This is a genomic window from Rhizobium sp. 268 (genome assembly GCF_036571585.1).
Taxonomy (GTDB): domain Bacteria; phylum Pseudomonadota; class Alphaproteobacteria; order Rhizobiales; family Rhizobiaceae; genus Rhizobium; species Rhizobium redzepovicii.
In genome coordinates, this window is sequence record NZ_JAPPSO010000007.1 from 1 (window position 1) to 56,972 (window position 56,972).

Sequence of the window (56,972 nt, forward strand, 5' to 3'; positions counted from 1 at the left end):
CCATCGTGCGCCAGCCTTCGGCCTTCCTGTTCGACGAACCGCTGTCGAACCTCGACGCAGCGCTGCGTGTCAACATGCGTCTCGAAATCAGCGAGCTGCACCAGCAGCTGAAGACGACGATGGTCTACGTCACCCACGACCAGGTCGAGGCGATGACCATGGCCGACAAGATCGTCGTCTTGAACAGGGGCAATATCGAGCAGGTCGGCTCGCCGCTCGAACTCTACAGCCGCCCCCGCAACCTCTTCGTCGCCGGCTTCATCGGTTCGCCGAAGATGAACTTCATAACGGGCCAGAACGCCGCACAGCTCGGCGCCCATACGATCGGCATCCGCCCCGAGCACATGCTGTTGTCGATGGAGAGCGGCGACTGGAAGGGTAGGGTCGTGGTCGCCGAGCATCTCGGATCCGACACTTTCCTGCATATCGATGCCGACGGCATCGGCATGGTGACGGCGCGCGGCAGCGGTGATTTTGCCGCCAAGGCTGGAGACACGGTCTATCTGACGCCGGACCGTTCGCGTATTCACAAATTCAACGAGGGCGGCCTTGCCATCTGAGGCAGGCCGCCGGCTGGGGGCAGGCATGCGAGCCGGGCGATGGCGCCCGGCCGTTTCGGCAAGACCTTCAAGAGGACTGAAACATGACGTGCAAACTATCGCTGGCAACGCTTTCCGACGCGGCGCGCACCGCCGCCGTCCCTGGATATGACAGGGCGTCGCTGAAAGCCGGCATCGTGCACTTCGGCGTCGGCAATTTCCATCGCGCCCATCAGGCGGTCTATCTTGACGACCTCTTCAACTCAAACGCGGATCACGACTGGGCGATCGTCGGCGCCGGTGTGCTGCCGTCGGATGCGTCCATGCGCGAAAAGCTTGCAGCCCAGGATTTTCTGACGACGGTGGTCGAGCAGGACAACAACAAGACGGCGGCGCGCGTCACCGCGCCGATGATCGACATCCTGCCGGTCGGCGATCCCGCCGCGATCATCGCCAAGCTCGCCGATCCCGATATCCGCATCGTTTCGATGACGATCACCGAGGGCGGTTATTTCATCGATGCATCGGGCACATTCAATCCGGCCCATCCGGCAATCGCCGCTGACGGAAACAGCCCCGACGCGCCGAAGACGGTGTTCGGCCTGATCGTCGCCGGCCTGAAGGTGCGCAAGGCTAGGGGTATCGGTCCTTTCACCGTCATGTCCTGCGACAACATTCCCCACAACGGCATCGTCACCGCCAATGCCGTGGTCGGCACGGCGGCATTGTCGGATCCCGGCTTTGCCGAGTGGATCCGGGCGAATGTCGCCTTTCCGAATGCGATGGTCGACCGCATCACGCCGGCAACCGGCCAGCGGGAGATCGATTTCCTCAAGGACAATTTCGAGATCGAGGACAATTGGCCAGTCTATTGCGAGGAATTCAAGCAATGGGTGCTCGAGGACAAGTTCACCGCCGGCCGGCCGGCGCTGGAAAAGGTCGGCGTGACCTTCGTTCCCGATGTCACGCCCTATGAGCATATGAAGATCCGCATCCTCAACGGCGGGCATGCGGCGATCGCCTATCCGGCGGCGCTGATGGACATTCATTTCGTTCATGATTCCATGGAAGATCCTTTGATTCGCGCCTTCCTCGCCAAGCTCGAGAAAGACGAGATCATCCCGATCGTGCCGCCGGTGCCGAACACGTCGCTCACGGATTATTTCGCGCTGATCGAACATCGGCTGCTCAATCCGAAGATTGCCGACACCATTCCGCGGTTGGCCCAGGACGGCTCCAACCGCCAGCCGAAATTCATCCTGCCATCGACGCTCGACAATCTCAACCAGGGCCGGGATGTCGTCGGGCTGGCACTGGTCTCGGCGCTCTGGTGCCGCTATTTCGCCGGCAAGAGCGACAGCGGCAAGGATATCGTCTTCAACGACGCCAGCGCCGAGCGCCTGCATGCGGCGGCGCTGAAGGCAAAAGACGATCCGTCGGCTTTCCTCGCCTTCGACGATATTTTCGGCGCGGTGGCGAAATCCGAACTTTTCCGCAAGCGTTTCGCCCATGCTCTCAAAACTCTGTGGGAAAAGGGCACGCGGGAGACGCTGCAGCTCTATCTCGACGGCAAGCTCGCAGTGTAGGGAATCCGGATGACGGCATTCATTGCCGCCGTCCATCCGGCCTTGCAAGGAAGCGGGACGGTCGTGCGTCCGAAATTGAACTCAGGTTGGGTCCTCCATGGCTGACGCTGAACCACAGCTGATCATCTTTGATTGCGACGGTGTGCTCGTCGACAGCGAGCCGATCTCGATTAGCGTGCTGGTCGGGGCGATGAACGATCTCGGCGTCTCGATCACCGAGGACCAGGCCTATGAGCGCTTTCTCGGCCGCAGTCTGTCGACGATGGTCGACACGCTGGATACCGAATTCAACGTCCATGCCGGCGAGGAATTCCTCGAGCGCATCCGCACCGATCTCTACGCCCGTTTTCGCACTGAATTGAAGCCGATCGACGGTATCGCCGCAGCAATCGATGGGCTCGGCGTTCGCTGCTGCGTTGCCTCCTCAAGCCAGATGGAGCGGATCCGGCTGTCGCTGTCCGTCACCGGGCTGCTCGGCAGGCTGCCCGACATCTTTAGTGCGACGATGGTCAAGCGCGGCAAACCGGCGCCCGATCTTTTCCTGCATGCGGCGCGTGAAATGCGGGTGGAACCTGCACATTGCATTGTCGTCGAGGACAGCCCGGCCGGCGTTGCCGCCGCCAAGGCGGCGGGGATGACGGTGTTTGCCTTCACCGGCGGATCGCATGCCAACTTCGCCGGCTATCGCGCCGAACTCGACCGGCTTTCGCCGGAAGTGGTGTTTGACGCCATGCCTGAATTGATACACCTTGTCCGCAACCATAAGCTGGACGGGATCAAGATTTGATGCGGGATCATGTGGTTGCGGTGGATGTCGGCACCGGCAGTGCGCGCGCCGGCGTCTTCGATGCCCGTGGCCGCTTGCTCGCCAAGGCCGAACATCCGATCGTGATGAACCGGCCGCGCGAAAATCATGCCGAACACGATTCCGAAGACATCTGGTCCGCCGCCTGCACGGCGGTGCGTAGCGCCATGGAGCAATCCGGCATCGCAGCAGCCTCGGTCGGCGCGATCGGCTTCGACGCCACCTGTTCGCTTGTCGTCCGCGATGTCGAGGGCCATCAGCTCAGCGTTTCCACCGGCGGCGAGAGGCGGTTCGACACGATCGTCTGGCTCGATCACCGGGCGCTGAAGGAAGCCGATTTCTGCACGGCGACGGAGCACGCTGTGCTCGAACATTCCGGGCTTGTCATGTCGCCCGAAATGGAGATGCCAAAGCTGATGTGGCTGAAGAAGAAGCTGCCCTCCACATGGGAAAAGGCCGGCTACTTCTTCGATCTCGCCGATTTCATGACGTGGAAATCGACCGGATCGGCTGCCCGGTCGCGCTGTACGCTGACTGCGAAATGGAACTATCTCGCCCATCTCGAAAAGGGCTGGCAGCAGGATTTCCTGGAGCGGATCGGTCTCGAGGATCTTCAGGCGCGCGGCCAGCTGCCGGATGAGACTGTGCCGGTCGGCGGCAGCGTCGGCCGGCTGACACCTGGTGCGGCAGAGGCGCTGGGGCTGACCACGGACTGCCATGTCTCGGCTGGGATGATCGACGCCTATGCCGGCGCGCTCGGTGCACTCGGCGGGTATGCCGCCGATCCTGCTAAGCGCGAACACCAATTGGCGCTGATCGCCGGCACGTCGAGCTGCATTGTCACCTTCTCCAGGGAACGCAAGCCGAGCCATGGCATGTGGGGGCCCTATTACGAGGCGGTCTTTCCACAATCCTGGCTGGTGGAGGCCGGGCAATCGGCGACCGGTGCGCTGCTCGACCACATCGTGCGCATGCATGCCGCCGGCGGCGAGCCGACGGCGGCGCTGCATCAGAGGATCGTCGCACGCATTGCCGAATTGCGGGCCGAGGAAGGTGATGCCTTCGGGGGCCGCATTTTCGTGCTGCCGGATTTCCATGGCAATCGCTCGCCGCTTGCCGATCCGCATGCCGTCGGCGTGGTCAGCGGGCTGAGCCTCGATACATCCTTCGATGGCCTCTGCACGCTCTACTGGCGCACTGCGGTAGCGATTGCGCTCGGGATCCGCCATATCCTCGAAATGATGAAGGAATACGGCTACGTGCCCGATACGCTGCATATTGCCGGCGGGCATGTGAAGAACCCGGTGCTGATGGAGCTCTACAGCGATGCCACCGGCTGCAAGGTCGTGGTGCCGAAGATGAACGAGGCGGTGCTGCTCGGCACGGCGATCGCCGCATCTGTCGCCTGCGGCTTGCACGGGAATTTAGCGGCGGCTGGCGAGGCGATGTATCCGGGCGGCGACGTTCGGCTTCCCGACAAGGGAAAACAGGCGCTCTACGACCGCGACTACCGCCGCCTTCTCGCCATGCACAGGCATCGCGCCGAGCTGGAAACGATGCAATAACGGTTCAGTGGTTGGCCGTCTCGCCAAGGACTGTCGCAAATTCCAGCATGCGGCGGCGGCGAAGGGCCGCCTCTTCGCCGACTTCGAGGATCACGGATTCCGACAGGCAATCAAGCAGCGCGATCAGTGGCGGTAGATTGTCGAGGTCGGGCGCGCGGGCAGGCGGCAAGGGCAGCATGACGTTCGACTGATCCGCCATCCAGTCCGCCTGCTGCGGTGAAATGAGCACGACCTTATAACCGTAGCGCCGCGCCGTCCTGGCAAGCAGCCGCGCCTTGGCGAAGCGGCGACAGTCGATGATGACGAGCAGCGCGTCGTCGACCGCCAGCCGGGCGAAGAGTTCGGCAAAACGATTGTCGGCACCGTCAAGCGTGCGCACGCCGTCGCGGGCTTGCGTCAGCCGCTGGCAGAAATGATGGGCAAGGCTTGCAAGCCGGGCATGTGTGGCGATCGACACTTCGCGGGCAGTGCTGATCAGGCTGACGGCTTCGGACCAATGCGGCTGCGCCGTCAGATGGTAGATATGGTGGAGCGCCTGAATCTGTTCGGCAACCAGCACGGCGAGCGGTTTGCCCTCGGCGGCGTCCTGATGCAGCTCGCTCATGGCGCTTTGCAATTGCGCCGGCGATGTCGTCACGGTCTCGCGAATCTCGACTTTGACACTATCCAATCCCTGATAGCCGAGCGCGCGCAGGAAGCGCCCGACGGTCATCGGCGAGAGATCCAGCCGGTCGGCGACAGACGCAGCCGTCTCGAAAGGCAGGTCGTTCAGATGTTCGGTGAAATATTTCGCGATACGGCGTTCGGCCGGAGTACCGTTTTTTGCGTATTGCCTGAGTTTTTGCACAAAGTCTTCCACGTCAGCCTCCCCCGTTTTTCCTTAGAGGCGTTCCGCGGATGCGCTGTTGCGACCCCTTGTCTTTGCAACTATTTCGGAAGCTGCTTCTCAGGCCCATGCATATTCAGATACGTGACAATACTATATTAGCATTTAATTTTCGACAAGTTTTCTATTACCGCCTGCAATTTTATTCTCTCTTGTGGGTGGCATCAATCTTTCCTACATCTTCGGCGCAACCGGAGAAAGCTGAGACATGATCCTTGACGCCGCTCGACAATCGCTGACCAATTTGTTCGCGCCGGAAACACGTTCGGTCTTCTGGAAAGTGCTCGGGCTGACGATTCTCGTGCTGGTCGGTCTATGGTTCGCGCTGCGCGGGGCCTTCATGGCCTTCCTCTTTCCCTGGTTCACCAGCTTCTTTCCCGATGTGCCGGATTGGGCCGGGTGGCTCGCCCTGATTTTCGCAATCCTTGCCGGTATCGGTCTTGCGCTGATGCTGGCATTGCTGCTGTCGCCGGTCACGGCGCTGATCGCCGGCCTGTTCCTCGACGATGTCGCCGATGTCATCGAAAAACGCGATTATCCCAAGGACGCGGCGGGGACCGCCATGCCGCTCGGCCCGGCGATGGCAAGCTCGATCAAATTCCTCGGCGTGGTGATCCTCGGCAATATCGTCGCCTTGCTGCTGCTGTTCATCCCCGGCGTCAATCTGGTCGCCTTCTTTCTGGTGAACGGCTATCTGCTCGGACGGGAATTTTTCGAATTCGCCGCCATGCGCTTCCGGTCGCCTGAGGAGGCGCGGCTCTTCCGCGCCAAACACGCCTCCACCGTATTTCTTGGCGGGCTGGTGATCGCGCTTTTTCTGGCGATCCCCTTCGTCAACCTTCTGACCCCGCTGTTTGCCGCCGGCATGATGGTGCATCTGCACAAGATGATTTCCGCCCGCGACGCGGGTTTTCGGGCGTGAGGTTAGCCGGGCAGGACGGCGACCTGCTCTACTCGACGGCCTCGCCGATCACCTGCGGCGGTAGTTCGACGAGCGGCGCCGGCACATCCCAACTCTTTTCCGGCGACTTGCAGAGATCGGCGATGACGCAGCGTTCGCATTCGGGGCGGCGCGCCTTGCAGGTGTAGCGGCCGTGCAGGATCAGCCAGTGATGGGCATGGTAGAGGTAATGTTGCGGGATCACCTTCATCAGCCGCGCCTCGACTTCGTCGGGCGTCTTGCCGGGGGCAAGCTTGATGCGATTGGCAATTCGGAAGATATGGGTGTCGACGGCCATCGTCGCCTGGCCGAAGGCCATGGAGAGCACGACATTGGCGGTCTTGCGGCCGACGCCCGGCAATTTCACCAGTTCGTCGCGTGTCTCCGGCACCTTGCCGGCGAAATCATCGACCAGCATCTGCGAGAGGGCGATGACGTTTTTCGCCTTGTTGCGATAGAGGCCGATCGTCCTGATATAGTCGCGCAACCGCTCCTCGCCAAGTTCGAGCATCTTTTCCGGCGTATCGGCAACCTTGAAGAGGGCGCGGGTCGCCTTGTTGACGCCGACATCGGTTGCCTGCGCCGACAGTGCGACGGCGACGACGAGGGTGAAGGGATTGCTATGCTCGAGTTCGCCCCTCGGCTCCGGCCGCTGCACCGAGAAGCGGTGGAAGATCTCCTCACGCTCGGCGAGCGAATAGGCGGTCTTCACCGTCGCCGCCGGTTTGCGGCGAGCGATCACATTCGAGTTTTGCGACGGTCTGGTAACGGATTTGAGTTTCGGATTCGCCATGGTGAATCTATACTCAGCAGCCATGATGGAAAGCAACGCCGACAGCCTCAACGAGCAGCCTGTTTTCGCTGCCGAGCTTTTCCCCCACCGATCGCTCGGCCGCCGGGGCTTCCGGGTGCTGCTGATCCTGTCCGGCGCCGTCTGCTTCCTCTATGGGATGTTCTTCATCGCGACCGGCGCCTGGCCGATCGGCTTTTTCTTCGGGCTGGATTTCGCATTGCTTTACGGCGCCTTCTGGCTGAACTACCGCTCCGGACGAGCGCGCGAGGAGATCACGGTGTCGCGTACCGACGTATCGGTACGCAAGTTTGCGCCATCGGGGCGGATGGTGGAGCACCATTTCAATCCGTTCTGGACGCGCTTCCTCGTTCGCCGGCATCAGGAGATCGGTATTCTCTCGATGCAGATCTTCGGCGAGGGTCGGCGCACCGATATCGGCTCGTTCCTCAACCCCGATGATCGTGAAAGCTTCGCCAAGGCCTTCAAGGGGGCGCTGGCCACGGTCAAGCAGCGTATCTGAACTTACCTCGCGGTGCGCAAGAAACGGGTGGTTTGCGAACAGCCAATTGATTATCTCCTTACGACAAGGAGAAAGACGATGAATATGATTGCGAACCTGCAGACAGACATAACGCCTGACGGCCCTGACTATGACATTGTCCGCCGGGTGATCGAACTCATCACCGAGGATTATCGCGACCAGCCTTCGCTGGAGGCGATCGCGGCGCGGCTCAACCAGTCGCCGACACAGCTGCAGAAGACCTTCACCCGCTGGGCCGGCCTATCGCCCAAGGGCTTCCTGCAGGCAGTGACGCTCGACCACGCCAAGCGGCTGCTGCGCAAGGAAGACATGCCGCTGCTGGAGACCTCGATCGAGGTCGGCCTCTCCGGCCCGAGCCGGCTGCACGATCTTTTCGTAACCCATGAGGCGATGTCGCCTGGCGAATGGAAGGCGAAGGGCGGCGGTCTTACCATCCGCTACGGCTTCCACATCTGCCCTTTCGGCATCGCGCTGATCATGGTCACCGACCGCGGCCTTGCCGGCCTTGCCTTCAGCGATTCCGGCGACGAGAAAGCCTGCCTCGAGGATATGACCTGCCGTTGGCCGAATGCCCAATATGTCGAGGACCTGCAGGCGACGGTTCCCTATGCCGCCCGCATCTTCGAGCCCGGCAAATGGTCCTCGGAACAGCCGCTGCGGGTCGTGCTGATCGGCACGGATTTCCAGGTCAGCGTCTGGCAAAGTCTGATGAAAATCCCGTTCGGCAAGGCGGTCACCTATTCCGATATCGCCAAGGATATCGGCCGGCCGACGGCGCAGCGCGCCGTGGGGGCGGCGGTCGGGGCGAACCCGATCTCCTTCGTGGTGCCTTGCCATCGGGCGGTCGGCAAGAATGGCGCGCTGACCGGCTACCATTGGGGCTTGACCCGCAAGCGGGCGATGCTTGGCTGGGAGTCGGCGCACGCCTGATAGCAGGGTCCGGAGGATGGGGACCTAGCAGCAACGCGTTCGTCGCTTGTCGCTCCGACCGTTCGCTCCCGGCGTCGCTCACCCCACATCGCCTCGCTATCGCTCCGGCACTTCTCCCCGCTGGGGAGAAGAGGCAGCCGGAGATGTGTCGGCTAATTCCAGCAGCGCCCGTGCCGCGCTTTCATCGGTGATCAGCGTGTTGCAGCCGATGCGCTTGATCGTCGCGCGGATGGCGACGGCGCGGTGGGCGCCGCCGGAGGAGAGCACGATATGCTTGGCCTCCTTCAGCGTGTCGAGATCGACGGACATGACGCGCCGATTGATCGAGTGGTCGACCGAATTGCCGTCCTTGTCGAGAAAGTTGAACATGGTGTCGCAGACGCAGCCGGCAGCGATCAGCTCCCGCAGCTCGGCCTTCGAGATCCAGCCCTCCGACAGCGAGGTCGAATGCGGGCCGATATCGCCGCAGCTGACAATCGCCAGATCGAGGCTCTCGGCCAGACGGTAGATCGTATCCAGCCCGCATTTCTCGATCAGATTGCGCTTGGTCTCGACGGAATCGACGAGAAGCGGCGCCAAGAACATATAACATTCGGCGCCGAGCTGATTGGCCAGCCGCCATGTGTAATCGATCGGGTTCGTCTGGTGCACGGCGACGATGCCGCCGAGCAGCGAGACGACCTTGCAATTGGCGCGGCGCGGCGGCCGGAAGCTTGACAGCGAGGCGGTCATGGTTCGGCCCCAGCCGACGCCGATCGTATAGTCGTCCGGAATGGCTTCGGAGAGAAACTGGCCAAGCGCCAACCCGACATTCTTTGCCAGCGAATTGACGTCACTGCCGACCGGTGACGGCACGACGATTGCCTCGTCAAGGCCATAGGCGCGCTCCAGTCTCACCGAAAGCTCGACGCAGTCGCCGATTGAATCGTTGATCCAGATCTGGACTTCGCTACGCTTCATCGCTTCGTCGAGCAGGCGGATCACGGTGGTACGGCTGATGCCGAGCTGTTCGGCGACGTCCTTCTGGGTCAGACCCTCATTATAATAGAGCCATGCAGCCCTCAGCCGCAGCGAGGATGCTTCCGAAAAGGCCGTGTGCGTGCCGCGTTTAAGCTTGACCACATCTCCTCCGCACAATTCCTGCCCTGAATCCCTCACGAGATGAAAGGTCGCAGCGATACGCTTGTGCCTGGATAATGACGGGCGTGACACTTATGTCAATTGAAATGCACAAATGTCCTTGACTTTTCCCTGGCCGGATGGCGATAGTCCTGACGATAAAAGTCGTTCTGTCCGTCCGAGGAGGACATAGTGCGGGCATGCCGAAAGTCACGACCGGCCTTCCAGCCGCAGGCGGTATCGCTTACGTTCGGCGTGCGGTTTGCCCGGGAACAGGGCTACTTTGCTTCACGTTTATGAATCATCCGTGACGGATGCGCGCATTCTCGCCTGCAGCATGCAGACAATCTGTCGGTAGATCACCTTTGCCGGGCGGAACTCGCGCCGGTCGCAGCCCAAGTTCAACAAGGATTATTGACCATGACATCCAAGCTTGACCAACTCCGCGAGATTACCACTGTCGTCGCCGATACCGGCGATATCGAAGCCGTCGCCCGACTGAAGCCTGTGGATTGCACGACGAACCCGAGCATCGTGCTGAAGGCTCTGGGCACGCCGATGTTTGCCGATGCCATCAAGGAAGCCATCGCCTGGGGCAAGAAGCAGGGCGGCAATTCCGAAGCCGTTTCTTCCGCTGTCGCCGATCGCCTCGCCATCTCCGTCGGCGCAGCCCTGGTGAAGCTCGTCCCGGGCCGTGTCTCGACCGAAGTCGACGCCGATCTTTCGTTCGATACCGAGGCTTCGCTTGCCAAGGCGCGATCGATCATCGCCGCCTACAAGGAACGCGGCATCGATCAGGACCGCATTCTCATCAAGCTCGCTTCCACCTGGGAAGGCATCCGCGCCGCTGAGGTGCTGCAAAAAGAAGGCATCGACTGCAATCTGACGCTGCTCTTCAGCAAGGCCCAGGCAATCGCCTGCGCCGACGCCAAGGTGTTCCTGATCTCGCCCTTCGTCGGCCGCATCCTCGACTGGTACAAGAAATCAACGGGCAAGGACTACACCGCCGAGGAAGATCCGGGCGTCATCTCCGTCCGTGAAATCTACAATTACTACAAGGCGAACGATATCAAGACGATCGTCATGGGCGCCTCCTTCCGCAGCGCCGGCGAAATCGAAGCGCTTGCCGGTTGCGACCGCCTGACCATCAGCCCGAACCTGCTCGACGAACTCGCCAAGGATGAAGGCAAGCTGGAGCGCAAGCTTTCGCCGGAAGGCCGCAAGCCGGATCCGAAGGTTTCTGTCGACGAGAAGACCTTCCGCTGGATGATGAACGAAGATGCGATGGCGACGGAAAAACTCGCCGAAGGCATCCGCGCTTTCGCCAAGGATCTCGGAACGTTGCGCACCATGGTGCAGAAGGAACTGCAGCTCGCAGCCGCCTGATAGGGCGCGGGATGCAATCGAAGGCGCGGCTGCCGGCTGGCAGGCGCGCCTTTTTCGTGCTGTTATCAAGGACATATGCTGTCGGAGACTGGTATGGCGGATGAGGTACGGGCAAATTCGCTTGCAGTATTTGCCTACAAGCATGCGAGCTTCATCATATCAGTCCTTGCCGGACTGGTGGTCTTCTTGGCTGTGACCTCGCGCGACGTCAGCGCCGGCAACATCCTGTTCGGCTGGAATGTCAGCGCCGGCGTTTTTGTCGTGCTCAGCTGGCGCAAGATGCTGCGGGCGACAGTCGAAAGTATCCGGAAAAAGGCCGAGGATCTCGATTTTTCCGATACGGTTCTTTTGGCTCTTTCGATCGGCGCAGCCCTTGCCAGCATCGCCGGCATCGGCCTCGAGCTTCATTCCATCAAGGAAGCGGCGCCCGACGCGGCGCTGGCACGGGCAGGTGCTGCGGTGCTGACGATCCTGATCTCCTGGATGTTTCTGCATACGCTCTTCACCATCCACTACGCCCATTATTTCTATGGCGGGACAGACGGGGAGGGCGGCCTGAAGTTTCCTGATGGGATCGAAGAGCCCGGCTACTGGGATTTTCTCTATTTCTCTTTCACCATCGGCGTTGCCGCGCAGACGGCGGATGTCGCGGTCAGCTCGACCAGCATGCGTAAGCTGACCTTGCTGCATGCCGTGTTGTCGTTCCTTTTCAATACGACGATCCTGGCGCTGGCGATCAATGTCGGTGCGAGCCTGCTTTAGCTCATTGTATTGATGCATATCGTTATCCCCGAACCGCTGCACACTTCTGCACACTTCGGGGCGACATGCATTAACCCTTTGCCGCTGCCCTGAAGAGGGTCTCGAACTCGGCCAGATCGCCTGCAGCCACATCCGAAATCGCCCAGAACACCAACCCTCCGTCCGACCATTGCTTGATGTTGTAGCCGTCATCCACCGTCGTCGTCTGGGTGGCCGCGGCCGCCGGCCAGATGAACAGGTTGATGATATGGCCGTGGCGTCGGTAGACGAGAGCAGCAACGGCGCGATCACCGATGTAGTCGACACGTCCGCCGATCAGCGGAAAACCGCCCTTGGCGAGATCGCTGACCGGTGGTGAAAAATCGATCTTGCCGTTGAACCACGGTTTTACCGTGTGCTGATCCGAGGTCAGCACGTCGGTCAGATGATCGGCCATCATCGACCTGACATGGCTAGCCATGATCTGGTCCTGCAAAAGCAAGGCCGGCGACGGTGCGTTGATGAACAGGAAGGCGCCTGCTCCCAGCGCCGCGAGCGAAGGCACGAAGCTCCATTGCCGGAGGAAATCCAGCGTGCGCCGCCAGACTGGCGCTTGGCGCCGGAGCGGCAGGCCGGATGCGGCTGCCTGTTCGAAAGACAGCATTGACAGCACTTGCGAGCGCAGCGCCTCCGGCAGTTTCCATTTGATGCCATCCTGATCGATGATCTTTCTCACGGCACGAACCTTTTCCATCTCCGCCCTGCAATTCGCGCAGCTGGCAAGATGAGCCTCGAATTGCGCTGTATGGACGGAATCGAGTTCGTTATCGACAAAGCCGTGCAGCATGATGCGCCATTCCGGGCAGTCTTTCTCCTGGGCTTCACTCATGGTGCCGTCTCTCTTTTGCTGCATGCATCCCAGGCTTCGCCAAATTCACGGCGCGCCCTGGCAAGCCGCGACATGACCGTGCCGATCGGCGCATCGATGATCTCGGCGATCTGTCGGTAGGAAAGATCTTCAAGCTCGCGCAAGACAAGGATTTCCCGCATCGCCTCCGGAAGCCGGCTGATGACAGCGCGTACGCACTGCTGTTCGCTTCGTCGGATCGTCGCAGTCTCCGGCGAATCCTCCTCCGAGGCGATCTGGTATTCGCCGCCTTCGTCGAGGTCAGCATAGCCGTCATTGCCCAAAGACTGCTCGAACCGCGCTTTGCGGCGATCCTGCTGGCGCCAGACATGACAGCAGTTCCTGACAATGGCAAAGAGCCAGGCGCGCGGGTCGCCGCCACGATAGGTTTCGAAATTGCGATAGGCGCGCAGAAAGGCTTCCTGGACAATATCCTGCGCGGCATCAGCATCGCGGCTGAGGAAGCGGGCAAAATTATAAGCCGCATCAAGATGGGGAACGATGATGTCCTGAAAGGGCTGCATGAATTCATGCTGCACGCTCGTCTCGGTTGCCGAAGCGCCCCGATCGCTGCGCGATTTATCCGAGACCATGAAATGGAACAGCCACGCCGCACCGCCGAGAAAGACGGCCAGCGGTGATCGTGGAATGCGGGCTGCCGGCGCATGCCGGGCCAGCAGCAAATCGGTCGGTCCGAGAGGATAGGTGATCTGGATGTTTGTCATCATTCTCCCCGCCTCAACAGCAGCCGAATTCGGGCGTCGGACCCGCAGGCATGCAATGCGGCCCCTTGCGGTCTAGACCGATCGGCAAGCGGTTTTATTCCATGTCGACGCCAGTTTTTTGCATGCAGGCGGGCGTCAGTCGTGCGCGATAGAAATAGAACAACATTTTCAACAGCTTGAAGAAAATACTCCCGAGATTGGGAATAAGTGCGCCGTGCCGGCGATCTAGTTCGGCAGCGAGGACATCTGAACAATCTAGTCTTCGCCACCAGAAATGCCATCAACGAGAGGAGGCATAATCATGTTTACCATGTCACGTCGCGCCGTCCTGGGATCGGCTGCCGCGGCGGCTGCATTCGGTCTGTCGTCGAACCTCGAATTCGTCATGCCGGCGCTCGCCGCAACGCCGCTGGAGCCGATGGTCGGCTTCTACAAATACACGATCGGGGATGTCGAAGTCACGGCGATCTATGACGGCATCTGGAAAAAGCCGCATGACCCGACTTTCATCAAGAACGCTTCGATCGAGGACACCAAGGAGGCGCTTTCCAAGGCTGGGCTCACGACCGAATTCATGCCGATTCCGCTGACAGTGGTCGTCCTGAAGCTCGGCGACCGTCTGATCATGATGGACGCGGGCTCGGGCGTCGGTCAATGGCAGGCAAATGCCACGCATCTGCCGGCGAACATGGCGGCCGCCGGCATCGACTACAAGAAGATCGACACGATCATGCTCTCGCATTTCCATCCGGACCATGTCTGGGGGCTGATGGAAAAGGGAACGAACGATCCAGTCTTCCCGAACGCCGAACTCATCGTCAACGCCGTCGAATACAGTTGGTGGACCGAGCCCGGCCGGGTCGAGAAGCTTGCGGAGGGCCGCAGACCGGCCGGCAAACGCATCGCCGAGGTTTTTCCGACATGGAAGAACTGGAAGCAGGTTGACGACGGGGCCGAGGTTGCACCGGGAGTGCTTCTTCTCGCTGCGCCCGGCCACACGCCTGGCCATTCGGCCTATCTTGTCACCTCCGGCAACAAGCAACTGCTTGTCTCGGCCGACATCATGTATGTGCCGGCCCTGCTTGCGCCGCATCCCGAATGGCAAGGCAGCTACGACCAGGACGGGCCGATGGCCGTCGGCACGCGCCGGCGCCTGATCGACCGCATCATCGCCGACAATATCGCGATCTGCGGCTCGCATTTCCCTTTCCCCGGCTCGGGCAGGTTCGTCAAGGACGGAAATGCCTATGGCTTTACACCGACAGTCCAGGCCTGAAAGGCCGAAAGGAGACCATCATGAAATATGCAATTCTCGGATTCATCTGGCTTTGTGCCATATGCGCGGGCTTTTCCGCGGTGACGGCGCTTCCCGCCTTTGCCGTCGACAATATGGAATCGACGGACGCTCCCGACCTGTCGTCGGTGCGCGCCAAGATCGATACCAAGGATTACGACGGCGCCCTGGCAGAGCTTCGCGGCCTTGCCGAGGACAACCAGCAGGCGGATGTCTATAATCTGATGGGATATACGCTGCGCAAGACGGGCGACTACAAAACGTCCCTGACCTACTACACCAAGGCACTGGAGCTTCAGCCCGATCACAAGGCAGCGCGTGAATATCTCGGCGAACTCTATATCGAGACAGGCGAGATGACGAAGGCCGAGGAGCAGGTGTCATCATTGAAGCAACTTTGCCCGAGCGGCTGCGAAGAACTCGAAGACCTGCAAAAGGCCATTGCGGCCAAGGGCGGCAAATGACGAGCTTATGAACGCAAGAGCAGGCGGCACGACCGCCTGCCCGTCTCAAACCGGAGGATATGATGGAAAGCGCCTCAAGCCGGCCCGGACTGGCCGATCTCATTCTTCTCCTCGGCAGGCTTCTGCTGTCACTGATCTTTCTGCATGAAGCCTGGTCGCTCGCGACGGATATCACCGCGACCGTCGATACTTTCGCAAAACTCGGGCTCTCGGCGCCGGTTGCCTTCGCCACCATCGCCCTTCAAATCGGTGCCGGCCTGTCCATTGCGACAGGCTTTCTCTGCCGGCTTGGCGCCTTGGCGCTGGCGTTCTTCTGCCTGGCGACCGCCTTGCTCTTCCACACCAATCTTGCGAGCCAGAACGAGCTTCTGCATTTCGAGAAGGACCTGGCGATTGCCGGCGGCATGTTCGTCCTGGCGGCGTCGGGCGCAGGATCGATATCGATCGACAATCTGCTGCGAAAGCGAACAAATGGACTGCATCCCTGGCTGCGCGCGGTGCTGTAGTCGAGGCTCTGCGAGCATCCTGCGGCGCAATAAAATCGAATAAAACCGAACAAACGGCGGCATCGTTGCGGCTACACTTATGGCGACAGGTCAGGAGTGTGCCAGTGATGCCTTCCGCGCAAAACAAACAGCAAAAGCCAACTCTCGTCTTTCTGGGAAAGGGCGCTGCAACGATATCGTCTCGAAATTGAATGCGAACGGATATGCCGCGGTTGCTGTATCGGCGCCAAGACTCTTCGACGTCTTGCGATCCGACGGCATATTTCTGCTATGTTGCGCAGCTTCGGCCGAACATGACTGATAAAAGCGGTCGCGTCCCCCAGTTGAAATAGACCGCAGGCTCGAAAAGCGGATGTGCAAAACAGTCAAGGAGTGTCCGCCAGAAGGCCGGGTATACGACGACAGGCACTATCCCGCCAGAGGCGCGTCAGTAGGCTCGCGGCGGCAAGCGCAAGTCATACGATCTTGCTGTCTCAAGCTGCCGCCCATCCATCTCTCCCCAAATCCTGTGTTTGGGGGAATCTAGAAGACCGCCTGGCCGGCCATCAGCGCGAGAACCAGGAAGATCAGGAAGATCACCAGCGCGATGCCGAAGAGAACGCGGGCGATCGTCGCCGTGGCTGCCGAGACGCCGGAGAAACCGAAAAAGCCGGCGATGATCGAAATTACGAAAAATATCAGAGCCCATTTCAGCATGACGTCATCCTTTGCGGTTGCCTGAGAAAGACGCTGCAACGGGCAATTTGTTCCGGATCGTTTGGAATGGAATGACGTTCTCTCCCTAAAGCGCGCCGCATCGAATTCGATTCATGCGACGCGCTTTAGTCCTCTGTTTTTATGCATGTCGTTATTTCCCGGAACCGCTGCACACTTCCGGGCGACATGCATTGGGAATACGGGTCTTTTCAAAGCCTGTCCGATCTGTTTGAAGAGACTGTCGATTGCCCCGTCGATGAAAGCTCGATCACCATGCCAGCTTTTCTGGATCAGCATACGTTTTCCGCCTATTTCGAAGTGATCATGATCAATCTCCTGCTGTCGGGAGACAATGTCATCGTCATCGGCATGGCTGCCGCCGGCCTCGTCAGCGAGCTGCGCGGCAAGGCGATCGCCGTCGGTATCGCGGCGGCCGCCGTCATCCGCATTGTCTTCGCGGTCATCGCCGCCAAGCTTCTGGCGATTACCGGCATCACGCTCGCCGGCGGCCTGATGCTGCTCTGGATCTGCTGGACGATGGGCCGCGAGCTCATTTCGGAGGGCGCGGAGGGGGCTCATGCCGGCGAAGCCGTCGTGCATATCAAGCCGAAACTCTTCCGGCAGGCGATTGGCCAGATCATCTTCGCCGACGTCTCGATGTCGCTCGACAATGTGCTCGCCGTCGCCGGGGCGGCCAAGGACAATATGAGCGCGCTGATCTTCGGGCTGATCCTCTCGGTGCTATTGATGGGCGTCGCGTCGAATTTCGTCGCCAGGCTGCTCAACTGCTATCGGTGGATCGGTTGGTTCGGCCTTGCGATCATCGTCTATGTCGCGATCGACATGATCTGGAGCGGCGGCGGTCAATTGCTGGCGCTTTATAACCACACAGCCTGAGATCCGCCGGGGCGAACCAATGCAGAACGCCCATCTCCGCCGGCAACGACGGATCGTGGGGTCTGGGTTTCCCTCCGAATCCTGTTCTAAATTAAAGAGTTAGAGCATGATGTCATGAGAAACATCATGCTCTAACGAAGGTCAGCCGTGATTGATCATCACATGGCGCACGGCGGTGTAATCCTCCAGCGCGTAGGTCGACATGTCCTTGCCGTAGCCCGATTGTTTCAGACCGCCATGCGGCATTTCGTTGACCAGCATGAAATGCGTGTTGATCCAGGTGCAGCCATATTGCAGCCGGGCGGCCGTCTTCATGCCGCGGCCAATATCCTTGGTCCAGACCGAGGAGGCGAGGCCGTAATCGCTGTCGTTTGCCCAGGCGACGGCATCGTCGGCATCGGAAAAGCGGGTGACCGAGACGACCGGGCCGAAGACCTCGCGGCGGACGATCTCGTCGTCCTGCAGGGCGCCAGCAATGACCGTCGGGGTGAAGAAGAAGCCCTTGTCGCCCGAGACCTTGCCGCCGGTGGTGACCTCCATGTGCTTGTGCTCGGAAGCGCGGGCGACGAAGCTTTCGACGCGGTCGCGCTGGCGCCTGGAGATCAGCGGACCGATCTCGTTTTGAGTATCGTCGGCCTGGTTGAAGCGGATGCTCGATACCGCCGAGGAAAGATCGGCGACGAAATTGTCGTAGACCCTGGCATCGGCATAGATGCGGCAGGCGGCCGTGCAGTCCTGGCCGGCATTGTAATAGCCGAAGGTGCGGATGCCTGACACGACGGCGTCGATATCGGCATCGTCGAAGACGATGACGGGGGCCTTGCCGCCGAGTTCCAGGTGGGTGCGCTTGACCGTCTTGGCGGCAGCCTGCAGCACCTTTTTGCCGGTGGCGACATCGCCCGTGATCGAGACCATGCCGATCTTGGCATGATTGATCAGCGCGTTGCCGACGCTCTCGCCGCGGCCGAGGATGACGTTGACGACGCCTTCGGGCAGGATTTCGGAAAGCAGCTTGGCCATCTTCAGTGCCGTCAGCGGCGTCTGCTCCGAGGGCTTGAAGACGACGGTATTGCCGCCGGCGATCGCCGGGGCCAGCTTCCAGGCCATCATCATCAGCGGATAGTTCCACGGCGCGATCGAGCCAACGATGCCGATCGGATCGCGACGGATCATCGAGGTGTGACCGGGCAGATATTCGCCGGCGGCCGGTGCGTGCAGATTGCGCACGGCGCCGGCGAAGAAGCGATAACAATCGACGATAGCCGGAATTTCATCGTTGAGCACTGAATTGATCGGTTTGCCGCAGTTCAGCGCCTCCAGCGTGGCGAAGCCGGCGGCATCCTTTTCGATGGCGTCGGCGATCTTCAGGAGGTAGCCGGAACGTTCGCCCGGCGTCGTCTGCGACCAGCTCCTGAAGGCTTTTTCGGCGGCATCGACGGCGGCGTCGACCTGGGAGAGCGAGGCCTCGGGAAGGTCGATCACCGTCTCGCCGGTCTTCGGGTTCAGGATGTGCTCTTCCGTCTCCGTGCCGTTTTCGAAGCGGGAACCGATCAGCATCTGCGTATCCATGATGTTCTCCCTGTTATTTGCCAGCGCCGGCAATCTGGTCGCCGTCGCGGGTGAGGTAATAGGCTGCCAGGATCGGCAGAAAGGTGACGAGCACCACGAGCATGGCGACCACATTGGTGACGGGCCGCTGGCGCGGGCGGATGAGCTCTTCGAGCATCCAGATCGGCAGAGTCGATTGCTGGCCCCCAGTGAAGGTGGTGACGATGACCTCGTCGAAGGACAATGCGAAAGCCAGCATGCCGCCAGCGAGAAGGGCGGTGCCGATATTCGGCAGGATGACATGGCGGAAGGTCTGGAAGCCGTCGGCGCCGAGATCCATCGACGCCTCGATCAGCGAGCCGGAGGTGCGCCGGAAGCGGGCGACCGCATTGTTGTAGACGACGACCACGCAGAAGGTGGCGTGGCCGAGCACGATGGTCCAGACCGAAAAGGGGATGTCGAACAGACTGAAGGCGGAGCGCAGCGCAATGCCGGTGATGATGCCGGGAAGCGCGATCGGCAGGATGACCAGCAGTGAGATCGCCTCGCGGCCGAAGAACTTCGTCTGGCTGACGGCAGCCGCGCAGAGTGTGCCGAGGATGAGCGCGATCGCGCTGGCGATGACGGCGACCTGCACGGAAAGGCCAAGCGCCGACCAGACGTCCGGCCGATTCCAGGCGACAGCGAACCATTGCAGCGTCAGGCCGGGCGGCGGCCATTGATAGCTCTTCTCCTCGATGGTGAAGGCATAGACGAAGATCAGCAGGATCGGCAGGTGCAGGAAGAGCAGCCCGCCGGTGGCAGCGATCTTCAAGGGCAGCGGCGATCTCTTGAGGTCAGAGCGCATCGAAGGCCCCCAGCTTTTTGGCGAGCGACAGGTAAAGCGCCATGATGACGATCGGCACGACGGAGAAGGCGGCAGCGAGCGGCACGTTGCCGGCGGTTCCCTGCTGGGCGTAGACGGCCTGGCCGATGAACAGCCTGGACGAGCCGATGATCTGCGGGATGATGTAGTCGCCCAATGTCAGCGAGAAGGTGAAGATCGAACCGGCGACGATGCCGGGCAGCGCCAAGGGCAGCAGCACGGTGCGGAAGGTCTGGCGCGGCGTGGCGCCGAGATCGGCCGAGGCCTCGATCAGGTTGCCTGGCACACGTTCGAGGGCCGCCTGCGTCGGCAGGATCATATAGGGAAGCCAGATGTAGACGAAGACGATGAAGGTGCCAAGGTAGCTCACCGAGAGCGAATTGCCGCCGACGACGGGCAGATTGAGGATGCCGTCGAGCAGCCAGGAGAGATGTAGCCTCTCGAAGATCCAGGTGAGGATGCCTTCCTTGGCGAGGATCAGCTTCCAGGCGTACACCTTGACGAGATAGCTCGACCAGAGCGGCAACATGACGCCGAGATAGAAGAGTACCTTCCATTTGCCTTGCGCATAACGTGCCGCGTAATAGGCGATCGGAAAGGCGATCAGTGCGGAAGCGATGGTGACGAGCGCGGCCATCACGACCGTGCGGATGATGATGTCGAAATTCGTCGGGCTCAGCAACTGGGCGTAGGTCGAGAGTGTGAATTCGTAATTTACCAGGCCGGAAAAATCGTCGATCGAAAAGAAGCTCTGCAAGAGCAGGGCGATCAGCGAGCCGATGTAGATGATGCCGAGCCAGAGCAGCGGCGGCGTCAGCATCAGGAAAAGCAACAACTTCGGGTGCCGCCAGAAGACATCCGACATCCGGCCGAAGAAACCGCTGCGGCCGGGAAGGATCGATGTCTTGGCGTTGGAGATGGTGAGCGCTGTCATGCCGCATCGTCCATGTAATGGATATCGGCAGGCTGCCAGGCGAGGCGGATACCGGTGCCGACATCAGGCACAGGCGCGCCAGCCGGCAGCATCACATGCAGCCGGCTGCCCCTGAGATCGACGCCGAGACGGGTGGCGGCACCGAGGAAACTCGCATGTTCGACTGTGGCCTCGATGCCGTCGCCTGCCAGGCGGATCGCTTCGGGCCGCAAGCTCGCCCAGCGTTTCTCGCCGCCGAGCGCGGCCATCAGCTCCGGCGCGATAACATTCGAGGAGCCGACGAAATCGGCGACGAAGCGGGTCTTCGGGCGGCGGTAGATATCCTGCGGCGTGCCTTCCTGGACGATGTTGCCATTGTTGAAGACGGCGACACGATCGGCCATGGACAATGCTTCGCCCTGATCATGCGTCACGAAGACGAAGGTGATGCCGAGCGCGCGCTGCAGGCTCTTCAACTCCTCCTGCATCTGCTCGCGCAGTTTCAGGTCCAGCGCGCCGAGCGGCTCGTCGAGCAGCAGCACCTTCGGCTTGTTGACGAGGGCGCGGGCGAGTGCCACGCGCTGCCGCTGGCCGCCGGACAGCTGACCGGGGCGGCGTGCGCCATAGCCCGGCAGCTTGACAAGCTCCAGGGCATCGCCCGCCGCCTTCATCCGCTCCGCCTTGCCGACGCCCTTGACCATCAGCCCGTAGGCGACATTGTCGAGAATGTTCAGATGCGGGAAGAGCGCGTAGTCCTGGAACACAGTGTTGACGTTGCGGCGATAGGGCGGAACGCCGTCGGCCGTCTCGCCGAAGATCTGGATATGGCCGGCACTCGGCTGCTCGAAGCCGGCGATCAATCTCAGGCACGTCGTCTTGCCGGAGCCGGACGGACCGAGCATGGCGAAGAATTCGCCCGGCGCGATCTCGAGATCGACGCCGTCGACGGCGCGAACCTGGCCAAAATGGCGCGATACCTGCTGGAAGCGGACGGCTGACGTCATTGGGAGCTCCGGGCCTTTCATGTTCATAGAGGGCTTTGGTCTTGGCCAGTGAAGACCCCGCCCCAAACCCCTCCCCACAAGGGGGAGGGGCTTAACCTGCCGTACCGTTTCGCAAATACCTTGGTGTTTCGGCAGGATTCGGCGGTGCCACTTGTCGCCCCTCCCGCTTGTGGGGAGGGGTTCGGGGCGGGGTCTTCAACCACACAAGCTGACCTGGCTATTACCGTCCGCCAATCACGCCAATATAATCCGACACCCAGCGATGATAGGGCACGCATTCGCTCTGTGTCGCGCATTTGGCGACCGGGGTTTTCCAGAACTTGATCTTGTCGAAGTGATCGAAGCCGTTGGTGGCGCAGCCGGCGTCGCCCATCAATTCGTTGCCCTTGCAGGCGGCGGGAACCGAGGGGACAGCGCCGAACCAGGCGGCGGCGTCGCCCTGGACCTTGGCCTGCAGCGAATGTTCCATCCACATATAGGCGCAGTTCGGGTGTTCGCTGTCGGCGTGCAGCATGGTGGTGTCGGCCCAGCCGGTGACGCCTTCATCCGGGAAGGTGGAGGCGATCTTCTGCTTGTCGGCCTGCAGCAGGTTCACCTGGAAGGGCCAGGAACCGGAAGCGACGACGCCTTCGTTCTTGAAGTCGTCGATCTGGATCATTGCATCGTGCCAGTAGCGGGAGACGAGCTTGCGCTGGCCGCGCAGCAGGTCGAGGGCCGCCTTGTACTGGTCTTCGGTCAGTTCGTAAGGATCCTTGATGCCCAGATCCGGCTTGTGGGCCATCAGATAGAGGGCGGCGTCGGCGAGATAGATCGCGCCGTCATAGGCCTGGACGCGGCCCTTGTTCGACTTGCCGTCCGGCAGGGTCTGCTCCTCGAAGACGACGTTCCAGCTGGTCGGCGCCTTGTCCTTGAAGGCGTCGGTATTATACATCAGCACATTCGGCCCCCAGAGATAGGGCACGCCGTAATGCACGTCGCCGACCGTATACCACGGGCCTTTCTGCAGGCGCTCGTCGACGGTCTTGAAGCTCGGGATCAGATCGGTGTTGATCGGCTGGACACGTTTGCCGGCGATGAGGCGCAGCGATGCGTCGCCCGATGCCGTGACAAGGTCGAAGCCGCCCTCGTTCATCAGCGATACCATTTCATCCGAGGTGGCGGCGGTCTTGACGGAGACCTTGCAGCCCGTCTCCTTTTCGAAATCGGTGACCCAGTCATAGTTCTTGTCGGTCTCGCCGCGTTCGATATAGCCGGCCCAGGCGACGATGCTGACTGCTCCTTCGCCCTTGCCGAGCGCCTTCAGCGGTTCGGCGGCGATCACCTGTGTCGCGAAGCTCAGGCAGGCGAGTCCTGCCGTGCAGGATTTCAAGAGATGCGTCATCATCAGTCTCCCGGTCTGGTGCCACTTTCCGTGGCGGTTTGTTCCCTAGGAAGAAGGTGAGCCGAAAAAACCGCTTTCGCAAATTCATTTATCAGAAAGGCGTTATCGGAAATTCCGATATCAGCGGATGCGGCCGGAGCGGAGACTCTCGGCGATGCCGACGAAATCGCGTGCGGCCTGCGGCAGGCTGGAGCCCTTGCGCCAGACCATGCCGACCTGGACGACCGGCAACGATCCGGAGACGTCGCGGCTTTCGATCCGGTCGCCTTCGAGCGACCACGGGCGGTAGACGAGATCGGGCAGCAGCGCCACGCCGGCGCCTGTGGCAACCAGGCTGCGCACCGCTTCCACCGAGCGGGTGCGGAAGGCGACGTGCGGGCGGGCGCCGAGGGCCGAAAGCAGCTTGCCGGTATTCTCCTCGATTTCGTCGACCGTCAGCATGATCAGCGGTTCGCGGGCGATGTCGGCGACCGAGATGATGTCGGCCGATACCAGCGGATGGCCCATCGGCAGCCAGAGCCGATAGGGCGAGGTTTCGAGGATCTCGGCCTGCAGCGCCATGCGGTCGCGCAGGTTCGAGATCACCATGACGGCGACGTCGAGTTCGCCGCCGACCAGGAGATGTTCGAGGTACCCGCCATTATCCTCGATGGCGCTGACCTCGATGCCCGGGCAGGCGCGCCGGTATCGCGCGAGGAGGTCGGAGAGCACATAGCCGGCGACAAGCGAGGTGACGCCGATGTTCAGCGTGCCGGAAAGCGCGCTTTGCTGGCCGGAAAAGCTGGTGCGCGCATCGGAGACGGAGGCCAGAATCTTCGTCGCGTGACGCAGGAACTGGTGGCCGTTATGGGTGATCGTCAGGCCGCGCGGATGGCGCTCGAAGAGCGCAACGCCGAGGTCGGTTTCAAGCTCTTTCAGCGCCTCCGTCACCGAGGATTGCGAGATCGACAGGTTCTGCGCGGCGCGCGTTACCGAGCCCTGTTCGGCGACGGCGACAAAATATTGAACCTGGCGAAGCGTGAAGGCCATCAGCGTTTAGAGCATGGCGAAACAGGCCGTGGCAAGCGGCTGAAAAAAGCGGACCTTTTTTGGTCTTTTCTCAAAATGGCGCAGGCTTCGCACCCTCACTTAAACTTTCGGAAACGTCATTTCCTTAGCATTATCAGCACTTGTCCTGCGTTGGAGTTTCAGATGGCGGAGCAGTTGGCGTGAAGGCCTTACTGCGCATGTTCCGGCCTCCCCGGAAATTGGCAATCATCATCGGTGGAGTCGCTCTTCTGGCGGGCGTTTCCGGCGGCGCGGCCGTCTATGTCGGCAAGGACAGGCTGATCGGTGCCGCCGGTGGCGGCTACGGACTCGAATGCAGCGACGTCAATCTGGTGACGATCCGGAAGCAGAACCACATCTGGGTGCGCAAATACATCAAGACCGAACCGACCGACGGGATGACCCGCGTCAGGACAGCGCTTCGTGTCGCCCAGGCGGTTTATGCCGCGCAGAAACCGGATCTGGTCCAGGTGGTCGTGCTCGACGAGAACGGCCCGACATTGCGCGCCGACATTCGCGGCCGGGCAATCGGCGCCGATGTCGTCTATATCCCGCATCCCGACAAGACCGTTCCCGGCCTCGACGACAAGTCCTATACCGCGCGCTACTATGACGGCAGGGCCAGTGAAAACGGGCTGTTCTTCGGCGAGCGGATCGATCTGCCGGTGGATGAGATCGCTATGATCAGCGCCGGTTTCAAGGATCCCGAGGATTGCGTCGACCCGGTCGCCGTCGGCTCGACCAAGAGTGAGGAAAATGGCAAGAAGGCCGCAGGCGGCGCGCATGGCGCAGCACCGGCCGCCGAAAGCGAAACGGTGCCGACCGCCGAGGGCGCCGGCACCGATGTGGTGGCCGAGGCACCGGCTGAAGAACCGCCGGCGGAAGCGCCAAAGACCCACTGAACGAGAGGCATAGAGCGGTTTAGCTTTTCACGGAAGCGCAGAACCGCTCTAAGCTTTTATTTTAACGCAATTCCGGACGGATAACCGCTTCGCACTTTTCCTGGAATTGCTCTAAAAAGCGGAGCGCCGGTCGGCACTCCGCTTATTTTGTTTTGACGTTTATTCCCGTCAGTCGGCCTTGTTGCGGCGGGCTGGGAAGAGGATGACGTCGCGGATCGACGGGGCGTTGGTCAAAAGCATGATCAGGCGGTCGACGCCGATGCCGAGGCCGCCCGCCGGGGGCATGCCCTGGTCGATCGCGTCGAGGAATTCCTCGTCCAGCTGCTTTTCCTTTTCGCCGCGGGCATGGGCCTGTTCGAGCTGCTCGACCATGCGGCGGCGCTGCTCTTCGGGATCGTTGAGCTCGGAGAAGGCGTTGCCGAGTTCCCAGGCGTTGCAATAGGTCTCGAAGCGCTCGACCAGGCGCGGCTCGCCCGGCACTTCCTTGGCGAAGGGCGAGATGTCCTTCGGGAAATGCGTGACATGGGACGGCTGGATCAGTGTGGATTCAACCTTTTCCTCGAAGATGAAGGCAAGGCACTCGCCCCAGGTCCAATCCTTCTCGACCGCGAAGCCGACAGCCTTGGCAGCAGTGCGTGCTTCCTCGTCGGTTTTGATCGCAAGGAAATCGATGCCGGTCGCTTGCTTGACGGCGTCAGGCATCGGCACGCGCTTGAACGGACCCTTGAAGGACAGCTGCTTGTCGCCGAAATCGAATTCGGCGGTGCCATGAATGGAGAGCGCCAGGGTTTCGAACAGCCGCTCGACGAGGTCCATCATGTCCTCGTAATCGGCATAGGCCCAATAACACTCCATCATCGTGAATTCGGGATTGTGCCGGGTGGAGACGCCTTCGTTGCGGAAGTTGCGGTTGATCTCGAAGACCTTGTCGGTGAGGCCGGAGACCAGCGTGCGCTTCAGGAACAGTTCCGGCGCGATGCGCAGATACATGTCGAGCTTTAGCGTGTTGTGATGCGTCTTGAACGGCTCGGCGGTGGCGCCGCCATAGATCGATTGCAGCATCGGCGTCTCGACTTCCATGAAGCCGTCATTCTCCATGAAGCGGCGGATGCCGGAGACGATCTTCGAGCGCTGCTGGAAGCGAAGCTTCGAATCCTCGTTGGTCATGATGTCGAGATGGCGCTTGCGATAACGCAGCTCGATGTCGGAGAGGCCGTGCCATTTCTCGGGCATCGGCAGCAGCGACTTGGTCAGCATCTCGATCTTCTGGGCGTTGATCGTCAGCTCGCCGCGCTTGGTGCGGCGCACGATGCCGGTGACGCCGATGATGTCGCCGATGTCGATCATCGGCAGCAAAGCGCGGGCTTCCTCGCCGGTGACGTCCTTGTGCGAGAAGATCTGGATCTTGCCGGAGGCGTCATGAATATCCATGAACATGCCGGAGTTGCGCGAGGAATAGACGCGGCCGGCGACAGTGACGACATCCTGCGTCTCGACGTCGGGTTCCAGAGATTCGTACTTGGCGCCAAGCTCGGCATTGGTCAGCGTCCGGTGGAAATGCGCCGGATAGACGTCGCCGATCTGCTCGCGCAGCAGCTTCAGCTTCTGGGCGCGCACCTCAGTCACGTCGGAGGAAAGGGTGTTTTCGGTCTTGTCGTTCATGTCATTCGCCTCATCGATGCGGCACGAATTCTAAATCAATGCTTCCGCGGTTCGAAGCGCGGCGGCTGGCTCGGCCTGACCCTCCCCACAAGGGGGAGGGCTTCGGCTGTCATTTCGAGCCGACGAGGGCGGCGACGGCCTGGGATGCGAGCTTCAGGCGCTGGCGCACGACGGAGCGGCCGAGGATCGCCATGGAATCGAAGAGCGGCAGCGAACGCGACGAGCCTGACACGGCGACGAAGAGCGGCGAAACCACGACCTTCAGCTTCTTGCCCATGCGGTCGGCAACGGCGCGCAGCTCCGCCTCGATCGTCTCGACATTCCATTCCAGGATCTTTTCCAGATCCGGCTGAACGGCGTTGAGGATCTCCAGGATCTCTTCCGGCGGAGACTTGATCTTGGCGAAGTCGGACGGCTGCAGGCCGAGATCGGACTTCAGCAGGAAACCGGCGAGATCGGGCAGCTCGCCGAGCTTGGAAATGCGCGTCTGCGACAGGCGGAGACCCGCCTTCAGGCGGTCGTTTTCCATCGCCCAGCTGAGCACCCGCGCCTGGAATTCCTCTTCGGACAGTTTCTCGCGGATCCAGCGGCCGTTCAGCCAGTCGAGCTTCTGGATATCGAAGATCGCGCCGGCCTTGGAAAGGTTCTCCGGGTCGAACTTTTCCGACAGCTCGTCCATCGTAAGCAGCTCTTCGCCTTCGGCGATCTGGATGAAGAACAGGCCGAGGAAGTTCATCAGCGCCTCGGGGATATAACCGAGCGCCGAATAATAGGAGATCGAGGTCGGGTTCTTGCGCTTCGACAGCTTGGACTTGTCGGCATTGCGCATCAGCGACAGATGCATGAAGACCGGCTGGTCCCAGCCGAAATAGCGATAGAGCAGGATGTGCTTCGGCACCGAAGCCAGCCATTCCTCGCCGCGCGCCACATGGGTGATCTTCATCAGATGGTCGTCGATGACGTTGGCCATGTGATAGGTCGGCATGCCGTCGGCCTTGATCAGCACCTGCATGTCGACGGAATCCCAGGGGATGGAGACATCGCCGTAGACGCCGTCGGTGAAGTCGCAGGAGCCTTCAGCCGGGATCTTCATGCGGATGACGGTCGTCTCGCCGGCTGCCATGCGCGAGGTCACTTCCTCGGCCGTCAGGCTGAGGCAGAGGCCGTCATATTTCGGCGGCTTGCCGGCGGCGCGCTGCGCCTCGCGCATCTGTTCTAGACGCGCGGGCGTGCAGAAACAGCGGAAGGCGTGGCCCTTGTCCAGCAGTTCCTCAGCGTAAGGCTGGTACATCGGCTTGCGGTCGGACTGGCGATAGGGACCGTAGGGACCGCCGATATCAGGGCCTTCCTTCCATTCCAGCCCGCACCATTTCAGGGCATCCAATACCTTTGTCTCGAATTCCGGGGTCGAGCGCGTCGCGTCGGTATCCTCGATGCGCAGGATGAACTCGCCGCCGTGCTTCTTGGCGAAAAGGTAGTTGAAGAGAGCGATGTAAGCGGTGCCGACATGCGGCTCGCCGGTCGGCGAGGGAGCGATGCGGACGCGGACGCCGGAAGTTGTCATTGGTATGGCCCGTCAATGAACGCCGGACGGCTTTCCGGGGAAAGCGACGTGCGGCCGAAGGATGCAGATATCTTCATCGGCAAACCGGCCGAAAAAGGGCATGCGCCCGCACTATCCGCCGATCGTCCGTTCGGCTGGCCTTAGGCCATATTCAACCGGGCGCGTCAAGAAAAACCACGTCTGCAAAGGCCCGGGGCAGTGAGGACGGTGCGCCGGTTGCGACGCGCCGTCCCGCTTCCGTCTCAGTGGGCGCCGTCGCGTTTCTGCTTGCGGGCGTTGCGCGCGATCATGTTCAGCACCTCGACCGCTGCCGAGAAGGCCATGGCGGCGTAGATGTAGCCCTTCGGCACATGGAAGCCCATGCCTTCGGCGATCAGCGTCGTGCCGATCATCAGCAGGAAGGCGAGCGCCAGCATGACGATCGTCGGGTTCCGCTCGATGAAGTTGGCAAGCGGGTTTGCGGCCACCAGCATGACGGTGACGGCGGCGATGACGGCGATCACCATGATCGGCAGATGCGGGGTCATGCCGACGGCGGTGATGATGCTGTCGACGGAGAAGACAAGATCGAGCAGCAGGATCTGGCCGATTGCCGATGCGAAGCCGGTTGTGACGGATTTCGCGATGAAATCCTCCTGATGGTCCACGGGGTCGACGGTGTGGTGAATTTCCTTGGTGGCTTTCCAGACGAGGAACAGGCCGCCGGCGATCAGGATCAGGTCCTTCCAGGAGAAGCCGTGTCCGAAGGCCTCGAACAACGGTTCGGTCAGTTGCACGATCCAGGCGACGGTGCCGAGCAGTCCCAGGCGCATGACCAGCGCCAGACCGATGCCGATCTTGCGGGCCTTCTCCCGGTGCTCGGGCGGCAGTTTGTTGGTGAGAATGGAAATGAAGATCAGATTGTCGATCCCGAGAACGACTTCCATCACCACCAGCGTGATGAGCGCCACCCAGGCGGCCGGATCCTGAATGAGCGTCATGATTTCCTGCATCAGCGTATACCTCTTTGCGTCACATGATGAATGACGCGCGCAATGTAATGTCGGCGGCCTGCCACGCAAGCGTCGCAAGGGGGTATACGAGATCGATGTGACTTTTATTCCCTAGAAGAGGATGATGTCGTCCGAAAACCGCTCACACTTTCCGGCATCATGCTCTGATCGGCAGCCAGATTTCGGTGACGCCCATGCCGGTATAGGGGTCGAAGCGCTCGTCGTAGCGTTCGAACATGTCGGGGGTCTCGCCATGCTCCAGGCCGGAGGTCGGCCACCATGTGCCGAAAATCCGGTGCATGGTCGCGGGGATGCCGGAGACATGGCCGCGATGGGTGAAGACGACGTAGCGCTGGCCCGGAAGCTTGAGCGTTGCAAAATCCGCCGGCAGATCACCGGCATCGGAGATTTCGGCCGCGGCCATATAGCGGAATTTCTCCGCTTCGCCGTCGATATGCGTGCAGATGCCGTAGGCGACGTTGCCTTTCTGGCCCGAAATATGGCCGAAATGGGCATTGAACTTCTGCCAGAGCGAGGGAATGGCGGCATTGCCGCCATAGGGGTAGATCTCCTGCAGGCCGGCAAAGAGCATCGGCTGAAGGGTTTCGAAGCGGGGCGGTTCGAGGTTGTTGAGGTGGGCGGGGTCCATTCTGATCGGCTCCAGCAAGACAAGGTTACGGGCGTGCCCCTGCCGGCGCACCGCATCCGGCGTCATGCCGAACTGGTCGCGGAAGGCACGGGTGAAGGCTTCGTGCGAGCCGTAGCCCGAGCAAAGCGCAACCTCGAGAATGGTGGATGAGCCGCCGACAAGCGCCGGCAAGGCGCGGCTGAGGCGCCGTCCTCTGATATAGCCGCTGATCGAGTGGCCGGTGACGAGCCCGAAGACGCGTGACAGGTGGTAACGCGACAATCCGGCTGCTTCCGATATCTCTTCCAGCGATAGATCGCTTTCGAAATGGCTCTCTATGAACCATATCGCCCGTGCGATGGCGCTCATCCTTACTCCCCTGGTTACCGCTTCTTTCTTAGAGAAATGCCGGCAGCCGGGTTTGATCGTAGTTGCGGAGTTTCGGCCGGTCGGCAGCGGCCGTCAAGGATGCGGTCAGGCGCTCTCGTGCCGGCGCGCGCCGTAGGCGGCCATGAAGACCCGGATCGCGCCGCGGATGACGCGCTCGATTTCGTCGCGATGCGGCGGCTCTTCCATGCTTCCGAACAGGCGGAGCTTGAAGAAACTGCCGCTGGCAAGGTCGAGAAACTGGCCGGCAGCCAGATCGATATCGTCGATCTCGAGCCTGCCTTCGGTGATCTGCCGTTCGAGGAAATCGCGCATGATGGTGCGCAGGTTTTCCGGGCCTTTGAAGAAGCGTTGACAGAGCACCGGCATGCGGTCGCGCACGCCAAGAACGGTGCGCATCGCGTTGATGACCTTTTCATCGGTCATATGGGTGACGAAGCTTATGCCGAATTCGTACAGGCCGGCTTCGGGATCGTCATGTTCGGCAAGGGCTGTCCGTACGGTCGCCACGAAGGCGGCGCGCTCGGCCTCGATCATCGCCGAAAACAGTTCTTCCTTGTTGGTGAAATAGACGTAGAGGGTGCCCTTGGAGACGCCGGCCTCGCGCGTCACGTCGTTCATGCTGGCGGCGTCGAAGCCCATCTTCATGAAGACACGCTTGGCGCCGGCGAGAATCTGCTGGCGCTTGGCCGGGTCTTCGCCCGCGGCAAACCTGCCTCCGCCAACGGGAGGGCTGAAGACGGCGGCGTGGTCGGGTTTCAACGTCATATCTCTATTAACCGTGTTCACGGTTTCGCATTTTCTTTAAAGAAATCGAACCGATTGGTTCTATACATCTTGATATGACGATAAAACAGGTTTAAGTCAACTGAACCGAACCGTTCAGTTCGATTATTTACTCCAAGATCGGTAAAGTGGTCATGTCGAGCAACCAGAAAAGCAACGTCGCGCGGATTGTCAGCGAAAACGCCGAAGCCGAAGAGGCAAAGGCCGAAGTCGCTACCGTTGCCGAAGCTCCGATGGCGGAAGCCCTGGAAAAGCCGTCTGCCCCCGCGCAGTCGGCGCCGGCTTCAGCTCCGGTCGCTGCACCTGCAGCTCCGAAGAAGCGCCGCAGCCCGGTACTGCCGATCGTCGTGCTCGCCATTCTGGCGGGTGGCGGCTGGTATGGTTACGAATGGTGGACGAACGGCCGCTTCATGGTGTCGACCGACGACGCCTATATCGAGGGCGATATCGCAACGATTTCGCCGAAGGTCACGGGCTACGTCGCGAAGGTGAATGTGGTCGCCAACCAGGAAGTCAAAGCGGGCGACGTGCTTGCCACGCTTGATAACGGCGACTATCAGAACGCCCTCGATCAGGCGCAGGCCCAGATCGCCACCGAACAGCTTTCGCTGCAGCGCATCGACGCGCAGATCGAAGGCGCCAATGCCAGCCTCGTACAGGCGCGGGCGCAAAAGGTGGCACTCGAAGCGGCCGTTCGCGGTGCCGAGATTACCCAGAAGCGCCAGAGCGAGCTGCAGGCGAAGTCGGTCGGCACTGCCGCCGATCTCGACAATGCCAATATCGCGCTCGACCAGGCCAAGGCCAATCTTGCCGGCGGCGATGCCAATATCACCGCCGCGCAGGCCAACATCACCATCCTTCAGGCGCAGCGCAAGGAGGCCGAAGGTTCGGTTCGGTCGCTGGAAATTTCGCGCGACAAGGCCGCCCGTGACCTCTCCTTCACCGTGCTTAAGGCGCCCTATGACGGTATCGTCGGCAACCGCTCGGTCCAGGAAGGCGATCTCGTTTCGCCCGGCCAACGCCTGATGGCGCTCGTTCCGGTGCGTGAGCTCTATATCGACGCCAACTTCAAGGAAACGCAGATCCAGCATCTGGTTGCGGGCTCGAAGGTCAACGTCCATGTCGATGCCTATAGCGACCATCCTGTCGTCGGTACCGTCGAATCGATCTCGCCGGCGTCCGGCTCGGTGTTCTCACTGCTGCCGCCGGAAAATGCGACGGGCAATTTCACCAAGGTGATACAACGCGTGCCGGTGCGCATCGCGCTACCGCAGGACGCGCTCGACAGCGGGCGTCTGCGCGCGGGCCTCAGCGTCGTCGTCGACGTCGATACCCGCACGGCGCCGAGCAAGTGAGCCTGTAGACAAGGCGGAGGTTCTCCGATGGCCGGAAGCGCGACAGCAACAGCGGGAACGATTCCGGCAGCGCCTGCCCACGCCGACGAGCGCATGGATCCGAGGAAGCTCATCGCCTTCTTCGCGATGGTGCTCGGCATGTTCATGTCGATCCTCGACATTCAGATCGTCTCGGCCTCGCTCGCCGAAATCCAGGCTGGCCTTTCGGCCGGCAGCGACGAGGTCGGCTGGGTGCAGACGGCCTATCTGATCGCTGAGGTGATCATGATCCCGCTTTCGGGCACGCTGGCGCGGATCATTTCGACGCGTTATCTTTTCGCGATCTCGGCCGCCGGTTTCACCATGGCGAGCGCGCTCGCCGCGACGGCGACCAATATCGACCAGATGATCGTCTACCGCGCCATTCAAGGCTTCATCGGCGGCGGCATGATCCCGTCGGTGTTCGCGGCCGCCTTCACCATCTTCCCGGCGTCGAAGCGCAGCATCGTTTCGCCGATCATCGGCCTGATCGCGACGCTGGCGCCGACCATCGGCCCGACGGTCGGCGGTTATCTTAGCCACGCTTTCTCCTGGCACTGGCTGTTCCTCGTCAATATCGTTCCCGGCATCATCGTTACCATCGTCACCTGGAACTTCATCGATTTCGACAAGCCGGAACTGTCGCTCTTCAAGAAGTTCGACTGGTGGGGACTGATCTCGATGGGCATCTTCCTGGGCACGATGGAATATGTGCTCGAAGAGGGCAATTCGAACGACTGGTTCAACGACAGTTCCATCGCAATTGCCGCCGTCGCCTCGGGCGTTGGAGCCATCATCTTCTTCTATTGCGCCTTCACGGTGGAGTTCCCCGTCGTCGATCTCAAGGCCTTTGCGAACCGGAATTTCTCCTTCGGCTCGATCTTCTCCTTCGTCATGGGTATCGGCCTCTATGGTCTCACCTATATTTACCCGGTCTATCTCGGCCGCATCCGCGGCTATGATTCGCTGATGATCGGCCAGACGATGTTCGTCTCCGGGCTTGCGATGTTCTTCACCGCACCGATCGCCGGCCGGCTGTCGACGAAGATGGACCTGCGCCTGATGATGGTGATCGGTTTCATCAGCTTTGCCGCCGGCACATACATCATGATCCACCTGACGGCGGATTGGGATTTTTACGAACTGTTCATCCCGCAGATCCTGCGCGGTTTCGGGCTGATGATGTGCATGGTGCCGATCAACAACATCGCGCTCGGCACGATGCCGCCCTCGCGCATCCGCGGCGCATCCGGCCTGTTCAACCTGACCAGAAACCTCGGCGGCGCCGTCGGCCTTGCTGTGATCAACACCGTGCTCACCAACCGGCAGGACGTGCATTACGAGCGCCTGCGGGAAAATATGGACTGGGGCAATCCGGCGGCGATCGACCAGATGAACAATATGACCGCCAATTTCAACACATACGGCATGGATGGCGCCTCGGTTGCGATCAAGCAGATGGTCGGCCTCGCCACCAAGCAGGCGGTGATCCTGTCCTTCAGCGACGTGTTCCTGATCCTGACCGCGCTTTTCGTTGCGATGATCTTCGGTGTCGCGATGATCAAGAAACCCGCACCGCAAGGTGGGGGAGGCGGTGGCGGCCACTGACCTCCGGCCTGCCGCCCCATGGAAAGGTCCTCTCCGGAGGACCTTTTTATTTGCCGTTTTCCAGCCCTTATGTCATCAGCATGTAATCCTCGGTCGGCTTGGTCCCAAGCAGACGGCCGGCGGGAAAAACAGTGCGCCAATCGGCCTGTTCGATTTTTTGATTTACGTACATCAAGTTTGGCGCTAATGGTCTCGTCAGGAGGAATGATGAGGCCAACAGTTCACGATATCGCAGCCGCCGCCGGGGTCAGCCTTGCGACTGTCGACCGGGTTCTCAACCAGCGCCCGGGCGTGCGTCACGTCACGCGGGAGAAGGTCGAGACCGCAATCCGCGACCTCGGTTATATCAGGGACGTGGCGGCCGCAAATCTTGCCAAGGGGCGCACCTATCCGCTGGTCTTTATCCTGCCCGCCAGCGACAATTCCTTCATGCATGGGCTGAATGCCGAGATCCGGCAGGCGGTTCTGCGCTCGCCGGCCGAGCGCACCGATATCCGCATCATCGAGGTGCCGGCCTTCGATCCGGCCGCCCTGGTCTCCGTGCTCGAAGGGCTTTCCCGGGAAAAGCCTTGCGGCATCGCGATGGTCGCGACCGATGCGCCTGAAGTGCGCGCCGTCGTCGACAGACTGGTGCGCGAGCGCTTTCCCATCGTCACCCTGGTTTCCGATCTCACCGGGTCGCTTCGCCATCATTATGCCGGCGTCGACAATATCGCGGCCGGCCGGACGGCGGCGCGTCTGCTCGGCCGCTTTCTCGGGCCGCGAAAGGGTGAGATCGCCGTGCTCGCCGGCTCCATGCTGGTGCGCGACCATCGCGAGCGGCTGGAAGGTTTTGCCGCTGTGATGGCTGAAGAATTTCCCGATCTTGCGATCCTGCCGGTTCTCGAAGGCCGCGACGACCCCGAGGTCGCCCACAGGCTGGTTGCCGATGCACTCGGGAATGCCGGCATCGTCGGCATCTACAGCCTCGGCGCCGGCAATCGCGGCCTCATTCGGGCGCTGAAGGAGAAGGCTGCCGACCGGACGCTGACCGTGGTTGCCCACGAACTGACCGCACATACGCGCGCAGCGCTCATCGACAACACGATCGATGCGATCCTCAACCAGGACGCCGGCCATGAAGTGCGCAGCGCCATCCGCATATTGAAAGCCAAAGCGGACGGCCTTGCCGTCATCGCAGCGCAGGAGCGCATCCGCCTCGACATATTCCTGAAGGACAATCTGCCGTAACGGCAAAGGAGAATACCCCATGTATCTCGGTCTCGATCTCGGAACCTCCGGCGTCAAGGCGATGCTGATCGACGGCGATCAGAAGATCGTCGGCTCGGCCGATGGTTCGCTCGACGTCTCGCGCCCGCATTCCGGCTGGTCGGAGCAGGAGCCGTCCCACTGGGTGCGTGCCACCGAAGAGGCCGTCGCCGGCCTGAAGGCGAAACATCCGAAAGAGCTTGCCACGGTCAAGGGCATCGGCCTTTCCGGCCAGATGCACGGGGCGACGCTCATCGATGCCGCCGACAAGGTGCTTCGCCCCTGCATCCTCTGGAACGACACGCGCAGCCACGTCGAGGCTGTAGCCCTCGATGCCGATCCGCGCTTCCGCGCGCTGACCGGCAACATCGTCTTCCCCGGCTTCACGGCGCCGAAACTCGCCTGGGTCAGGAAGCATGAGCCTGAGGTTTTCGCGAAGGTCGCCAAGGTGCTCTTGCCGAAGGACTATCTGCGCCTTTGGCTGACCGGCGACTATATCTCCGAAATGTCGGATTCGGCCGGCACCTCCTGGCTCGACACCGGCAAACGCGCCTGGTCGTCCGACTTGCTCGCTGCCACCGATCTTTCCGAGGAGCAGATGCCGGCGCTCATCGAAGGCACCGAGCAAGCTGGTCAGTTGCGGGCAGAACTTGCGGCGCAATGGGGCATATCCGGCAATGTCGTCGTGGCCGGCGGCGCCGGCGACAATGCCGCCTCGGCCTGCGGCATGGGCACGGTCAGCGATGGCGCTGCCTTCGTTTCGCTCGGCACGTCAGGTGTGCTTTTTGCCGCCAACGGCTCCTATCTGCCGAAGCCGGAAAGTGCTGTGCATGCCTTCTGCCACGCGCTGCCGAACACCTGGCACCAGATGGGCGTCATCCTCTCGGCCACCGATGCGCTCAACTGGCATTCCGGGGTGACCGGCAAGTCGGCGGCCGATCTCACTGGCGAACTCGGCGAGACGCTGAAGGCGCCGACCGGCGTCACCTTCCTGCCCTATCTTTCCGGCGAGCGCACGCCGCACAATGATGCCGTCATCCGCGGCGCCTTCATCGGCCTCGAACATGAAAGCAGTCGTGCCGTTCTCACCCAGGCGGTGCTCGAAGGCGTGGCCTTTGCCATCCGCGACAATCTCGAAGCGCTGCGTTCGGCCGGCACCGGCATCTCCCGCGTCACGGCGATCGGCGGCGGTTCGCGCTCGCATTACTGGCTGGCGTCGATCGCGACTGCGCTCGGCGTCCCGGTCGACCTGCCCGCCGATGGCGATTTCGGCGCGGCCTTCGGCGCCGCGCGCCTCGGCCTGATTGCTGCGACGGGTGCCGATCCGATTGCCGTCTGCACGCCGCCGGTGACATCAGGCACGATCGAGCCGGTGTCGGCGCTGAGCGGCGCTTACGAGGATGCCTATAGGCGCTATCGCGCACTCTATCCGGCGATCAAGTCGCTGGCGCATTGAGAACTGGCCGGCGGCCCCTCATCCGCCTGCCGGCACCTTCTCCCCGCTGGGAGAAGAGATTCGCGGCGGCGCCTCAGTTCCCTTCGCACGTGGGGAGAAGGCTCGGATGAGGGGCCGGATGGCACAACCGATAAGACTGAATTACGAACCCCAAGGAGACCAAGATGAGCACCGGATTTTTCGGCGATATCCAGAAAGTAAAATACGAAGGCCCCGACAGCACCAATCCGCTGGCCTTCCGCTACTACCAGCCTGATGAAATCGTCATGGGCAAGCGCATGGAAGACCATTTGCGCTTTGCGGTGGCCTATTGGCACACCTTCACCTGGCCGGGCGGCGATCCCTTCGGCGGCCAGACCTTCCTGCGTCCCTGGTTCGAGGACACGATGAAGGCCGCCAAGCTCAAGGCCGACGTCGCCTTCGAATTCTTCTCGCTGCTTGGCTCGCCCTACTACTGCTTCCATGATGCCGACGTGCGTCCAGAGGGCAGAAATTTCGCCGAGAACACCAAAAACCTCAATGAGATCGTCGACTACTTCGCCGAAAAGCAGGCCGCGACCGGCACCAAGCTGCTCTGGGGCACGGCGAACCTCTTCTCCAACCGCCGCTATATGTCGGGCGCGGCGACCAACCCCGATCCCGATGTCTTCGCTTTCGCAGCGGCGACCGTGAAGACGTGCATCGACGCGACGCAGAAGCTCGGCGGTGAGAACTATGTGCTCTGGGGCGGCCGCGAAGGTTACGAGACGCTGCTCAACACCGATCTCAAGCGGGAGCTCGACCAGCTCGGGCGCTTCCTCAACCTCGTCGTCGAATACAAGCACAAGATCGGCTACAAGGGCACGATCCTGATCGAGCCGAAGCCGCAGGAGCCGACGAAGCACCAGTATGATTACGACGTCGCGACCGTCTACGGCTTCCTCAAGAAGCACGGCCTCGAAAACGAGGTGAAGCTCAATATCGAGCAAGGCCATGCGATCCTGGCCGGCCACTCCTTCGAGCACGAGCTGGCGCTTGCCAATGCGCTTGGCATCTTCGGCTCGATCGACATGAACCGCAACGACTACCAGTCCGGCTGGGATACCGACCAGTTCCCGAACAATGTTCCCGAAATGGCGCTTGCCTACTACCACGTTCTGGCAGGCGGCGGCTTCAAGACCGGCGGCACCAACTTCGACTCGAAGCTTCGCCGCCAGTCGCTCGACCCGGCGGATTTGCTGATCGGTCATATCGGCGGCATGGATTGCTGCGCCCGCGGCCTGAAGGCCGCCGCCAGGATGATCGAGGACAAGGCTCTGTCACAGCCGCTCGCCGATCGTTATGCCGGCTGGGAAACGGCTGAAGCGCAGAAGCTCTTCCGCGGCGAATATTCGCTGGATGAGATCACGAACTGGGTCGAGACCAAGGACGTCAACCCGCAGCCGAGATCCGGCAAGCAGGAACTGCTCGAAAACGTCGTCAACCGTTACGTCTGATCACGCGTGCCGGCGGTCATCGGCCGCCGGCGCAATTTTTTGTCGCCGGCTATATCTCTGTTCAGCGCTTCAACCAGTTGCGCGATGGTGCGGAGACGGAGTTTCGAACCACCAGATCCGGCCGCAGCAGGATTTCCGTCTCGGTCGGCCGGCCATCGGACAAGAGCTCCAGCAGCAGCGCCATCGCCTGTTTGCCGATTGCCGTTCGCGGCTGGCGGATGGTCGTCAGCGGCGGGGATATGAAGACGGCCTGCGGCACGTCGTCGAAACCGGTCACCGAGAAGTCCCTTGGAATGTCATAACCTCGCGCGCCGAGGCCGACCATGACGCCGATCGCCGTCTGATCGTTCACGCACATGAAAGCGGTGGGAAGCGTGTCGCGCATGAAAAGCTGCTCCACAGCATGCCGGCCGCTTTCGATCGTGCCGTCGCCTTCGAGCACGATCCTCAGATCGGGCGGGATGCCGGCGGCATCGAGACCGGCATCGTAGCCCATGCGGCGCCTGATATAGGCAAGCCGGGTGCGGGAATCACCGATGAAGGCGATCTTGCGATGACCTTCGGCCAATAGCAGGTCCACCGCCTTTCGCGCCCCCTCGGTATCGTCGACGCCGACATAGGGAATACCGCCGTTGAAGACGGGCTCGAAAACACCGACACTCGGCGGCAGCCGCGCCGTCATCGTCTGATGCCCGAAGGGCAGGATGCCGGTGAACAGGATCAGCCCGGCAGCTTGGTTGGAATTCAAGAATTTGAGATATTCGAGCCCGCGCTGGGCGTCGTTCTGCGTGTGGCCGATCAGGATACCGTAGCCATGCGCGCGCGCCTCGTTTTCCAGCCCGACGAGAATGTTGGAGAAATTGGGGTCGCCGATGTCGGGCGCCACCACGAGGATCATGTTGGAACGGCCGAGCCTCAGGCTGCGGGCCATGGCATTGGTGGTATAGCCGGTGACGGCGATCGCCTGGTTGACCTTGAGTCTGGTGGAGTTGGCGACCTTCTCCGGCATATGGATCGCCCGGGACACCGTCGCGATGGAGACCTCGGCGATCCGGGCGACGTCTTCGATTGTTGCGGGTGTGGAATTCGACACTGAGCTCTGCCTTGGGCTGTCTTCGCCGCGACACTACACAGACTTGTCGACAGGTCAAAGGCAGGCTTCAACGGATCTGCGTAAATCCACCATGTAAACCTTTACATGCCAGATGTAAAGGTTTACATAAACTTCAATGCGGACGGGAGCCGCAGCGCACAGCACCCGAAAACAGCAAGCGGTTTTCAGAATGGGAATGTGCGCTAGTTCAAGGTGATGGAGCGGCGCCGGCAGGTTCTGCCGGATGCAAGGCGCTCTTGGGGGAGGGCATAATGACCGTGGAGATCGCCGACACCGCACCCGTGGTGCTGTCCGCCAGGCGTATATGCAAATCCTTCAGCGGCGTGCAGGTGCTTTTCAGCGTCAATTTCGATCTCCGCGCCGGCGAAATCCATGCGTTGATGGGTGAAAACGGCGCCGGCAAATCCACGCTCGTCAAGGTGTTGTCCGGTTTCGAGCAGCCGAGTTCCGGTGAGATCCTGCTTGACGGCAAGCCCGTCGTTCTGCCGCCGAATGGCGCCGCCGAGGCGCTCGGCATCGTCATCATTCACCAGGAATTCAACCTCGCCGAACATCTGACCGTGACGGAGAGCCTCTTCCTCGGACGCGAAGTCACACGCTTCGGCGTGCTCGACCGCAAATATATGCGCTCGGAGACACGCAAAGTTCTCGATGTGCTCGGTTCGCATGTCGATGAAAATGCGCTGATCAGCACGCTGTCCATCGCCGACAAGCAGATGGTCGAAATCGCCAAGGCCATCAGCCGCGACGCGCGGGTCGTGTTCATGGATGAGCCGACCGCAGTCTTGTCGCGGGAAGAGACCAATATGCTGTTCAAGCAGGTCCGCAAGCTGCGCGATCAGGGCACCAGCTTCGTCTTCGTTTCGCATAAGCTCGATGAAGTGATGGAATTGACCGATCGTGTCACGGTGCTGCGCGACGGCCAATGGATCAAGACGTCGCCGACATCCATTCTGGACGGGGAATCGATTGCGCAGCTGATGGTCGGTCGCGAACTTTCCAGCCTTTATCCCGCCAAGGTCGAGCCGGATGTCGACGAGGAGATCGTCTTGAGCGTCGCCTCGGTGTCGACGGGTTATGTCAAAGATGCGAGTTTCGAGGTGCGCAAGGGCGAGATCATCGGTTTTTCCGGCATGATCGGCTCCGGCCGCACCGAGCTGATGGAAGCGATCGCCGGGTTGCGGACCCGTCTCGAGGGCGAGGTGGTGATCAAAGGGGCCGCCGTTCCCTCCGGCGACGTGCATGCCGCCAATCGCTGCGGCCTCGCCTATATGACCAAGGATCGCAAGTCGAAGGGCCTGCTGCTGCGTTCCGGCATGGTCACCAATCTGACGCTGCAATCGCTCGGAAGGCATTCTCGCCGAGGGTATCTCAGCCCCGGCAGCGAAGCGGCCGCGATGGCAAAGGCCAAGCGGCGCTTCGACATCCGGGTTCGCGACGGCAATATCGTCGCCGGCCGGATGTCCGGCGGAAACCAGCAGAAGCTGCTGCTGGCCAAGGTCATGGAGACCGAGCCCGACATCATCATCATCGACGAGCCGACGCGCGGCATCGATGTCGGCACCAAGCAGCAGATCTATCATTTCATCTCGGCGCTGGCCCGGGACGGCCGGTCGATCATCATCGTCTCGTCGGAGATGCCCGAGGTCATCGGGCTTTGCACGCGGGTCGTGGTGATGCGCGAAGGGCATATCGTCGGCGTACTCGAAGGGGACGAGATCTCCGAGCAGGAGATCATGCGTTATGCCGCCGGGCTGAAGAGGAAAGCGGCGGCCTGAGCGCCGCAGCGGACAGATAAGATGCCCAGAAAGAATGGGGCGGGAGGTTGGTTTTGGAAATGAGTGTCAACGAGGAGACCAGGGAAATCCGGCGCCGATCCTGGCGGGATGTCGATCTGCGTGCGGTCGCGCCTTTCGTCGCCCTGGCGCTGCTTCTGATCGTCGGAGCCCTGGTCAATCCCAATTTTATCGGCATCACCAATCTTGCCAATGTCGCGACGCGCAGCGCCTTCATCGCCATCATCGCGGTCGGCGCGACTTTCGTGATCTCGGCCGGTGATCTCGACCTGTCGGTGGGTTCGATGGTGGCCTTCGTCGCCAGCCTGATGATCCTGCTGATGAACTCTGGCGCCATCGAAAACCCCGCTCTGATGCTGACGGTCGCAGTCGTCTTCACGCTGGTCGCCGGCGCGCTTTGCGGCCTGGCGAATGGCCTGATCACCACGGTGGGCAAGATCGAACCCTTCATCGCGACGCTCGGCACGATGGGCATCTATCGCGGCCTGACGACATGGCTGTCGCAGGGCGGCGCGATCACGCTTCGCTCCGCCGATATCCAGACGCTCTATCGTCCCGCTTATTTCGGCACCATCGCCGGAGTGCCGATCCCGATCGTGGTGATCCTGGCGGTGACGGCGGTTGCGGCCTTCATTCTCTACCGCACCCGCTACGGGCGCCATGTCGTCGCTGTCGGGTCGAACAGCGATGTCGCCCGTTATTCCGGCATCGCGGTCAATCGTGTGCGGACGATCGCCTTCGTTATCCAGGGCCTGTGCGTCGCCATTGCCGTGCTGCTCTATGTTCCCCGTCTCGGCTCGACCTCGGCGACGACAGGCATCCTGTGGGAGCTGCAGGCGATCACGGCGGTCGTGGTCGGCGGCACGGCGCTGAAGGGCGGCGCCGGCAGGGTCTGGGGCACGATCTGCGGCGCCTTCATTCTCGAGCTCGTCGGCAACATCATGCTGCTTTCGAATTTCATCAGCGAGTACCTGATCGGCGCCATCCAGGGTGCGATCATCATCATCGCCATGTTCGTGCAGCGCTCGCTGGTGCGCAAATCATGAATTGCCCCGGTTTGCATTGATCGGGCTCAGGATTGACCGGACTTACAGGGCGTCCGGTCCCGATATGGAAAAGTCCCTGAAATTATTGGGAGGAAATGGCATGCGTAAATTGATGTTGGGCCTGGCGGTTGCGGCGGTGACGTTCGCCGGCGCCGCTCACGCCGAGGATAAGAAATTCACGATCGGTGTGTCCATTCCGGCCGCCGACCACGGCTGGACGTCGGGCGTGGTCTTCCATGCCGAACGTGTCGCCAAGCTGCTGATGGCCGAACATCCCGGTCTCAACGTCATCGTCAAGACCTCGCCGGACGCTGCCAGCCAGGCAAATGCCGTGCAGGATCTCGACACGCAGGGCATCGACGCCCTGGTCATCCTGCCGTCGGATCCGGATCCGCTCGTCAACGCCATCAAGGAAGTCAAGGGCAAGGGCAAGTTCGTCGCGCTCGTCGACCGCGCGCCGTCGAGCAACGACAACTCCGTGCGCGACCTCTATGTCGCCGGCAACAATCCGGCGCTCGGCGAAGTCGCCGGCAAGTACATCAAGGACACCACGCCGGATGCCGAAGTCGTCATTATCCGCGGTCTGCCGATCCCAATCGACCAGCAGCGCCAGGACGGCTTCGACAAGGGCATTGCCGGATCGAAGGTCAAGGTTCTCGACCGCCAGTACGGCAACTGGAACCGCGACGATGCCTTCAAGGTCATGCAGGACTACCTGACCAAGTATCAGAAGATCGACGTCGTCTGGTGCCAGGACGATGACATGGCCGTCGGCGTTCTGCAGGCCATCGAGCAGGCCAAGCGCACCGACATCAAATATGTCGTCGCCGGCGCCGGCTCCAAGGACATGGTCAAGAAGGTCATGGACGGCGACAAGATGATCCCGGTCGACGTTCTCTATCCGCCGGCAATGGTCGGCACGGCCATGGAACTGACGGCGGCCGCCCTCTACGATCAGGTCCCGGTTCACGGCAGCTACATCCTCGACGCGACGCTCGTGACCAAGGACAATGCCAAGGACTTCTACTTCCCGGATTCTCCGTTCTGATCCATCGGCTGGTGATATGCGCCCATTCGAAAGGATGGGCGCATTTTATGCTTCCATATATGTACGCAGCTGAAAATGCTGCACGTACCTCTTGCCCGCCAAAGCCCAGCATGATTAGCTCGCAGCCGTATCGCATCCGGCCTTGCGCCAAAACGCGAGCTGAGGCGAGGAGGCGCCTTGCGCCCGCCAAATTGCGTGCTACAACACTTCAGAAACGTTTACGGTCGATATTCAGGGAGGAATCTGACATGAAGACGATCAAGGGCCCCGGCCTTTTCCTTGGCCAGTTCGCGGGCGATGCCGCGCCTTTCAATTCCTGGGACGCGATCACCAAATGGGCGGCCGACATCGGTTACAAAGGCGTCCAGGTGCCGACCTGGGCGAGCCAGTTGATCGATCTGAAGAAGGCTGCGACCTCCAAGGATTATTGCGACGAATTCGCCGGCAAGGCCCGCGAAAACGGCATCGAGATCACCGAACTCTCCACCCATCTGCAGGGTCAGCTCGTCGCCGTTCATCCGGCCTATGACGAAGCCTTCGACGGGTTTGCTGCTCCTGAGGTGCGCGGCAATCCCAAGGCCCGTCAGGAATGGGCGGTCGAGCAGGTCAAGATGGCGCTGACGGCATCGAAGAACCTCGGCCTGAAGGCGCATGCGACCTTTTCCGGCGCGCTCGCCTGGCCGTTCATCTATCCCTGGCCGCAGCGTCCCGCCGGCCTGGTCGAAACCGCCTTCGACGAACTTGCCCGCCGCTGGACGCCGATTCTCAACCATGCCGACGAAAACGGCATCGACGTCTGCTACGAGATCCATCCGGGTGAAGACCTGCATGACGGCATCACCTTCGAGATGTTCCTGGAGCGCGTGAAGAACCATCCGCGCGCCAACATGCTCTACGATCCCTCGCACTACGTCCTGCAGTGCCTCGATTATCTGGACAACATCGACATCTACAAGGACCGCATCAAGATGTTCCACGTCAAGGATGCGGAGTTCAACCCGACCGGACGCCAGGGCGTCTACGGCGGCTATCAGGGCTGGGTGGAACGGGCCGGCCGCTTCCGCTCGCTCGGCGACGGCCAGGTTGATTTCGGCGCGGTGTTCTCGAAGATGACGGCCAATAATTTCGACGGCTGGGCCGTGGTCGAATGGGAATGCGCGCTGAAACATCCGGAAGACGGCGCTCGCGAAGGGGCCGAATTCGTTGCCGCCCATATCATCCGCGTCACCGAGAAAGCCTTCGACGATTTCGCCGGCAGCGGCACGGATCAGGCGGCCAATCGGCGGATGCTGGGACTCTGAGACACAAGGCGTGCCGCGAGGACTGGCTGCCCCTCACCCTAACCCTCTCCCCGTTATGACGGGAGAGGGGACCTGCCCCACGAGATGTTGGAGTGGGACGGAGGCGGCGCGACATATCCCTTCTTCCCGCTGGCGGGGGTCTGAAAGACGGGTCGAGACCCGTGGCTCGACCCAGGCAAAGGTGGCGGCAGCCGGATGAGGGGCGCATCCGCACCAAGTTAAATTCCAGGAGGACAAGAATGGCAATCGAAGCATCATCCGAACAGACCCGTGAGCCGCGCATCCGGCTCGGCATGGTGGGCGGCGGCGCCGGCGCGTTCATCGGTGCGGTGCACCGGATCGCGGCGCGCATCGACGATCAGTACGATCTCATCGCCGGCGCGCTGTCGTCGACGCCTGAAAAGGCGGTTCAGTCGGGCCGCGATCTCGGCCTCGATCCGTCGCGGACCTATTCCAGCTACCGCGAGATGGCGATCCGCGAGGCGAAGCTGAAGAACGGCATCGAGGCGGTAGCGATCGTCACGCCGAACCATGTGCATTACGACGCCGCCAAGGAATTCCTGAAGCGCGGCATCCATGTCATCTGCGACAAGCCGCTGACATCGAACCTTTCCGATGCGAAGAAGCTGAAGAAGATCGCCGACGACAGCGGCGCGCTCTTCGTGCTGACGCATAATTACACCGGTTATCCGATGGTCCGCCAGGCACGCGAGATGATCGCCAATGGTGAACTCGGCGATATCAGGGTCGTCCAGGCTGAATATCCGCAGGACTGGCTGACCGAGGCGGTTGAACAGACCGGCCAGAAGCAAGCCGCCTGGCGCACCGATCCGGCACAATCCGGCGTCGGTGGCTCGACAGGCGATATCGGCACCCATGCCTATAATCTCGCCGCCTTCATATCCGGACTGGAACTCGACAGCCTCGCTGCCGATCTCGACAGCTTTGTCCCCGGCCGCCGGCTGGATGACAATGCCCATGTCATGCTGCGCTTCAAGGCAAAGGGTTCGGAGAAGCCGGCTAAGGGCATGCTCTGGTGCAGCCAGGTGGCGCCCGGCCATGAGAACGGCCTGATGGTGCGCGTCTACGGCAGCAAGGGCGGCCTGGAATGGACCCAGAAGGATCCGAACTATCTCTGGTACACGCCATTCGGCGAGCCGAAACGGCTAATCACCCGGGGCGGCGCCGGTTCGGGCGCGGCTGCCGGCCGCGTCACGCGCGTGCCGTCTGGACATCCGGAGGGTTATCTCGAGGCCTTTGCGACGATTTACACGGAAGCCGCGCATGCGATCAATGCCCGTAAGAAGGGCAAGACCGTCGACAAGGCGGTGGTCTATCCCACCGTCGATGACGGCGTGAAGGGGGTGGCCTTCGTCGAGGCTTGCGTCGCGTCCTCGAAGAAAAACGGCGCATGGGTCAAGGTCTGACCTTACCGATCCGCATCGCCCAATGAAAAACGCCGAGGTGGGCTTAAAAGTCGCCTCGGCGTTTTGTTTATAGTGATCAGGCAGCAGCGGTACGGCCGCGCTTCAGCAGGTTGTCAACGCTGAGCGGTCCGGCGCCTGCCGCCACCAGATACAGAAAGACGAAGCAGAACAGGATCGCCGCGACGCCGCCGTTCTGTGCAGGGTAGATGCCCTTCGAGGCATGCCCGATGAAATAGGCGAAAGCCATCAGGCCCGAGAGCACGAAGGCTGCGATCCGGGTCTGGAATCCGACCAGAACCAGGAAGCCTAGGGTGAGTTCGATCAGCCCGGCAATCCACGAGAGCGAGCCTGCGGGCGGCACGCTGGCAGCGGCCGGAAAATGCAGAATCTTCTGCGTTCCGTAGCTGAACAGCACAAGTGACGAGACGATGCGCAGCAGGCTCAGCAGATGGGGCTGCAACAGATGGATCGAAGACAGCATCGGATTCCTTTCATGTTTTGCGATGTCTTGTTTGCGATGTCTTGGCGGTGTCCGCGATCGCCGGCCCGACATCAAGTCACGACTGGTGACATTCGCGTTATGAGGGCAGTCGCGTTCCACTCCCCGGCCTGTACTTTGCTTTCCGGCTTGGCTAAATCCGAGCCCGGACGATCCATTCACACGCTGAGAAATGGGATTTACAGATGATCGATGCGAAGACGCTTGCAAGCCGCCTTCCCGGCGATTTCACCTTCGGCGTCGCCACCGCCGCCTTCCAGATCGAAGGTGCTGTTAAGGCCGACGGGCGCAAGCCATCCATCTGGGATGCTTTCTGCAATATGCCCGGCCGAGTTTATAATCGCGATAATGGCGACGTCGCCTGCGACCACTATAACCGGCTGGAGCAGGATCTCGATCTTATCAAGGATATGGGTGTCGAAGCCTACCGCTTCTCGATCGCCTGGCCGCGCATCATCCCCGACGGCACGGGTGCGGTGAACGAGGCCGGGCTCGATTTCTACGACCGGCTGGTCGACGGCTGCAAGGCGCGCGGGATCAGGACCTTTGCCACGCTCTATCACTGGGACCTGCCGCTGCTGCTGGCCGGCGACGGCGGCTGGACGGCGCGCTCGACCGCCTATGCCTTTCAGCGCTACGCCAAGACGGTGATGAACCGGCTTGGCGATCGTCTCGACGCCGTCGCGACCTTCAATGAGCCGTGGTGCATCGTCTGGCTGAGCCACCTCTATGGCATCCATGCGCCGGGCGAGCGCAATATGCAGGCCGCCCTTCACGCCATGCACTACATGAACCTCGCCCACGGTCTCGGCGTCGAGGCGATCCGCTCGGAAGCCCCTGCGGTGCCCGTCGGGCTCGTGCTCAACGCCGCCTCGATCATCCCCGGCTCCGAGAGCCCGGCCGATCTTGCCGCCGCCGAACGCGCGCATCAGTTCCACAACGGGGCCTTCTTTGATCCCGTCTTCAAGGGTGAATATCCGAAGGAATTCGTCGAGGCGCTCGGTGAGCGCATGCCTGTCATCGAGGACGGCGACATGATGCTGATCAGCCAGAAACTCGACTGGTGGGGTCTGAATTACTACACGCCCGAGCGCGTCACCGACGATGCCGAACGCAACGGTGATTTCCCCTGGACGGTGAAAGCGCCGCCGGCAAGCGACGTCAAAACCGATATCGGTTGGGAAATCTATGCGCCGGGATTGAAGCTGCTGGTCGAGGACCTTTACCGTCGCTACGAACTGCCGGAATGCTACATCACCGAGAACGGCGCCTGCGACAACACCGGTATCGTCGACGGCGAAGTCGACGATACCATGCGTCTCGATTATCTCGGCGACCATCTCGATGTCGTGGCGGGCCTCATCAAGGACGGTTATCCCATGCGCGGCTATTTCGCCTGGAGCCTCATGGATAATTTCGAATGGGCGGAAGGCTACCGCATGCGTTTCGGCCTCGTCCATGTCGATTATCAGACCCAGTTGCGCACGGTGAAGAAGAGCGGCAAGTGGTATCGCGAACTCGCAGCACAATTCCCGAAGGGCAATCACAAGGCGGGTTTGTGGGACAGCTGACCTTGTTTCTCTCATTTTCCGCATCGGCAGGCAAAGAAATAGGCCCTCGCAAATCTTCAACAGTTGGTTGCTTAAACGTTTTTGAACTCTTGGCTGGCAAAGTCAGACGGTCAGGGAGCCGTGATGCAGACAGCCGGAAAGTCGCAGAGCAAGGGTTTGGGAGTAGGCCGTCACATCACCGTTACGGGGGTGCTTTTCTCCTTTGCCGTCATCGTTGCAATCGTCACCGTCATGGTGCTGACGGCGCTCGAGCGCGTGGCCGAAAATGCCAATCTCCTCGATGACGAGCGCTCGCGCGAAACGACGATCGGGGCGTTGAAGACTTTCGAGGACCAGCTCGGCGCGACGCTCGACGATTACGCCGCCTGGGACGATGCCGCCGTCAACGTCTATTCGCCCGACGGCATGGCCTGGACGGTGAGCAATTACGGCGAGATGTCGGTCAACAGCTCGCTTTTTGACATGGCGATTGTCATTGATGACGGGAAGAAGCCGATCATGGCCTATCGCGACGGCAAGCCGATGGAGGATCCGCTTGCGGATTTCTTCGCGCCGTCGCTCTGGACCCTGTTCGACGCGGCCAAGGCGGCCGACCCGGCCGGGACTCCCCAGGCAGTCGGCTTCGTCACCACCAAACGCGGTGTTGCTGCTGTCGGCGTCGCCCTGGTGCGGAAAAAATCCGGTGCGCTGGATGCGCCTGCCGGCCAGCATCGCTATCTCGTTTTCGCCCGCCATCTCGACAATGACCGGGTGACCGCGCTCGGCCAGACCTATGTCATCGGTGGGCTGAGGCTGGCGCCGGCGAGCTTCGAGGCCGATTATTTTGTGCCGATCGTCGATCCGACGGGGGCAACGCTTCAAAAGCTTGTCTGGACCTCGCGTTCGCCGGGTGATGTCGGCTACGCACAGGTGCGACCGATGGTCCTGCAGGCGCTCGGCCTTGTCGGGCTGTTCTTCGTGGTGCTGCTGGTCATCGGCTGGTTCACCGGCCGCCGGCTGAAGGCCGATGAAAACAGCGCCCGCGAGGAGACGCTGCGCGACCGGCTGAGCGGCCTTTCCAATCGCGACGGTCTTGGGCTTGCCGTCGACCGTTTCGTCGTCGAGGCGCGCCAGACCAAACGCAACGTGCTGCTCCTCTATCTCGACCTCGACGGCTTCAAAGAAGTCAATGACAGTTATGGCCACGGCACCGGCGATCAGTTGATTCGCGCGGTCGCGGCCGGTCTCGACGTGCTTATTCCGCAAGGCGCGGTTCTTGCTCGCATCGGCGGCGATGAATTTGCGATCGCCTTTCTCTCGGATGGCGAGAATGCCGCGGCCCTGCAACTTGCCGAGCAGATCCTTGATTTTCTGGTCGAGCCGCTGGAGATCGGTCGCCGCGTCGTTGTTGTCGGGGCCAGCATTGGCATCGCCATGTCGCCCGCCGGCACCATCGGCCGGGAGGAGCTGGTGCGCCGCTCCGACCTTGCCATGTACAAGGCGAAGGAAGCCGGCCGTGCGCGCATGACGCTTTACGATCCGTCGATGGATGCCGACCGGGAGCAGCGCAATGCGCTGGAACTCGACCTCAGGATGGCCATCGAAAGCGGTGATCTAACGCTCGCCTACCAGCCGCTGATCGATGCGGCCTCGTATGCGCCGACCGGCGTCGAGGCGCTGGTGCGCTGGAACCGTCCGGGTCATGGCCCTATCTCGCCCGAGGTGTTCATCCCGATCGCCGAGACCAGCGGCCTCATCGAATCGCTCGGCCTGTTCGTACTGCGCAAGGCCTGCGAAACAGCCAAGCAATGGCCGGAACTCAACGTTTCGGTCAACGTCTCCCCTGGCCAGTTCCGCAATCCCGCTTTTGCCGATTATGTGCGCTACGTGTTGAAGCAGACGGAGGTCGAGGCCGCCCGCATCACGCTCGAGATCACCGAAGGCTACATGATCCAGAATCCGCAGCGCACCCGCCAGTCGATCGAACGGCTGAAGGCGCTGGGGGTCAAGGTGGCGCTCGACGATTTCGGCTCCGGCTTCTCGTCAATCGGTTACCTCAGGCAGTTCGGCTTCGACCGCATCAAGATCGACCGCTCGCTGGTCATGGGGGTCAATGAGGACAAGCGCCAGCGCGAGATGCTGCAGGCGACCGTGGCGCTTGCCCGCTCTCTCGACATTCCGGTGACCGCCGAGGGCATCGAGACCGAGGAGCAGGCAATCGCCATGCGCCTGTTCGGCTGCGATTGCCTGCAGGGTTATCTGTTCGGAAAACCGATGACCGCCGATCTGATCACCGAGATGCTGCACGCGCGGCATACAGCCGAACCGGAAGGCCGGCGCCGTCTCGGCGCAGCCTGACGGGCGCTGGGAGATTTTCCTAACACGCGGCTGATCCGGAAAGGATACTGACTCAGCTGCCGATATGCCGCTGGCCGCGTTTCCTGGCGAGGGCGATCTGGTGCTGCCGCTGACGGTAGCGCAGCCGATCCTCTTCGGTGCGGGTGTGGTAGCAATGGCTGCAGGAAACGCCTTCCTCGTAGAGCGCCGAGGTGATTTCTTCCGCGGTGATCGGGTTGCGGCAAGCATGGCATTGCCGGTGTTCGCCTTCCTTCAGCCCGTGCTCGACGGAGACGCGCTCGTCGAAAACGAAGCAGGCGCCGTCCCAGAGGCTTTCCTCCTGCGGCACTTCTTCGAGATATTTCAGGATGCCGCCCTTCAAATGATAGACTTCGTCGAAGCCCTCGGCCTTCATGAAGGCGGTGGCCTTCTCGCAGCGTATGCCGCCGGTGCAGTACATGGCGATCTTGGGCTTGTTGTGCAGGCCGGAATTATTGCGCACCCAATTGGGAAATTCGCGGAAGGTCTTCGTCTTCGGGTCGAGCGCGCCGCGAAAGGTGCCGATTGCCGTCTCGTAATCGTTGCGGGTGTCGATGACGATCGTATCGGGATCGGAAATCAGCGCGTTCCAGTCCTGAGGCGCCACATAGGTGCCAACCACTTTGTTGGGGTCGATATCCTCGACGCCCATGGTAACGATCTCTTTCTTCAGCTTAACCTTCATGCGCAGGAAAGGCATTTTCGAGGCGCGGCTTTCCTTATGCTCCAGACCCAAGAATTCCGGCTGGGTCCGCAGAAAGGAGAGCACGGCGGCAACACCGGCATCCGGGCCGGCGATCGTGCCGTTGATGCCCTCATGTGCCAGAAGCAGAGTTCCCTTGACGCCGCTCTCCTCGCAAAGCGCCTGCAGCGGGCCTTGCAGGCTCTCAAAGCGCGGCACGGATACGAAATGGTAGAGTGCGGCCACGAGGAACGGGCTGGTGTGTGTCAGGCTGTCGGTCATGGGGGCGGAAATACAGAAAATCGGCGGATCGTGCAATTGCCTTCACGGGTGGCCGCTTTGGCGGATGAGCGATTGATGCATGTCGCCGGGAAGTGTGCAGCGGTTCCCGAATAACGACATGCATCAAAACAAGAGCTAAAGCGCGTCGCATGAATCAAGTTTGATGCGACGCGCTTTAGGCTTTCGCCTGCCATTCGGAAAACGGCCGCACGCCAAAGCTTGGGTCCGGAGTGTCGTCGAGGATGCTGATGAACTCGATGGAGTGTCCGTCGGGATCCTTGAAATAGATAGACAACGCCGGCATCCAGCCGAGAACCACCGGCTCCGTCGCTGGCTCACCGGTAAAGCCGAGAGGCTCCACCCCCTTTTCCTTGAGATGGGCGGGCGCCTGCACCACCCCGTCGGCGGTCATGCGGAAGGCGATGTGCAGCCGCATGTTCAGCGGTCCGGTTCCGGCTTCCCAAAGGCCGAGCATGCCGGTCTTCCGGTCGTCCACCCAGAGGAAAGCGACTTTGCGCTCCTCGAAGGAGGCCGCCGGTTCGAGCCCGACGATATCGCGGTAGAAGTCCGTGGAGGTTTGGAGATTGGCAACGGTCAGATGGGTCTCGTAGAGCCCGAGCAGCTTCGGCATCGCGGTATTTTCGGCGGTCATTTCTTCCTCGCGGGTCAGGTCTATGCTTTCTCGACCGCCGGAGGCTAGGACCTCAAGATTAGTTGAGGTCAATAGTCTTGCTGAAATATTTCAGAGGCGTTGGCGCCATAGGGATGCCGCCTTAGCTCCCGGCCGTCAGCCAGAGAAGCTCGATGCGCTGTGCTTCCTCGTCGGGATCATCGGCGAAGACGGTTTCGGCTTTGACAAGCGCTTGCCGCCGGTCTTCCTGCTGGCGGAAGATGATGGCGTCGAGCAGATGGGCAAGGTCGTCATTGCGGGTGAAGAGCTGCGGCTCGGCCTCGACCAGTTCGGAGAGCACGGCAAGATCATGAATATGGCCGAGATCCTCGACGAGTTCCTTGGCCGCGTCGCGCTTGGCCTTCATCGCCCCGGGCCAAACATCGCGCAACAGGCTATGATAGAGCCGATAGTCGTAGGTGCGTTTGCGCAGCTTGTGGAAGTCGTCGGCAGATGCCTCGCCATGGCAGGCAGCAAGCGCCGCATTCGCCTTTCGTGCGGTGCGGCGCCAGCTCTTCGCCAGCTTGCGGGCATTCTTGCGGTGGCGGCCATTGAACGAGACGCCATCCAGGGCGGCGGACGCCTCCTTCAGAACGTCGATGGTTTCCGCCAAGCGCTGTTTAAGGCCGCTTTCGGCCTGCGCCATCCAGTCACGGCGGCCTTCAAGCACGGTGATGATGCGGCCGAGTGCCTCGCTCTCTTCTTTCTCGCGGGCAGTCCGCTGCAGATATTGCGCCGTGCCGATGAGGGCGTTGGCATCGCGGATCGCCGAAAGCGAACGGGCGGCATCGCGCAGCCTGGCATTTTCGCGATCCTGGAAATCCGGCGCCTCGCGGGCCACGAGCCGGTAGAGCGAGCGCAATCGTTTCAGGTTCTTACGGAAGGAATGGATCGCCTCATGGGCGCCGTCCGGCTGTTCTTCGATCAGTGCGATCGCATCGTCCAGCTGCTCTTTCGCGGCGCTGCGGAATTCACTGGTGAAATCAGCCTTAGGCCGAATGCGGTAGGCCATGCCTGTCGTGCCCATATTCTGTGGCAAGGGCCTGGTTGGAATAGCGGAAATCGCCGGTTACTTCGCGGCCGAGCCAAGCGGGCAGCGCTGGATCGTCTGTCTCTGCGGTCATCTCGACCTCGGCAATCACAAGGCCGCGATGTTCGCCGGCAAAGACGTCGACCTCCCAGACGAAACCCTCATACGGAACACGGTAGCGCGTCTTCTCGATGACGATGCCGATCGCGTTCTGCAACAGTTCCTCGGCATCGGCGATCGGGATGTCGTATTCGAATTCGTCACGAGTGATGGCGCTGCGGCCGATCTTGATCGTCAGTCTCGCCTTCCTGCTATCGAGGATACGCACCCGGACGGAACGATCGTCCATGGAGGCGATATAGCCCTGCTTCAGTGCAGACTTCGTCTCGACGGCGGAACGCCATCCATCGCTGCGTACGAGGAACTTCCGCTCGATCTCTTTCGCCATACCGGTGAACCTTTTGTGACGATGCCGCACGGTAGCCCACTTTCCCGGGATTTCATACCCACCCTGTCTTAGGAATTGGTTTTATCTCGACAAGGTTCCATTAGGACGTTATTCGGGGTCGAATTCAATCGTTTCAAGGAAGTCGCACGGCTATGGGCGAGAAAACAGAAAAGCTCCTTTCCATCCTGAAACTCCAGCCTGTCGTTCCGGTCCTGATCGTCGACGATGCCAAGTCGGCCGTAATGCTGGCCCGCGCGCTTGTCGCGGGCGGTCTGAAGGCGATCGAGATCACCATGCGCACGCCGGCGGCACTCGATGCCGTGCGCGCCGTCGCCGCCGAGGTCGAGGGCGCCGAAGTTGGTGCCGGCACGATCCTGAACGCCGCCCATTGGGAAGCCGCCGTCGAGGCCGGCTCGAAATTCATCGTCAGCCCGGGCACGACGCAGGAACTGCTCGATGCCGCAGCCGATTCCGATGTGCCGCTGCTTCCCGGTGCTGCGACCGCCAGCGAGGTCATGGCTTTGCGCGAAGAAGGCTATCAGGTGCTGAAGTTCTTCCCGGCAGAGCAGGCTGGCGGCGCCGCTCTGCTCAAGGCGCTCTCCTCGCCGCTGGCCGGCACGCTGTTTTGCCCGACCGGCGGCATTTCGCTGAAGAACGCCAATGACTATCTGTCGCTGCCGAACGTCATCTGCGTCGGCGGCTCCTGGGTGGCGCCGAAGGAACTGGTCGCGGCCGGCGACTGGGCGGGGATCACCAGGCTCGCAGCAGAGGCTGCGGCGCTGAAGGCCTGAGTTTGGGGCAGGGGATGAGCCTCACGGCACAATTCCCCCTCCTCTGTTTGTATTCCAACCGTCGCAAACCTATGTAGTCCTCCAGCTAACAGGGAGACGACGAGGAATGTTCGACGCGAAGAAGCTTCTCGACCAGTTCTTGGGTTCGCAGGTGCCGGGCCTTGGTGGCTCGGTCCGCGACAGGGCGGGCGAGGCCATGCAGACGGCAAAGAACAATCCGATGAAGACCGGTGCGATCGCAGCCGCGCTTCTCGGCACTAAGACCGGCCGGAGTATTGCTGGCAACGCCCTGGCGATCGGCGGTCTTGCCGCTATCGCCGGCCTCGGCTACCAGGCCTACAAAAATTACCAGGCAGGGCAGGCGCCAGCAGCCCCTTCGGATGCACCCTCGGCCAACAATCCGGTTCTCCTGCCACCGCCTGTCGAATCCGGCTTCGGGCCGGCCTCGCCGGCCGGCAGCAATGAGTTTGTGCTAGTGCTGATCCGCGCGATGATCGCCGCCGCCAAGGCCGACGGTCATATCGACGATGCCGAACGGGCCCTTATCATGGACAAGGTCAAGGCCGCCGATGTCAGCGGCGAGGCTGCGGCCTTCATCGAACGCGAACTCGCTTCGCCGACCGATCTCGATGCACTGGTCGCCGCCGCGACGACGGAAGAACAGCGCGTCGAACTCTATACCGCCTCGCGGCTCACCATCGAGCCGGATTCGCGGGCCGAGCGTGGTTATCTCGATCTGCTTGCCGGCAGGCTCGGCCTTGCCGACCAGCTGGTCGATCATATCGAGGCGACGGTGTCCTCCGCAAAAGTTACCTTGTCACAGTAACATCTAGGCCGGTTGCCTTTGTCGGGTGGCTGGCCTATCCACTCCTGGACAAGGGGAGTGAACATGCGCGATCTTGCAAATTTCAAGGGCTGCCCGGCGCCGAAGCCGGTGACGCTGAAGGGCCGTTTCGTCACCGTCGAACCTTATCGGCGCGCCGAGCATCTCGAGGCGCTGTGGGACGGGCTTGGCGGCATGGGCATCAACCCGCTGCTTCTCTATTTCGCGCAGGACGATTTCTCCGGGATCGAGGATTTCGCCAACTGGCTGGAAACCGTCTACACCAAGTCCGGCTGGCTCACCCATATCTTCCGTGACAACGCCACCGGCAAAATTGTGGGCATGGCGAACTACATGCGCGCCGACCCGGCAAACGGCGTCGTCGAGATCGGCGGGGTGGCGCATGGTGCGGAGATGAAGCGTTCGCCGCTTTCGACCGAGGCGCATTACCTGATGGCCAAGCACGTTTTCGAGGAGCTCGGCTACCGCCGCTACGAATGGAAATGCGACAATAAGAACGAGGCGAGCAAGACGACGGCGGCGCGCTACGGCTTCAGCTTCGAAGGGGTCTTCCGCCAGCACATGATCGCCAAGCACCGCAACCGCGACACCGCCTGGTTCTCGATGATCGATGCCGAATGGCCGCTGCTCAACGATGCCTTCGAGGCCTGGCTTTCGCCGGAGAATTTCGATGCCGCCGGCAATCAGATCCGCCGTCTGCAGGATATTCGCGCCGATCTGGAAAAGGAAAGGCTCGCGTGAGCCCCGAGAGCCGCTCGCAGACAATCGCCGCCGCCATCATCCTGCTCGGCGCCGGCCTCGTCCTCTATTTCCTGCCGACCATCGTTTTATGGATCGGCAATTTCTCGCCGGTGCTGGGGATCGCCGTCGGCGTCTGCCTTATCATGGCGTTTTTCGCGGTTTTCTGGCTGCGGGCGCGCTATCAGCGCAGCAAGGGGAAGTAGCCTATCCCTGCAGCGACGCTCCGAGGAGCAGGGTCCCCATCACGATAACCAGCAAGGCGCCGAGGATTTCGATGGCGTTGCCGATCCAGACAGAGGCGGTTGAGCCGCGTCCGGATAGGCGGACGGCGGCACTCTTGGCGGTGACGGCAAGGGTGGCCAGCAGGGAAACGGTGATCGCGGTGCCGAGCGACATGGCGGCAACCGACAGCACGCCGCCGAGATAGAGCCCGTTCAGCAGCGAAAAGGTCATGACCAGCAATGCGCCGGAGCAGGGGCGAAGGCCGACGGCGACGATCGCCGACCATGCCTCGCGGGCACTGAACCTGTCGCCGGCAAGCAGGGCGGGATCCGGCACATGAGCATTGCCGCAGGTCTCGCAGGCCATGCCGGGAACAAAGGTATGGCCGGCTTCGACAGCCTGCGCCTTGCCGTTGAACGCATAGGTCTGGCGTTCGGCGGCATTGTCCTTCCAGTCGAGCATCATGCTGACCGGACCGGCTGACGCCGCCATCAGCCGGCGGTGCGGCATGTTGCCGAGCATCGAGCGCAGTTTGCGGAACAGCAGCCAGCCGCCGAACAGGATGACCATGACGAAGCTTGCGATCTCCATCGCATGGGTCGCCGCCGTCAGCGTGATGCCGGTGCCGCGCAGCACCAGCCAGGCGCCGCCGACCAGCGCCACCGCCACCACGCCTTGGATAAAGGCCGAGATGAAGGAAATCACCACGCCGCGCTTCAGCTCGATCTCGTTGGCGATCATGTAGGAGGAAATGACTGCCTTGCCGTGACCGGGGCCGGCGGCATGGAAGACGCCATAGGCGAAGGAGAGGCCGATCAGCGAGGCCAGTTGCCACGGATCCTCACGCATCGCCTTCAAGGCATCGGTCAGCGCCCGGTAGAAGGCCTGCTGCTCGTAATTCACATAGAGCAAAAGCGGTGCGAGCGGCCCGCCGGTCGGCTGGAAG

54 protein-coding genes (1 of these 54 running past the window's edge) are annotated in these 56,972 nt (G+C 61.5%); 30 read left to right on the plus strand and 24 right to left on the minus strand.

Going from position 1 to position 56,972, the window contains the following annotated elements:
- The 4 genes from OS035_RS14845 to OS035_RS14860 all read left to right on the plus strand — a co-directional run.
- The coding region (locus tag OS035_RS14845) for an ABC transporter ATP-binding protein (protein ID WP_331813839.1) at positions 1-560 on the plus strand (560 nt) is incomplete at its 5' end.
- Between the two features lie 83 nt (positions 561-643).
- Positions 644-2,125, plus strand: a complete 1,482-nt coding sequence (locus tag OS035_RS14850; RefSeq protein ID WP_097630115.1) for a mannitol dehydrogenase family protein — start codon at positions 644-646, stop codon at positions 2,123-2,125.
- A 97-nt stretch (positions 2,126-2,222) separates the two neighbouring features.
- Positions 2,223-2,912 (plus strand): HAD family hydrolase, encoded by a 690-nt coding sequence (locus OS035_RS14855; RefSeq protein WP_097628656.1) that lies wholly within the window; start codon positions 2,223-2,225, stop codon positions 2,910-2,912.
- Entirely contained in the window at positions 2,912-4,495 is a 1,584-nt protein-coding gene (locus tag OS035_RS14860) for an FGGY-family carbohydrate kinase (protein ID WP_097628657.1), read from the plus strand. Before OS035_RS14855 ends, OS035_RS14860 begins: the two co-directional genes overlap by 1 nt.
- 4 nt (positions 4,496-4,499) lie before the next feature.
- Here the strand turns inward: OS035_RS14860 and OS035_RS14865 are convergent, their stop codons facing one another.
- Positions 4,500-5,354 (minus strand): MurR/RpiR family transcriptional regulator, encoded by an 855-nt coding sequence (locus OS035_RS14865; protein ID WP_097628658.1) that lies wholly within the window; start codon positions 5,352-5,354, stop codon positions 4,500-4,502.
- 235 nt (positions 5,355-5,589) lie between these two features.
- Here OS035_RS14865 and OS035_RS14870 point away from each other — a divergent pair, with 235 nt between their 5' ends.
- On the plus strand, positions 5,590-6,303 hold the full coding sequence (locus OS035_RS14870) for a sulfate transporter family protein (protein WP_097628659.1): 714 nt from the start codon (positions 5,590-5,592) through the stop codon (positions 6,301-6,303).
- Positions 6,304-6,331: 28 nt separating this feature from the next.
- On the opposite strand, the gene nth is transcribed toward OS035_RS14870, so the two are convergent.
- Positions 6,332-7,138 carry an endonuclease III gene (gene nth, locus OS035_RS14875; protein WP_179867169.1) on the minus strand — a complete coding sequence of 269 codons (807 nt, stop codon included), beginning with the start codon at positions 7,136-7,138 and terminating at the stop codon, positions 6,332-6,334.
- Here nth and OS035_RS14880 point away from each other — a divergent pair.
- Both OS035_RS14880 and OS035_RS14885 read left to right on the plus strand, forming a co-directional pair.
- Complete coding sequence (locus OS035_RS14880) at positions 7,137-7,634, plus strand: DUF2244 domain-containing protein (RefSeq protein ID WP_037073447.1); 498 nt, start codon at positions 7,137-7,139, stop codon at positions 7,632-7,634. The genes nth and OS035_RS14880 overlap by 2 nt on opposite strands.
- A gap of 78 nt (positions 7,635-7,712) precedes the next feature.
- Complete coding sequence (locus tag OS035_RS14885; RefSeq protein ID WP_088937521.1) at positions 7,713-8,585, plus strand: methylated-DNA--[protein]-cysteine S-methyltransferase; 873 nt, start codon at positions 7,713-7,715, stop codon at positions 8,583-8,585.
- A gap of 96 nt (positions 8,586-8,681) precedes the next feature.
- Here OS035_RS14885 and OS035_RS14890 read toward each other — a convergent pair whose 3' ends face one another.
- Positions 8,682-9,707, minus strand: a complete 1,026-nt coding sequence (locus OS035_RS14890) for a sugar-binding transcriptional regulator (RefSeq protein WP_097628661.1) — start codon at positions 9,705-9,707, stop codon at positions 8,682-8,684.
- A gap of 417 nt (positions 9,708-10,124) precedes the next feature.
- Here OS035_RS14890 and tal point away from each other — a divergent pair, with 417 nt between their 5' ends.
- Both tal and OS035_RS14900 read left to right on the plus strand, forming a co-directional pair.
- Positions 10,125-11,090, plus strand: a complete 966-nt coding sequence (tal, locus tag OS035_RS14895) for a transaldolase (protein WP_097628662.1) — start codon at positions 10,125-10,127, stop codon at positions 11,088-11,090.
- Between the two features lie 93 nt (positions 11,091-11,183).
- Positions 11,184-11,852 (plus strand): DUF1345 domain-containing protein, encoded by a 669-nt coding sequence (locus tag OS035_RS14900; protein WP_097628663.1) that lies wholly within the window; start codon positions 11,184-11,186, stop codon positions 11,850-11,852.
- Between the two features lie 70 nt (positions 11,853-11,922).
- Here OS035_RS14900 and OS035_RS14905 read toward each other — a convergent pair whose 3' ends face one another.
- Complete coding sequence (locus OS035_RS14905; RefSeq protein ID WP_097628664.1) at positions 11,923-12,720, minus strand: anti-sigma factor family protein; 798 nt, start codon at positions 12,718-12,720, stop codon at positions 11,923-11,925.
- Positions 12,717-13,466: a sigma-70 family RNA polymerase sigma factor gene (locus tag OS035_RS14910; protein ID WP_097628665.1), complete on the minus strand. Its 750-nt coding sequence runs from the start codon at positions 13,464-13,466 to the stop codon at positions 12,717-12,719. The genes OS035_RS14905 and OS035_RS14910 overlap by 4 nt, the downstream gene beginning before the upstream one ends.
- Before the next feature lie 298 nt (positions 13,467-13,764).
- On the opposite strand from OS035_RS14910, the gene OS035_RS14915 reads away from it, so the two are divergent.
- From OS035_RS14915 to OS035_RS14925, 3 genes are read left to right on the plus strand one after another with little or no spacing between them, the layout of a single operon-like run.
- Positions 13,765-14,739, plus strand: a complete 975-nt coding sequence (locus OS035_RS14915) for an MBL fold metallo-hydrolase (protein WP_097628666.1) — start codon at positions 13,765-13,767, stop codon at positions 14,737-14,739.
- Between the two features lie 20 nt (positions 14,740-14,759).
- The gene (locus OS035_RS14920) at positions 14,760-15,221 is read left to right on the plus strand and encodes a tetratricopeptide repeat protein (RefSeq protein ID WP_097628667.1); all 462 of its coding nucleotides are present in this window, start codon (positions 14,760-14,762) and stop codon (positions 15,219-15,221) included.
- A 59-nt stretch (positions 15,222-15,280) separates the two neighbouring features.
- Positions 15,281-15,727, plus strand: coding sequence for a DoxX family protein (locus OS035_RS14925; RefSeq protein ID WP_165503906.1), 447 nt, complete (start codon positions 15,281-15,283; stop codon positions 15,725-15,727).
- 522 nt (positions 15,728-16,249) lie between these two features.
- Here the strand turns inward: OS035_RS14925 and OS035_RS14930 are convergent.
- Entirely contained in the window at positions 16,250-16,423 is a 174-nt protein-coding gene (locus OS035_RS14930) for a DUF1328 domain-containing protein (protein WP_003590176.1), read from the minus strand.
- 273 nt (positions 16,424-16,696) lie between these two features.
- Here OS035_RS14930 and OS035_RS14935 point away from each other — a divergent pair, with 273 nt between their 5' ends.
- Positions 16,697-17,320: a YjbE family putative metal transport protein gene (locus OS035_RS14935; RefSeq protein ID WP_097628790.1), complete on the plus strand. Its 624-nt coding sequence runs from the start codon at positions 16,697-16,699 to the stop codon at positions 17,318-17,320.
- Between the two features lie 141 nt (positions 17,321-17,461).
- Here the strand turns inward: OS035_RS14935 and OS035_RS14940 are convergent, their stop codons facing one another.
- The 6 genes from OS035_RS14940 to OS035_RS14965 all read right to left on the minus strand — a co-directional run bounded on the left by OS035_RS14940 (position 17,462) and on the right by OS035_RS14965 (position 24,060).
- Complete coding sequence (locus OS035_RS14940; protein ID WP_097628669.1) at positions 17,462-18,889, minus strand: gamma-aminobutyraldehyde dehydrogenase; 1,428 nt, start codon at positions 18,887-18,889, stop codon at positions 17,462-17,464.
- 13 nt (positions 18,890-18,902) lie between these two features.
- Positions 18,903-19,715: an ABC transporter permease gene (locus OS035_RS14945; RefSeq protein ID WP_097628670.1), complete on the minus strand. Its 813-nt coding sequence runs from the start codon at positions 19,713-19,715 to the stop codon at positions 18,903-18,905.
- Positions 19,705-20,667 carry an ABC transporter permease gene (locus tag OS035_RS14950; RefSeq protein ID WP_097628671.1) on the minus strand — a complete coding sequence of 321 codons (963 nt, stop codon included), beginning with the start codon at positions 20,665-20,667 and terminating at the stop codon, positions 19,705-19,707. Before OS035_RS14950 ends, OS035_RS14945 begins: the two co-directional genes overlap by 11 nt.
- Positions 20,664-21,650: an ABC transporter ATP-binding protein gene (locus OS035_RS14955; protein ID WP_097628672.1), complete on the minus strand. Its 987-nt coding sequence runs from the start codon at positions 21,648-21,650 to the stop codon at positions 20,664-20,666. The genes OS035_RS14950 and OS035_RS14955 overlap by 4 nt, the downstream gene beginning before the upstream one ends.
- A 220-nt stretch (positions 21,651-21,870) precedes the next feature.
- Complete coding sequence (locus OS035_RS14960) at positions 21,871-23,031, minus strand: ABC transporter substrate-binding protein (RefSeq protein ID WP_097628673.1); 1,161 nt, start codon at positions 23,029-23,031, stop codon at positions 21,871-21,873.
- A gap of 120 nt (positions 23,032-23,151) precedes the next feature.
- On the minus strand, positions 23,152-24,060 hold the full coding sequence (locus tag OS035_RS14965; RefSeq protein ID WP_017995223.1) for a LysR family transcriptional regulator: 909 nt from the start codon (positions 24,058-24,060) through the stop codon (positions 23,152-23,154).
- A 179-nt stretch (positions 24,061-24,239) separates the two neighbouring features.
- Between OS035_RS14965 and OS035_RS14970 the strand changes: the two genes are divergently transcribed.
- Positions 24,240-24,980: a hypothetical protein gene (locus OS035_RS14970; RefSeq protein ID WP_331813840.1), complete on the plus strand. Its 741-nt coding sequence runs from the start codon at positions 24,240-24,242 to the stop codon at positions 24,978-24,980.
- Positions 24,981-25,148: 168 nt separating this feature from the next.
- Here OS035_RS14970 and lysS read toward each other — a convergent pair whose 3' ends face one another.
- From lysS to OS035_RS14995, 5 genes are all read right to left on the minus strand, one after another.
- Positions 25,149-26,642 carry a lysine--tRNA ligase gene (gene lysS, locus OS035_RS14975; RefSeq protein WP_097628675.1) on the minus strand — a complete coding sequence of 498 codons (1,494 nt, stop codon included), beginning with the start codon at positions 26,640-26,642 and terminating at the stop codon, positions 25,149-25,151.
- A 109-nt stretch (positions 26,643-26,751) separates the two neighbouring features.
- Positions 26,752-28,206 (minus strand): glutamate--tRNA ligase, encoded by a 1,455-nt coding sequence (gene gltX / locus OS035_RS14980; RefSeq protein WP_331813841.1) that lies wholly within the window; start codon positions 28,204-28,206, stop codon positions 26,752-26,754.
- Between the two features lie 242 nt (positions 28,207-28,448).
- The gene (locus OS035_RS14985; protein WP_097628677.1) at positions 28,449-29,198 is read right to left on the minus strand and encodes a TerC family protein; all 750 of its coding nucleotides are present in this window, start codon (positions 29,196-29,198) and stop codon (positions 28,449-28,451) included.
- Positions 29,199-29,355: 157 nt separating this feature from the next.
- Positions 29,356-30,195 (minus strand): AraC family transcriptional regulator, encoded by an 840-nt coding sequence (locus OS035_RS14990; protein ID WP_097628678.1) that lies wholly within the window; start codon positions 30,193-30,195, stop codon positions 29,356-29,358.
- Positions 30,196-30,300: 105 nt separating this feature from the next.
- Positions 30,301-30,981, minus strand: a complete 681-nt coding sequence (locus tag OS035_RS14995; RefSeq protein WP_097628679.1) for a TetR/AcrR family transcriptional regulator — start codon at positions 30,979-30,981, stop codon at positions 30,301-30,303.
- A gap of 152 nt (positions 30,982-31,133) precedes the next feature.
- Between OS035_RS14995 and OS035_RS15000 the strand changes: the two genes are divergently transcribed.
- The 5 genes from OS035_RS15000 to xylA all read left to right on the plus strand — a co-directional run bounded on the left by OS035_RS15000 (position 31,134) and on the right by xylA (position 38,159).
- The gene (locus tag OS035_RS15000) at positions 31,134-32,354 is read left to right on the plus strand and encodes an HlyD family secretion protein (protein ID WP_097628680.1); all 1,221 of its coding nucleotides are present in this window, start codon (positions 31,134-31,136) and stop codon (positions 32,352-32,354) included.
- Positions 32,355-32,381: 27 nt separating this feature from the next.
- Positions 32,382-33,980, plus strand: coding sequence for a DHA2 family efflux MFS transporter permease subunit (locus OS035_RS15005; RefSeq protein WP_331813842.1), 1,599 nt, complete (start codon positions 32,382-32,384; stop codon positions 33,978-33,980).
- A 207-nt stretch (positions 33,981-34,187) separates the two neighbouring features.
- On the plus strand, positions 34,188-35,210 hold the full coding sequence (locus OS035_RS15010) for a LacI family DNA-binding transcriptional regulator (protein WP_097628682.1): 1,023 nt from the start codon (positions 34,188-34,190) through the stop codon (positions 35,208-35,210).
- Positions 35,211-35,229: 19 nt separating this feature from the next.
- Positions 35,230-36,684, plus strand: a complete 1,455-nt coding sequence (xylB, locus tag OS035_RS15015; protein WP_183778577.1) for a xylulokinase — start codon at positions 35,230-35,232, stop codon at positions 36,682-36,684.
- A 164-nt stretch (positions 36,685-36,848) separates the two neighbouring features.
- Entirely contained in the window at positions 36,849-38,159 is a 1,311-nt protein-coding gene (gene xylA, locus OS035_RS15020; protein WP_097628684.1) for a xylose isomerase, read from the plus strand.
- Between the two features lie 61 nt (positions 38,160-38,220).
- Here xylA and OS035_RS15025 read toward each other — a convergent pair whose 3' ends face one another.
- A complete protein-coding gene (locus tag OS035_RS15025; RefSeq protein WP_097628685.1) occupies positions 38,221-39,252 on the minus strand; it encodes a LacI family DNA-binding transcriptional regulator in 1,032 nt (343 codons plus the stop codon).
- Positions 39,253-39,524: 272 nt separating this feature from the next.
- Here OS035_RS15025 and OS035_RS15030 point away from each other — a divergent pair, with 272 nt between their 5' ends.
- From OS035_RS15030 to OS035_RS15050, 5 genes are all read left to right on the plus strand, one after another.
- Positions 39,525-41,051, plus strand: coding sequence for a sugar ABC transporter ATP-binding protein (locus OS035_RS15030; protein ID WP_097628686.1), 1,527 nt, complete (start codon positions 39,525-39,527; stop codon positions 41,049-41,051).
- Positions 41,052-41,110: 59 nt separating this feature from the next.
- On the plus strand, positions 41,111-42,115 hold the full coding sequence (locus tag OS035_RS15035) for an ABC transporter permease (RefSeq protein WP_003590206.1): 1,005 nt from the start codon (positions 41,111-41,113) through the stop codon (positions 42,113-42,115).
- Between the two features lie 100 nt (positions 42,116-42,215).
- Positions 42,216-43,163: a substrate-binding domain-containing protein gene (locus tag OS035_RS15040; RefSeq protein WP_003590207.1), complete on the plus strand. Its 948-nt coding sequence runs from the start codon at positions 42,216-42,218 to the stop codon at positions 43,161-43,163.
- 248 nt (positions 43,164-43,411) lie between these two features.
- Positions 43,412-44,464 (plus strand): sugar phosphate isomerase/epimerase family protein, encoded by a 1,053-nt coding sequence (locus OS035_RS15045; RefSeq protein WP_003566650.1) that lies wholly within the window; start codon positions 43,412-43,414, stop codon positions 44,462-44,464.
- Positions 44,465-44,703: 239 nt separating this feature from the next.
- The gene (locus OS035_RS15050; RefSeq protein WP_097628687.1) at positions 44,704-45,891 is read left to right on the plus strand and encodes a Gfo/Idh/MocA family protein; all 1,188 of its coding nucleotides are present in this window, start codon (positions 44,704-44,706) and stop codon (positions 45,889-45,891) included.
- 76 nt (positions 45,892-45,967) lie between these two features.
- Here the strand turns inward: OS035_RS15050 and OS035_RS15055 are convergent, their stop codons facing one another.
- The gene (locus OS035_RS15055) at positions 45,968-46,372 is read right to left on the minus strand and encodes a DoxX family protein (protein WP_097628688.1); all 405 of its coding nucleotides are present in this window, start codon (positions 46,370-46,372) and stop codon (positions 45,968-45,970) included.
- A 203-nt stretch (positions 46,373-46,575) separates the two neighbouring features.
- Here OS035_RS15055 and OS035_RS15060 point away from each other — a divergent pair, with 203 nt between their 5' ends.
- A complete protein-coding gene (locus OS035_RS15060; protein ID WP_097628689.1) occupies positions 46,576-47,961 on the plus strand; it encodes a GH1 family beta-glucosidase in 1,386 nt (461 codons plus the stop codon).
- A 123-nt stretch (positions 47,962-48,084) separates the two neighbouring features.
- Entirely contained in the window at positions 48,085-50,298 is a 2,214-nt protein-coding gene (locus OS035_RS15065; RefSeq protein ID WP_097628690.1) for a putative bifunctional diguanylate cyclase/phosphodiesterase, read from the plus strand.
- Between the two features lie 52 nt (positions 50,299-50,350).
- On the opposite strand, the gene trhO is transcribed toward OS035_RS15065, so the two are convergent.
- The 4 genes from trhO to OS035_RS15085 form a co-directional block, all read right to left on the minus strand.
- Positions 50,351-51,280 (minus strand): oxygen-dependent tRNA uridine(34) hydroxylase TrhO, encoded by a 930-nt coding sequence (trhO, locus tag OS035_RS15070; RefSeq protein WP_331813843.1) that lies wholly within the window; start codon positions 51,278-51,280, stop codon positions 50,351-50,353.
- Between the two features lie 175 nt (positions 51,281-51,455).
- Entirely contained in the window at positions 51,456-51,932 is a 477-nt protein-coding gene (locus OS035_RS15075) for a VOC family protein (protein WP_310805944.1), read from the minus strand.
- Between the two features lie 121 nt (positions 51,933-52,053).
- Positions 52,054-52,962 (minus strand): CHAD domain-containing protein, encoded by a 909-nt coding sequence (locus OS035_RS15080; protein WP_310805945.1) that lies wholly within the window; start codon positions 52,960-52,962, stop codon positions 52,054-52,056.
- Positions 52,940-53,428, minus strand: a complete 489-nt coding sequence (locus OS035_RS15085) for a CYTH domain-containing protein (protein ID WP_097628692.1) — start codon at positions 53,426-53,428, stop codon at positions 52,940-52,942. Before OS035_RS15085 ends, OS035_RS15080 begins: the two co-directional genes overlap by 23 nt.
- Before the next feature lie 152 nt (positions 53,429-53,580).
- On the opposite strand from OS035_RS15085, the gene OS035_RS15090 reads away from it, so the two are divergent.
- The 4 genes from OS035_RS15090 (at position 53,581) to OS035_RS15105 (ending at position 56,007) form a co-directional block, all read left to right on the plus strand.
- Positions 53,581-54,219 (plus strand): 2-dehydro-3-deoxy-phosphogluconate aldolase, encoded by a 639-nt coding sequence (locus OS035_RS15090; protein ID WP_097628693.1) that lies wholly within the window; start codon positions 53,581-53,583, stop codon positions 54,217-54,219.
- Between the two features lie 106 nt (positions 54,220-54,325).
- Complete coding sequence (locus OS035_RS15095; RefSeq protein WP_097628694.1) at positions 54,326-55,045, plus strand: tellurite resistance TerB family protein; 720 nt, start codon at positions 54,326-54,328, stop codon at positions 55,043-55,045.
- Between the two features lie 63 nt (positions 55,046-55,108).
- Positions 55,109-55,804, plus strand: coding sequence for a GNAT family N-acetyltransferase (locus OS035_RS15100; protein WP_097628695.1), 696 nt, complete (start codon positions 55,109-55,111; stop codon positions 55,802-55,804).
- Positions 55,801-56,007 carry a hypothetical protein gene (locus tag OS035_RS15105; protein ID WP_310805947.1) on the plus strand — a complete coding sequence of 69 codons (207 nt, stop codon included), beginning with the start codon at positions 55,801-55,803 and terminating at the stop codon, positions 56,005-56,007. Before OS035_RS15100 ends, OS035_RS15105 begins: the two co-directional genes overlap by 4 nt.
- A gap of 1 nt (position 56,008) precedes the next feature.
- Here OS035_RS15105 and OS035_RS15110 read toward each other — a convergent pair whose 3' ends face one another.
- Positions 56,009-56,972: the 3' portion of a nickel/cobalt transporter gene (locus OS035_RS15110; protein ID WP_310805948.1), read on the minus strand. It continues 113 nt past the right edge of the window; the window shows 964 of its 1,077 coding nt (coding positions 114-1,077); its start codon lies beyond the right edge, outside the window — the gene reads right to left on this strand; it ends in the stop codon at positions 56,009-56,011.

Coding starts and splice junctions, on each gene's coding strand:
- tal (WP_097628662.1), top strand. CDS start 10,125: ATGACATCCAAGCTTGACCAACTCCGCGAGATTACCACTGTCGTCGCC.
- OS035_RS15090 (WP_097628693.1), top strand. CDS start 53,581: ATGGGCGAGAAAACAGAAAAGCTCCTTTCCATCCTGAAACTCCAGCCT.
- OS035_RS14990 (WP_097628678.1), bottom strand. CDS start 30,195: ATGAGCGCCATCGCACGGGCGATATGGTTCATAGAGAGCCATTTCGAA.
- OS035_RS15010 (WP_097628682.1), top strand. CDS start 34,188: ATGAGGCCAACAGTTCACGATATCGCAGCCGCCGCCGGGGTCAGCCTT.
- OS035_RS14940 (WP_097628669.1), bottom strand. CDS start 18,889: ATGGATACGCAGATGCTGATCGGTTCCCGCTTCGAAAACGGCACGGAG.
- OS035_RS14915 (WP_097628666.1), top strand. CDS start 13,765: ATGTTTACCATGTCACGTCGCGCCGTCCTGGGATCGGCTGCCGCGGCG.
- xylA (WP_097628684.1), top strand. CDS start 36,849: ATGAGCACCGGATTTTTCGGCGATATCCAGAAAGTAAAATACGAAGGC.
- OS035_RS14850 (WP_097630115.1), top strand. CDS start 644: ATGACGTGCAAACTATCGCTGGCAACGCTTTCCGACGCGGCGCGCACC.
- nth (WP_179867169.1), bottom strand. CDS start 7,138: ATGGCTGCTGAGTATAGATTCACCATGGCGAATCCGAAACTCAAATCC.
- OS035_RS14960 (WP_097628673.1), bottom strand. CDS start 23,031: ATGACGCATCTCTTGAAATCCTGCACGGCAGGACTCGCCTGCCTGAGC.
- OS035_RS15030 (WP_097628686.1), top strand. CDS start 39,525: ATGACCGTGGAGATCGCCGACACCGCACCCGTGGTGCTGTCCGCCAGG.
- OS035_RS15040 (WP_003590207.1), top strand. CDS start 42,216: ATGCGTAAATTGATGTTGGGCCTGGCGGTTGCGGCGGTGACGTTCGCC.
- OS035_RS14855 (WP_097628656.1), top strand. CDS start 2,223: ATGGCTGACGCTGAACCACAGCTGATCATCTTTGATTGCGACGGTGTG.
- OS035_RS14945 (WP_097628670.1), bottom strand. CDS start 19,715: ATGCGCTCTGACCTCAAGAGATCGCCGCTGCCCTTGAAGATCGCTGCC.
- OS035_RS14925 (WP_165503906.1), top strand. CDS start 15,281: ATGATGGAAAGCGCCTCAAGCCGGCCCGGACTGGCCGATCTCATTCTT.
- OS035_RS15085 (WP_097628692.1), bottom strand. CDS start 53,428: ATGGCGAAAGAGATCGAGCGGAAGTTCCTCGTACGCAGCGATGGATGG.
- OS035_RS15100 (WP_097628695.1), top strand. CDS start 55,109: ATGCGCGATCTTGCAAATTTCAAGGGCTGCCCGGCGCCGAAGCCGGTG.
- OS035_RS15095 (WP_097628694.1), top strand. CDS start 54,326: ATGTTCGACGCGAAGAAGCTTCTCGACCAGTTCTTGGGTTCGCAGGTG.
- OS035_RS14885 (WP_088937521.1), top strand. CDS start 7,713: ATGAATATGATTGCGAACCTGCAGACAGACATAACGCCTGACGGCCCT.
- OS035_RS15035 (WP_003590206.1), top strand. CDS start 41,111: ATGAGTGTCAACGAGGAGACCAGGGAAATCCGGCGCCGATCCTGGCGG.
- OS035_RS15005 (WP_331813842.1), top strand. CDS start 32,382: ATGGCCGGAAGCGCGACAGCAACAGCGGGAACGATTCCGGCAGCGCCT.
- OS035_RS15065 (WP_097628690.1), top strand. CDS start 48,085: ATGCAGACAGCCGGAAAGTCGCAGAGCAAGGGTTTGGGAGTAGGCCGT.
- OS035_RS14950 (WP_097628671.1), bottom strand. CDS start 20,667: ATGACAGCGCTCACCATCTCCAACGCCAAGACATCGATCCTTCCCGGC.
- OS035_RS15060 (WP_097628689.1), top strand. CDS start 46,576: ATGATCGATGCGAAGACGCTTGCAAGCCGCCTTCCCGGCGATTTCACC.
- gltX (WP_331813841.1), bottom strand. CDS start 28,206: ATGACAACTTCCGGCGTCCGCGTCCGCATCGCTCCCTCGCCGACCGGC.
- OS035_RS14955 (WP_097628672.1), bottom strand. CDS start 21,650: ATGACGTCAGCCGTCCGCTTCCAGCAGGTATCGCGCCATTTTGGCCAG.
- OS035_RS15080 (WP_310805945.1), bottom strand. CDS start 52,962: ATGGCCTACCGCATTCGGCCTAAGGCTGATTTCACCAGTGAATTCCGC.
- OS035_RS15050 (WP_097628687.1), top strand. CDS start 44,704: ATGGCAATCGAAGCATCATCCGAACAGACCCGTGAGCCGCGCATCCGG.
- OS035_RS15055 (WP_097628688.1), bottom strand. CDS start 46,372: ATGCTGTCTTCGATCCATCTGTTGCAGCCCCATCTGCTGAGCCTGCTG.
- OS035_RS14935 (WP_097628790.1), top strand. CDS start 16,697: ATGCCAGCTTTTCTGGATCAGCATACGTTTTCCGCCTATTTCGAAGTG.
- OS035_RS14985 (WP_097628677.1), bottom strand. CDS start 29,198: ATGCAGGAAATCATGACGCTCATTCAGGATCCGGCCGCCTGGGTGGCG.
- OS035_RS15000 (WP_097628680.1), top strand. CDS start 31,134: ATGTCGAGCAACCAGAAAAGCAACGTCGCGCGGATTGTCAGCGAAAAC.
- OS035_RS14930 (WP_003590176.1), bottom strand. CDS start 16,423: ATGCTGAAATGGGCTCTGATATTTTTCGTAATTTCGATCATCGCCGGC.
- OS035_RS15045 (WP_003566650.1), top strand. CDS start 43,412: ATGAAGACGATCAAGGGCCCCGGCCTTTTCCTTGGCCAGTTCGCGGGC.
- trhO (WP_331813843.1), bottom strand. CDS start 51,280: ATGACCGACAGCCTGACACACACCAGCCCGTTCCTCGTGGCCGCACTC.
- OS035_RS14900 (WP_097628663.1), top strand. CDS start 11,184: ATGGCGGATGAGGTACGGGCAAATTCGCTTGCAGTATTTGCCTACAAG.
- OS035_RS14860 (WP_097628657.1), top strand. CDS start 2,912: ATGCGGGATCATGTGGTTGCGGTGGATGTCGGCACCGGCAGTGCGCGC.
- OS035_RS14995 (WP_097628679.1), bottom strand. CDS start 30,981: ATGACGTTGAAACCCGACCACGCCGCCGTCTTCAGCCCTCCCGTTGGC.
- OS035_RS15075 (WP_310805944.1), bottom strand. CDS start 51,932: ATGACCGCCGAAAATACCGCGATGCCGAAGCTGCTCGGGCTCTACGAG.
- xylB (WP_183778577.1), top strand. CDS start 35,230: ATGTATCTCGGTCTCGATCTCGGAACCTCCGGCGTCAAGGCGATGCTG.
- lysS (WP_097628675.1), bottom strand. CDS start 26,642: ATGAACGACAAGACCGAAAACACCCTTTCCTCCGACGTGACTGAGGTG.
- OS035_RS14965 (WP_017995223.1), bottom strand. CDS start 24,060: ATGGCCTTCACGCTTCGCCAGGTTCAATATTTTGTCGCCGTCGCCGAA.
- OS035_RS14920 (WP_097628667.1), top strand. CDS start 14,760: ATGAAATATGCAATTCTCGGATTCATCTGGCTTTGTGCCATATGCGCG.
- OS035_RS14880 (WP_037073447.1), top strand. CDS start 7,137: ATGATGGAAAGCAACGCCGACAGCCTCAACGAGCAGCCTGTTTTCGCT.
- OS035_RS14905 (WP_097628664.1), bottom strand. CDS start 12,720: ATGAGTGAAGCCCAGGAGAAAGACTGCCCGGAATGGCGCATCATGCTG.
- OS035_RS14870 (WP_097628659.1), top strand. CDS start 5,590: ATGATCCTTGACGCCGCTCGACAATCGCTGACCAATTTGTTCGCGCCG.
- OS035_RS14910 (WP_097628665.1), bottom strand. CDS start 13,466: ATGATGACAAACATCCAGATCACCTATCCTCTCGGACCGACCGATTTG.